This is a genomic window from Streptomyces sp. L-9-10 (genome assembly GCF_004151105.1).
GTDB lineage: Bacteria > Actinomycetota > Actinomycetes > Streptomycetales > Streptomycetaceae > Streptomyces.
Window position 1 is genome coordinate 57,672 of the sequence record NZ_PHRF01000095.1, and the last position, 56,802, is coordinate 114,473.

General features: G+C 69.1%; 51 protein-coding genes, 1 pseudogene and 1 riboswitch (2 of these 53 running past the window's edge). Of the genes and pseudogenes, 28 read left to right on the forward strand and 24 right to left on the reverse strand.

Annotation, left to right across the window (positions count from 1 at the left end):
- The 3 genes in view from CU044_RS21595 to CU044_RS21605 are tightly spaced (at most 43 nt apart) and all read left to right on the forward strand, a layout consistent with a single transcriptional unit that may run on beyond the window.
- Window positions 1-431: the final stretch of an ABC transporter substrate-binding protein gene (locus tag CU044_RS21595; RefSeq protein ID WP_129770377.1), read on the forward strand. The gene continues 535 nt to the left of window position 1, outside the view; 431 of the gene's 966 nt are visible here — the last part of the coding sequence; its start codon lies off the left edge, out of view; it ends in the stop codon at window positions 429-431.
- Window positions 432-474: 43 nt separating this feature from the next.
- Window positions 475-1,425: an amino acid ABC transporter permease gene (locus tag CU044_RS21600; protein WP_129770378.1), complete on the forward strand. Its 951-nt coding sequence runs from the start codon at window positions 475-477 to the stop codon at window positions 1,423-1,425.
- Between the two features lie 5 nt (window positions 1,426-1,430).
- Window positions 1,431-2,183, forward strand: coding sequence for an amino acid ABC transporter ATP-binding protein (locus tag CU044_RS21605; RefSeq protein WP_129770882.1), 753 nt, complete (start codon window positions 1,431-1,433; stop codon window positions 2,181-2,183).
- Between the two features lie 141 nt (window positions 2,184-2,324).
- Here the strand turns inward: CU044_RS21605 and CU044_RS21610 are convergent, their stop codons facing one another.
- Window positions 2,325-3,125 (reverse strand): class I SAM-dependent methyltransferase, encoded by an 801-nt coding sequence (locus CU044_RS21610; RefSeq protein WP_129770379.1) that lies wholly within the window; start codon window positions 3,123-3,125, stop codon window positions 2,325-2,327.
- Window positions 3,126-3,215: 90 nt separating this feature from the next.
- Between CU044_RS21610 and CU044_RS21615 the strand changes: the two genes are divergently transcribed.
- Complete coding sequence (locus tag CU044_RS21615) at window positions 3,216-3,845, forward strand: CGNR zinc finger domain-containing protein (RefSeq protein ID WP_129770380.1); 630 nt, start codon at window positions 3,216-3,218, stop codon at window positions 3,843-3,845.
- Here CU044_RS21615 and sodX read toward each other — a convergent pair.
- Window positions 3,749-4,165: a nickel-type superoxide dismutase maturation protease gene (gene sodX / locus CU044_RS21620; RefSeq protein ID WP_129770381.1), complete on the reverse strand. Its 417-nt coding sequence runs from the start codon at window positions 4,163-4,165 to the stop codon at window positions 3,749-3,751. The two genes, CU044_RS21615 and sodX, sit on opposite strands and share 97 nt — an antisense overlap.
- A gap of 150 nt (window positions 4,166-4,315) precedes the next feature.
- Between sodX and sodN the strand changes: the two genes are divergently transcribed.
- On the forward strand, window positions 4,316-4,711 hold the full coding sequence (gene sodN / locus CU044_RS21625) for a superoxide dismutase, Ni (RefSeq protein ID WP_030352782.1): 396 nt from the start codon (window positions 4,316-4,318) through the stop codon (window positions 4,709-4,711).
- A gap of 329 nt (window positions 4,712-5,040) precedes the next feature.
- Here the strand turns inward: sodN and CU044_RS21635 are convergent, their stop codons facing one another.
- The gene (locus tag CU044_RS21635) at window positions 5,041-5,859 is read right to left on the reverse strand and encodes a class I SAM-dependent methyltransferase (RefSeq protein ID WP_129770382.1); all 819 of its coding nucleotides are present in this window, start codon (window positions 5,857-5,859) and stop codon (window positions 5,041-5,043) included.
- Window positions 5,860-6,389: 530 nt separating this feature from the next.
- Here CU044_RS21635 and CU044_RS21645 point away from each other — a divergent pair.
- From CU044_RS21645 to CU044_RS21660, 4 genes and pseudogenes are all read left to right on the forward strand, one after another.
- Window positions 6,390-6,740 (forward strand): annotated as a pseudogene (locus CU044_RS21645) (hypothetical protein); the annotation flags it as partial.
- On the forward strand, window positions 6,737-7,033 hold the full coding sequence (locus CU044_RS21650; protein WP_129770383.1) for an ASCH domain-containing protein: 297 nt from the start codon (window positions 6,737-6,739) through the stop codon (window positions 7,031-7,033). The pseudogene CU044_RS21645 and the gene CU044_RS21650, both read left to right, overlap by 4 nt.
- Window positions 7,034-7,195: 162 nt before the next feature.
- Window positions 7,196-7,570 (forward strand): hypothetical protein, encoded by a 375-nt coding sequence (locus tag CU044_RS21655; protein ID WP_129770384.1) that lies wholly within the window; start codon window positions 7,196-7,198, stop codon window positions 7,568-7,570.
- A gap of 104 nt (window positions 7,571-7,674) precedes the next feature.
- Window positions 7,675-11,352 (forward strand): tetratricopeptide repeat protein, encoded by a 3,678-nt coding sequence (locus CU044_RS21660; protein WP_129770385.1) that lies wholly within the window; start codon window positions 7,675-7,677, stop codon window positions 11,350-11,352.
- Window positions 11,353-11,696: 344 nt separating this feature from the next.
- On the opposite strand, the gene CU044_RS21665 is transcribed toward CU044_RS21660, so the two are convergent.
- The 4 genes from CU044_RS21665 to CU044_RS21680 all read right to left on the reverse strand — a co-directional run bounded on the left by CU044_RS21665 (window position 11,697) and on the right by CU044_RS21680 (window position 14,895).
- Window positions 11,697-12,542 (reverse strand): hypothetical protein, encoded by an 846-nt coding sequence (locus CU044_RS21665; RefSeq protein WP_129770386.1) that lies wholly within the window; start codon window positions 12,540-12,542, stop codon window positions 11,697-11,699.
- A gap of 109 nt (window positions 12,543-12,651) precedes the next feature.
- Entirely contained in the window at window positions 12,652-12,984 is a 333-nt protein-coding gene (locus tag CU044_RS21670) for a hypothetical protein (protein ID WP_129770387.1), read from the reverse strand.
- A gap of 59 nt (window positions 12,985-13,043) precedes the next feature.
- On the reverse strand, window positions 13,044-13,832 hold the full coding sequence (locus CU044_RS21675; RefSeq protein ID WP_129770388.1) for a metallophosphoesterase family protein: 789 nt from the start codon (window positions 13,830-13,832) through the stop codon (window positions 13,044-13,046).
- A gap of 64 nt (window positions 13,833-13,896) precedes the next feature.
- Window positions 13,897-14,895, reverse strand: a complete 999-nt coding sequence (locus tag CU044_RS21680) for a DMT family transporter (protein WP_129770389.1) — start codon at window positions 14,893-14,895, stop codon at window positions 13,897-13,899.
- A 93-nt stretch (window positions 14,896-14,988) separates the two neighbouring features.
- Here CU044_RS21680 and CU044_RS21685 point away from each other — a divergent pair, with 93 nt between their 5' ends.
- Entirely contained in the window at window positions 14,989-15,651 is a 663-nt protein-coding gene (locus CU044_RS21685; protein WP_240045761.1) for a helix-turn-helix domain-containing protein, read from the forward strand.
- A gap of 24 nt (window positions 15,652-15,675) precedes the next feature.
- Here the strand turns inward: CU044_RS21685 and CU044_RS21690 are convergent, their stop codons facing one another.
- Window positions 15,676-16,710 carry a LysR family transcriptional regulator gene (locus CU044_RS21690; protein WP_129770390.1) on the reverse strand — a complete coding sequence of 345 codons (1,035 nt, stop codon included), beginning with the start codon at window positions 16,708-16,710 and terminating at the stop codon, window positions 15,676-15,678.
- Between the two features lie 190 nt (window positions 16,711-16,900).
- On the opposite strand from CU044_RS21690, the gene snpA reads away from it, so the two are divergent.
- Both snpA and CU044_RS21700 read left to right on the forward strand, forming a co-directional pair.
- Window positions 16,901-17,557 carry a snapalysin gene (gene snpA / locus CU044_RS21695; RefSeq protein ID WP_129770391.1) on the forward strand — a complete coding sequence of 219 codons (657 nt, stop codon included), beginning with the start codon at window positions 16,901-16,903 and terminating at the stop codon, window positions 17,555-17,557.
- A 107-nt stretch (window positions 17,558-17,664) separates the two neighbouring features.
- On the forward strand, window positions 17,665-18,333 hold the full coding sequence (locus CU044_RS21700) for a hypothetical protein (RefSeq protein WP_240045762.1): 669 nt from the start codon (window positions 17,665-17,667) through the stop codon (window positions 18,331-18,333).
- Window positions 18,334-18,463: 130 nt separating this feature from the next.
- On the opposite strand, the gene CU044_RS21705 is transcribed toward CU044_RS21700, so the two are convergent.
- The 5 genes from CU044_RS21705 to CU044_RS21725 all read right to left on the reverse strand — a co-directional run bounded on the left by CU044_RS21705 (window position 18,464) and on the right by CU044_RS21725 (window position 22,994).
- Entirely contained in the window at window positions 18,464-18,907 is a 444-nt protein-coding gene (locus CU044_RS21705) for a DUF6304 family protein (RefSeq protein WP_129770392.1), read from the reverse strand.
- Between the two features lie 43 nt (window positions 18,908-18,950).
- A complete protein-coding gene (locus tag CU044_RS21710; RefSeq protein WP_129770393.1) occupies window positions 18,951-19,535 on the reverse strand; it encodes a dihydrofolate reductase family protein in 585 nt (194 codons plus the stop codon).
- Window positions 19,536-19,658: 123 nt separating this feature from the next.
- Window positions 19,659-20,243, reverse strand: a complete 585-nt coding sequence (locus tag CU044_RS21715; protein WP_129770394.1) for a GNAT family N-acetyltransferase — start codon at window positions 20,241-20,243, stop codon at window positions 19,659-19,661.
- A gap of 148 nt (window positions 20,244-20,391) precedes the next feature.
- On the reverse strand, window positions 20,392-21,432 hold the full coding sequence (locus tag CU044_RS21720; RefSeq protein ID WP_129770395.1) for a family 2 encapsulin nanocompartment cargo protein polyprenyl transferase: 1,041 nt from the start codon (window positions 21,430-21,432) through the stop codon (window positions 20,392-20,394).
- 155 nt (window positions 21,433-21,587) lie between these two features.
- Entirely contained in the window at window positions 21,588-22,994 is a 1,407-nt protein-coding gene (locus CU044_RS21725; protein WP_129770396.1) for a family 2B encapsulin nanocompartment shell protein, read from the reverse strand.
- A 241-nt stretch (window positions 22,995-23,235) separates the two neighbouring features.
- Here CU044_RS21725 and CU044_RS21730 point away from each other — a divergent pair, with 241 nt between their 5' ends.
- Both CU044_RS21730 and CU044_RS21735 read left to right on the forward strand, forming a co-directional pair.
- Window positions 23,236-23,826 (forward strand): N-acetylmuramoyl-L-alanine amidase, encoded by a 591-nt coding sequence (locus tag CU044_RS21730; protein ID WP_193564032.1) that lies wholly within the window; start codon window positions 23,236-23,238, stop codon window positions 23,824-23,826.
- 114 nt (window positions 23,827-23,940) lie between these two features.
- A complete protein-coding gene (locus CU044_RS21735) occupies window positions 23,941-24,903 on the forward strand; it encodes a pyridoxal-phosphate dependent enzyme (protein ID WP_240045763.1) in 963 nt (320 codons plus the stop codon).
- Window positions 24,904-24,972: 69 nt separating this feature from the next.
- Here CU044_RS21735 and CU044_RS21740 read toward each other — a convergent pair whose 3' ends face one another.
- Window positions 24,973-26,568, reverse strand: coding sequence for a Na+/H+ antiporter (locus CU044_RS21740; protein ID WP_129770398.1), 1,596 nt, complete (start codon window positions 26,566-26,568; stop codon window positions 24,973-24,975).
- Window positions 26,569-26,603: 35 nt separating this feature from the next.
- On the opposite strand from CU044_RS21740, the gene CU044_RS21745 reads away from it, so the two are divergent.
- From CU044_RS21745 to CU044_RS21755, 3 genes are all read left to right on the forward strand, one after another.
- On the forward strand, window positions 26,604-26,864 hold the full coding sequence (locus CU044_RS21745) for a UBP-type zinc finger domain-containing protein (protein ID WP_129770399.1): 261 nt from the start codon (window positions 26,604-26,606) through the stop codon (window positions 26,862-26,864).
- A 244-nt stretch (window positions 26,865-27,108) separates the two neighbouring features.
- Window positions 27,109-27,522 (forward strand): anti-sigma regulatory factor, encoded by a 414-nt coding sequence (locus CU044_RS21750; protein ID WP_030352798.1) that lies wholly within the window; start codon window positions 27,109-27,111, stop codon window positions 27,520-27,522.
- A 35-nt stretch (window positions 27,523-27,557) separates the two neighbouring features.
- Window positions 27,558-28,502: an RNA polymerase sigma factor SigF gene (locus CU044_RS21755; RefSeq protein WP_240045806.1), complete on the forward strand. Its 945-nt coding sequence runs from the start codon at window positions 27,558-27,560 to the stop codon at window positions 28,500-28,502.
- A gap of 265 nt (window positions 28,503-28,767) precedes the next feature.
- On the opposite strand, the gene CU044_RS21765 is transcribed toward CU044_RS21755, so the two are convergent.
- Entirely contained in the window at window positions 28,768-29,208 is a 441-nt protein-coding gene (locus tag CU044_RS21765) for a hypothetical protein (protein WP_240045764.1), read from the reverse strand.
- Between the two features lie 181 nt (window positions 29,209-29,389).
- Between CU044_RS21765 and CU044_RS21770 the strand changes: the two genes are divergently transcribed.
- On the forward strand, window positions 29,390-30,358 hold the full coding sequence (locus CU044_RS21770) for a diacylglycerol kinase family protein (protein WP_129770400.1): 969 nt from the start codon (window positions 29,390-29,392) through the stop codon (window positions 30,356-30,358).
- Window positions 30,359-30,675: 317 nt separating this feature from the next.
- Window positions 30,676-30,933 carry a WhiB family transcriptional regulator gene (locus CU044_RS21775; protein WP_004937597.1) on the forward strand — a complete coding sequence of 86 codons (258 nt, stop codon included), beginning with the start codon at window positions 30,676-30,678 and terminating at the stop codon, window positions 30,931-30,933.
- A gap of 222 nt (window positions 30,934-31,155) precedes the next feature.
- On the opposite strand, the gene CU044_RS21780 is transcribed toward CU044_RS21775, so the two are convergent.
- The 3 genes from CU044_RS21780 to CU044_RS21790 form a co-directional block, all read right to left on the reverse strand.
- Window positions 31,156-32,652 carry a PAS domain-containing sensor histidine kinase gene (locus CU044_RS21780; protein WP_129770887.1) on the reverse strand — a complete coding sequence of 499 codons (1,497 nt, stop codon included), beginning with the start codon at window positions 32,650-32,652 and terminating at the stop codon, window positions 31,156-31,158.
- 360 nt (window positions 32,653-33,012) lie between these two features.
- A complete protein-coding gene (locus tag CU044_RS21785; RefSeq protein ID WP_129770401.1) occupies window positions 33,013-34,083 on the reverse strand; it encodes an SIS domain-containing protein in 1,071 nt (356 codons plus the stop codon).
- A gap of 155 nt (window positions 34,084-34,238) precedes the next feature.
- On the reverse strand, window positions 34,239-35,465 hold the full coding sequence (locus CU044_RS21790) for a SpoIIE family protein phosphatase (RefSeq protein ID WP_129770888.1): 1,227 nt from the start codon (window positions 35,463-35,465) through the stop codon (window positions 34,239-34,241).
- A gap of 167 nt (window positions 35,466-35,632) precedes the next feature.
- Between CU044_RS21790 and nagB the strand changes: the two genes are divergently transcribed.
- A complete protein-coding gene (gene nagB / locus CU044_RS21795) occupies window positions 35,633-36,415 on the forward strand; it encodes a glucosamine-6-phosphate deaminase (protein WP_129770402.1) in 783 nt (260 codons plus the stop codon).
- A 104-nt stretch (window positions 36,416-36,519) separates the two neighbouring features.
- Here nagB and CU044_RS21800 read toward each other — a convergent pair whose 3' ends face one another.
- The 4 genes from CU044_RS21800 to CU044_RS21815 all read right to left on the reverse strand — a co-directional run bounded on the left by CU044_RS21800 (window position 36,520) and on the right by CU044_RS21815 (window position 41,412).
- Window positions 36,520-38,076 carry a glycoside hydrolase family 3 protein gene (locus CU044_RS21800; protein WP_129770403.1) on the reverse strand — a complete coding sequence of 519 codons (1,557 nt, stop codon included), beginning with the start codon at window positions 38,074-38,076 and terminating at the stop codon, window positions 36,520-36,522.
- Between the two features lie 8 nt (window positions 38,077-38,084).
- The gene (locus CU044_RS21805) at window positions 38,085-38,990 is read right to left on the reverse strand and encodes a carbohydrate ABC transporter permease (RefSeq protein WP_129770404.1); all 906 of its coding nucleotides are present in this window, start codon (window positions 38,988-38,990) and stop codon (window positions 38,085-38,087) included.
- Window positions 38,987-39,982: a sugar ABC transporter permease gene (locus CU044_RS21810; RefSeq protein ID WP_193564033.1), complete on the reverse strand. Its 996-nt coding sequence runs from the start codon at window positions 39,980-39,982 to the stop codon at window positions 38,987-38,989. Before CU044_RS21810 ends, CU044_RS21805 begins: the two co-directional genes overlap by 4 nt.
- A gap of 131 nt (window positions 39,983-40,113) precedes the next feature.
- Complete coding sequence (locus CU044_RS21815) at window positions 40,114-41,412, reverse strand: sugar ABC transporter substrate-binding protein (protein ID WP_129770406.1); 1,299 nt, start codon at window positions 41,410-41,412, stop codon at window positions 40,114-40,116.
- A gap of 288 nt (window positions 41,413-41,700) precedes the next feature.
- Here CU044_RS21815 and CU044_RS21820 point away from each other — a divergent pair, with 288 nt between their 5' ends.
- From CU044_RS21820 to CU044_RS21840, 5 genes are all read left to right on the forward strand, one after another.
- Complete coding sequence (locus CU044_RS21820) at window positions 41,701-42,465, forward strand: GntR family transcriptional regulator (RefSeq protein WP_129770889.1); 765 nt, start codon at window positions 41,701-41,703, stop codon at window positions 42,463-42,465.
- Window positions 42,466-42,649: 184 nt separating this feature from the next.
- A complete protein-coding gene (locus tag CU044_RS21825; RefSeq protein ID WP_193564034.1) occupies window positions 42,650-42,907 on the forward strand; it encodes a DUF3311 domain-containing protein in 258 nt (85 codons plus the stop codon).
- Window positions 42,904-44,538, forward strand: coding sequence for a sodium:solute symporter family protein (locus CU044_RS21830; RefSeq protein WP_129770408.1), 1,635 nt, complete (start codon window positions 42,904-42,906; stop codon window positions 44,536-44,538). Before CU044_RS21825 ends, CU044_RS21830 begins: the two co-directional genes overlap by 4 nt.
- A 125-nt stretch (window positions 44,539-44,663) precedes the next feature.
- Window positions 44,664-44,805: riboswitch (cobalamin riboswitch) on the forward strand.
- Window positions 44,806-44,957: 152 nt separating this feature from the next.
- Window positions 44,958-47,351: a ribonucleoside-diphosphate reductase subunit alpha gene (locus CU044_RS21835; RefSeq protein ID WP_129770409.1), complete on the forward strand. Its 2,394-nt coding sequence runs from the start codon at window positions 44,958-44,960 to the stop codon at window positions 47,349-47,351.
- A complete protein-coding gene (locus CU044_RS21840; protein WP_193564035.1) occupies window positions 47,351-48,364 on the forward strand; it encodes a ribonucleotide-diphosphate reductase subunit beta in 1,014 nt (337 codons plus the stop codon). Before CU044_RS21835 ends, CU044_RS21840 begins: the two co-directional genes overlap by 1 nt.
- Here CU044_RS21840 and CU044_RS21845 read toward each other — a convergent pair.
- On the reverse strand, window positions 48,361-48,876 hold the full coding sequence (locus tag CU044_RS21845; protein ID WP_129770410.1) for an ATP-binding protein: 516 nt from the start codon (window positions 48,874-48,876) through the stop codon (window positions 48,361-48,363). The genes CU044_RS21840 and CU044_RS21845 overlap by 4 nt on opposite strands.
- Window positions 48,877-49,046: 170 nt before the next feature.
- Between CU044_RS21845 and CU044_RS21850 the strand changes: the two genes are divergently transcribed.
- Entirely contained in the window at window positions 49,047-49,886 is an 840-nt protein-coding gene (locus tag CU044_RS21850) for a helix-turn-helix transcriptional regulator (protein ID WP_129770411.1), read from the forward strand.
- Window positions 49,883-50,158 carry a DUF397 domain-containing protein gene (locus CU044_RS21855; protein ID WP_129770412.1) on the forward strand — a complete coding sequence of 92 codons (276 nt, stop codon included), beginning with the start codon at window positions 49,883-49,885 and terminating at the stop codon, window positions 50,156-50,158. The genes CU044_RS21850 and CU044_RS21855 overlap by 4 nt, the downstream gene beginning before the upstream one ends.
- A 1-nt stretch (window position 50,159) precedes the next feature.
- Here CU044_RS21855 and CU044_RS21860 read toward each other — a convergent pair whose 3' ends face one another.
- Window positions 50,160-51,764, reverse strand: coding sequence for a hypothetical protein (locus CU044_RS21860; RefSeq protein ID WP_205124102.1), 1,605 nt, complete (start codon window positions 51,762-51,764; stop codon window positions 50,160-50,162).
- A gap of 332 nt (window positions 51,765-52,096) precedes the next feature.
- On the opposite strand from CU044_RS21860, the gene CU044_RS21865 reads away from it, so the two are divergent.
- Window positions 52,097-56,802, forward strand: the 5' portion of a protein-coding gene (locus CU044_RS21865; protein WP_129770413.1) for an RHS repeat-associated core domain-containing protein. It continues 10 nt past the right edge of the window; the window shows 4,706 of its 4,716 coding nt (coding positions 1-4,706); its start codon is at window positions 52,097-52,099; the stop codon falls past the right edge of the window.

A 56,802-nucleotide genomic window follows, 5' to 3' on the forward strand; every position in this document is an offset into this window, starting at 1 on the left:
CCACCTGGTCCGACCTCTGCGGCAAGAAGATGGTCGTCCAGCGCGGCACCGTCTCCCACGATCTGGCCAAGGCCGAGAGCGGGAAGTGCACGCAGGCCGGCAAGGGCAAGATCACGCTGGAGGCCTTCGACAACGACCTGGAGGCGCAGACCCGGCTGCGCGGCGGCGGCGCGGACGCCGGTTCCAGTGACTTCCCGGTCGCGGCGTACGCGGTGAAGACCTCGGGCGGCGGCAATGACTTCCAGCTGGTCGGTGAGCAGGTCGAGGCGGCTCCGTACGGTATCGCCGTCGCCAAGAACAACCCGCTGACGAAGGCGCTCCAGTCCGCGCTGGACGCGATCATCAAGAACGGCGAGTACGACAAGGTCATCGCCAAGTGGGGCGTCGCGGACGGCGCGGTCAAGGAAGCCAAGCTCAACGGCGGTTCCTGATTCCGCGCCCACTCGAAGGCTCTGAAAGGCAGAGGCAACATCCGTGACGGTTGACATCGACAAGTCGGACGACCCCAAGGAAGGCCCGCGGGACGTGTCGTCCACCGCACCGGAATCCATCAAGGCGATTCCGGTGCGGCACTACGGGCGGTACGTGTCCGCGGTCGTCGCGCTCGGCGTGCTGGTCGCGCTCGTGTACGCGTTCGCCCAGGCGGATGTGAACTGGGGCGCCATCCCCGACTACTTCTTCGACGGCCAGATCCTGACCGGCGTCAAGAACACCGTGATCATCACGGTGCTCGCGATGCTCCTCGGCGTGGTGCTCGGCATCGTCCTGGCGGTGATGCGGCTCTCCAAGAACCCGGTGACGTCCGCCATCGCCTGGTTCTACATCTGGTTCTTCCGCGGCACGCCGGTCTACGTGCAGCTGCTGGTCTGGTTCAACCTGGGCATCGTCTTCGAGTACATCAACCTCGGGCCCGTCTACAAGGACGAGTGGTCCTCGTTCATGACGCCGTTCCTGTGCGCGCTGCTGGGCCTCGGGCTCAATGAGGCGGCGTACATGGCGGAGATCTGCCGGGCCGGCCTCCAGGCCGTCGACGAGGGCCAGACCGAGGCGGCGCACGCGCTGGGCATGAGCCACGCCAAGACGCTGCGCCGGGTCGTCGTGCCCCAGGCGATGCGGGTGATCGTGCCGCCCACGGGCAACGAGGTCATCAACATGCTGAAGACCTCGTCGCTGGCGGTGGCGGTGCAGTACACCGAGCTGCTGCGCTCGACCCAGAACGTGGCGCAGACCTCGGGCGCCACGGTGGAGATGCTGTTCCTTGCGGCGGCCTGGTACATGATCCTGACGTCGGTGCTCAGCATCGGCCAGTACTACCTGGAGCGGCACTACGCGCGCGGGTCGAGCCGCAGCCTGTCGATGACCCCGTTCCAGCGCGTCCGCGTCAACCTGCTGTCCCTCGGCCGGCCCAAGGGAGGCATGGCATGACCCAGATGGTGAAGGCCGAGGGCGTACACAAGTCCTTCGGCGCCGCCCACATCCTCAAGGGCATCGACCTGGAGGTCGCCCCGCGCGAGGTCTTCTGTCTGATCGGCCCGTCCGGCTCCGGCAAGTCGACCTTCCTGCGGTGCATCAACCACCTGGAGAAGATCAACGCGGGCCGGCTGTCGGTCGACGGCGAGCTGGTCGGCTACCGCCAGAAGGGCGACAAGCTGTACGAGCTGAAGGACAGCGAGGTCGCCAGGAAGCGCCGGGACATCGGCATGGTCTTCCAGCGCTTCAATCTCTTTCCGCATATGACGGCGGTCGAGAACATCATGGAGGCGCCGGTCCAGGTGCGCGGCGAGGCGAAGGCCGTGGCCCGCGCCCGTGCCGAGCGGCTGCTGGACCGGGTCGGGCTCTCCGACAAGGCCGGCAGCTATCCGTCGCAGCTCTCCGGCGGCCAGCAGCAGCGGGTGGCGATCGCCCGCGCGCTGGCGATGGAGCCCAAGCTGATGCTCTTCGACGAGCCCACGTCGGCGCTCGACCCGGAGCTGGTGGGCGATGTGCTCGACGTGATGCGCGATCTGGCGCAGGACGGCATGACGATGATCGTGGTCACCCATGAGATGGGCTTCGCGCGGGAGGTCGGTGACGCGCTGGTCTTCATGGACGACGGTGTGGTCGTCGAATCGGGCCATCCGCGCGAGGTGCTGACGAACCCTCAGCACGACCGGACGAAGTCGTTCCTGTCGAAGGTGCTGTAGAAGGCGGTGCGGCACGCGTGAGGGGCGGCACGGACCCGTCCGTACCGCCCCTCACGCGTATACCGGCCCCGGTCCGGCTCAGCTCGGCCCCGCTCCGTCCGCTGCCTGCTTGAGTGCCTGCTTGAGTGCCTACTTGAGTGCCTACTTGAGCGCGAGGAGGAGGGAGTCGGACGGTGAGGACCAGACCGTCCGTACCTCGTCGAAGCCCGCGTCACGCAGCTTCCGCGCGTGCCAGTCCACGGATGGAGTATCGCCTTCCGCGTGTTCGCCGTAGATCCTGAAGCGCTCGGCGGTCGGTTCCGCGAGGACCGGGTCCCGGCCGGCCAGCTCCCACCAGTCCGCCCAGTCGAGGGCGCCCGCGGCCTTGGCACGGTCCATTCCGGCATGCCGGTGGGCGCGTTCGATCGCGTTGATCCTGGGGGTGGAACCGTCCGTCATATGGTCGGCGTTCATGACCACGCCGCCGTCCCTGACCAGGCCCGCGAGCTGCCCGTACAGCACCGCGAGCGGCTCGGCGCGCAGCCAGTGGAGGGCGGTCGCGGTGAGTACGGCGTCGTACGGGCCGCCCGGCAGGAGCGCCGTCCAGCCCGGGTCCTTCAGGTCGGCGGTCACGAAGCTCACGCGCTCGTCCCCGGCGAAGTAGCCGCGGGCGATGGCGAGGAGCGCGGGGTCGAGGTCGACGCCGGTGCTGGTCGCTCCGGGGAACCGGCGGAGCAGCCTGTCCGTGATACTTCCCGTGCCACAGGCGAGATCGAGCACTCTCGGCTCGGGGCCCACCGCGGCTTCGACCATGTCCAGCATGACCCGGAAGCGCTCCTCGCGGTCGGGCATGTACCACTCCTGCTGGCGGTCCCAGCTCTCCTGCCAGCCGCGCCAGTCGGTCCCCGCAGCCGTGGTTCCCGCAGCCGTGGTTCCGGCACTCGCGGTTCCCGTCTCCGTCATGGAAACCCTCCTCCGTAATACCCTAGAAGCACAACCAGCCATTACACCGATTTCCCTCCAGACCCTAGACCGCTTCCGTAAGGACTACAAGTGGAACTGGCCTCTTACTCGGACTCCGCCGTACGACTGGTCAACACCGAGGAACCGGCCCGCGGTACGGACACCCTGACCTCGGTCGAGGCCGTCCGCGCCCTCTTCGGCCCCAGCTCGCAGGCGGCCCGCCGCGCCACCGACGCGGACGTCACCCGCTTCCGGTCGGTACGGGCCCGGCTGCGCGCGGTCTTCACCGCCGCCGACGCGGGCGAGGCCACCCAGGCGGTGGACCTGCTCAACTCACTGCTGCTCGAATTCCCGGTCAGCCCGCAGATCTCCGGCCATGACTTCCTCGACGACGAGGGCCATCCGCGCTGGCACATGCACCTCGCGGACCACCCCTCCAACGCGACGGCCGGGTTCGCGGCGACGGCGGCGATGGGGCTCGCGTTCCATCTGACGGAATACGGCGTCGACCGGCTCGGCCTGTGCCAGGCCGCGCCCTGCCGCAACGCCTATCTGGACACGTCCACCAACCGGTCGCGCCGCTACTGCTCGGACCGCTGCGCGACCCGCGCCAACGTCGCCGCCTACCGGGCCCGCAAACGCCTGGAGACCGAGCGCTCGGCCGGCACCGGCCGCAGCGCCGACACCAGCCAGGACACCACCGCGCGCGCCGACCGCTGATCCCCCAGCGGCCGGTAGCGCGCCCGGACCCGCCCCAGCAGCAGCTCCTCGGGCACCGCGCCGAACACCCGGCTGTCCCCCTCGGCGCCCGGATTGTCCCCGAGCACCCACCAGCCGCCGTCGCGGCGCTCGACCAGCCGCTTCACGATGAGCAAGTCCTGTTGCAGCGGATGTTTGAGCACCGCCACATCGCCCGGCTTGAGGGGAGCGCGATAGTGCACGAGGAGCTGGTCGCCGTGTCTGAGCGTCGGATACATGGACGGCCCCATCACCTCGGCGATCCCCAACGACACCTTCGGCTCCCGCCCGTGCTCCGCCATTCGGCACCTCCCGGTCCCACGGTACGTTCCGCCACCGGTCCCATCCTGACCCCGGACTTTTGTCCTAAGCCCCAGGGGGCACCCGCGAAAACAGGCTTCTCACGGAGTAATGTCCCACCTGAGAAGACGATCACGAGGAAGGACAGCTCCATGCTTTCCCGCCTGTTTGCCCCCAAGGTGAAGGTCAGCGCCCACTGCGACCTCCCCTGCGGCGTGTACGACCCGGCCCAGGCCCGCATCGAGGCCGAGTCCGTCAAGGCCGTCCAGGAGAAGATGCAGGGCAACGACGACGCCCACTTCCAGGCGCGCGCGACGGTCATCAAGGAGCAGCGCGCCGAGCTCGCGAAGCACCACGTCTCGGTGCTCTGGAGCGACTACTTCAAGCCCCCGCACTTCGAGAAGTACCCGGAGCTGCACCAACTGGTCAACGACACCCTCAAGGCGCTGTCGACCGCGAAGGGCTCGAAGGACCCGGCCACGGGCCAGAAGGCCCTGGACTACATCGCCCAGATCGACAAGATCTTCTGGGAGACGAAGAAGGCCTGATCGCCGATCATGCCGCTTGACCTGCGGTTACATCACACGCAGCGCTTTCCGGCCGCACCCGGCCCGCAGGACTCCATACCGGAGCCCCTGCCGGACCGGGTGCGGTCTTCTTCGCCCGGCCAAAGGTGCACGTAGATCCGCAGCGTGATGACGGCGGACGCGTGGCCGAGGACCAGTGGACCTGCTTGACGCTCGCTCCGCCGGCAACGAGGGCGGAGGTAGAGAAGTGGCGCAGGTCGTGGGTCACCATGGGCGGCAGACCGTCATCGCCCACGACGGTGAGCGATCGGCCTGCGGAACACGGTCGACAGCGATGGCCGAGTCGGCTCTCAGCGGCGGCAGACGAGGACGCCGCCGAGGCACCTGATCTCGAAGGCCCCCTGCTGATCGATGTGATCGACGAGGATGGTGCGGGCCCGCTCGATCGTCGCCCCGAACGGCACGTCGTGCTGGTCCGCCCATGCCCGGTAGGAGGCCAGGTGCGCGACGACCGGTTCGGGATCGTGGACTGTGATGGTGCCGGGCAGTTCCGTCGTCTCCACCCGCCCGAACTCCTCGCCCAGGAAAGCCGGGGCCTTCTCCAGGGAGAAGCGGGCGCTGAGCGAGATGCGGGCCGGGCCGCGTCCGGTGCCGAGAACGTCGCCGGCTGCCCGCTGCCACAGGTCGTCGAGCTCGGCCTTGTCCCGATCGCTGTTGGTGGAGACGATCACCAACCCGTCACGAGTGACGACGCGGGACAGTTCCCTGACCGCCTGCGGGATATCGAGGACGTGGTAGAGCATGTGCAGCGCCAAGGCGCCATCGGCGCTCCCCGTGGCCAGTGGCAAGTGAGTGGCGTCCGCTACAGCGACCGGGCCAGGGACACTGGCGAGGATGCCAGGAGCGATGTCCAGGCCCAGCAGAGCAAGGTCGGGCCGTTCGTCGCGAAGTCGCTGGATGAACGTGCCGTTGCCGCAGCCGATGTCGACCATGCGCCCTCGTACGCCGCTCAGTTGCTCGGCCACGATGCCGGGCAGGTCGTAACGGGGCGCCTGCCACTGGTAGAGCGACTGTCGTGCGGCCAGATCCCGATCAGTGCTGTAGGCGCTTCCGGCGAGGCGGCCCCGGTCGGTGACAGCGGCGGCGTGTGCGGCGGACGGTTCGGTCACGTCGGCAACTCCAGAGGGTGGGCGGCGGGTGAGGCCGCAAGGACGGCCGTGTGCTGGAGTCGTTCGCGCAGGTGTACGGCCTGCGCGGCTCCACCGTACTGTGGCCCGCTCAGTTCCTGGCCCAGGGCGGTGAGCCGGCGCACAATGCTTGCCGACATGCGCTCCGGCCGAGAGTCGAGGACGAAGCCGAGCATGGCCTCGGTACCGTCCAGGTCGCCCAGGAGCAGATGGCCGCGGGCAAGATCGACGTGGGCGGCGAACAGGTCTCCGACCGACTGATCGTCGTCTTCGGCACTGCGATAGAGCCGGATCGCGGTGTCGGCACTGGCGATGGCCTGCTGAACATGCTTCCGCCCGCCCACGGCCAGGTGGCTCGTCCCGGCGTACGCGAACTGCTTGGCGGCCGGGAAGGCGAAGATGCCCGCACCTCGTCGCGGCCCGGCATCGCCTCACGGGAGCGCTCGGCATCCGCCAGCGCGGCCACCGCACCCGCCCGGTCTCCGGCTATTGCCGAAGCGGTCGCGCAGTCGGGCGACTGGGTCTTCGGCTCCCACCTGGTCGACGAAGCCCTCCAGGCCGTCGGCCTCACCCGCGCCCAACTCCCCGCCCGCTTGTTCTGCCCGCAGGTCGTCACCGACACCGGCGCCAAGCTGTCCAAGTCGCTGATCCGCGAAGGCTGTGCGCCCTTGCCCGAAGGCGCAGCCGCCTGGATGCTCGACACTCGTCAGTGGCCCGGCACCATCGCGGAGTTTGCCGAGCAACTGCTGACCTTGACCGATACGTTGCTGTCCAACCCCCGCCACTTCTTCCGCTCGTACTCGGCCTCCGAGATCGGCCGCATCATGACCGCACCAACCACCAGGAGCATTCCCGCCCCATGACCAATACCACCGTCCGCGTCCGAGAACTCAACCTCTACCGCCAGTACTTCGACCTCGTCGCCGCAGGTACCAAGACCATCGAAGTACGGGTGAAGTACCCCCACCTCGCCGACCTCGCAGCCGGCGAAACCATCCGCTTCCGCATCACGGGCACAGACGAGACCTGCGACGTGAAGGTCAAGCGGGTCACTGAGTACTCGGACTTCGAGGCACTGCTCGACGGCGAGGGACCAGCGAACGTCAACCCGACCGCCACCCGCGAACAGCAGCTCACCAACGTCCGCGCCATCTAACCACCCGAGAAAGAAGCCCTCGGCGCCCTCGCCATTGAGATCGCGCGTACCAGCCGCTAACGCATTTTGAACGACACACCCACGGGAAGGCGGGGCCCGGGAAGTTGCACGCCACTAAAGTGACGTTTCGCAAGATGAGATGATCAACTTCCTGGAGTTCAGATGGACTTAGCGTTCGCCGAGTTGGCACTTGCAGCTCTGGGTGGTGCCAGCGGAAGCCTGAGCGAAGCCGTCGTGACGGATGTCTGGCGACGCCTCCGGGACCGCTTCTCCAGCGACGACCGGGCCGTTGCCGCACTGGAGGGACGGGACACCGACGATCCGGATGCCGTAGCCGCACTCAGCGAGGCGCTGCGTCGCGAGGCCGCGGCCGACCCGGAGTTCCGGCGCGAGATGGAAGAGCTGCAGTCCCTCCTAACCTGGCCTGCAGGCGGCACCGTCAACACCGTGCGCGACTCTCACGGCCTGAACGCCCCCGGAGCGACGTTCAGCGGCACGGTGAACATGTCCTTCGGCCGGTCCGAGCAGGGGCAGTGACTACGCAACCACCCGAGCCCGCTCGGGACACGACAGCGAACAGTGTCATCGGCTCGACGGGCCTCAACGCCCCGGGGGCGGATCTCCGCGGTGCCGTCATCAACATGGAGATGGGCCTCACCAGCCGCAGCCCCTCTGCCCAGGAGTTGCTCGCACTGGGATCGGTAGAGGCGCCGTACGGCCGGCTCCCGGAGGCCGTGCTGGGCCGGGACGGAACCCTCACGGCTCTCGCGCAGGCCAACGCGGCGGACCACCCGCGTATCCACGTTCTGACCGGAATGGGCGGGGTGGGAAAAACGACGGTCGCCCTAAGCACAGCTCAGAGGGCCAAAGAGAACGGAGTCGAGGTCTTCTGGATCCCCGCCGGATCCGCAACGGCTGTGGCCGACGGGATGCGGCACGCGGCCCTCCTCTCCGGGGCCCCAGCCGAGCACGTCGCCCATGCTTGGGAGAAGGGCGGACGGCCTGCGGCCGATCTGGTGTGGCGCCATCTGGCGGCCCTGGACCGCCCGTGGCTGCTCGTCTTCGACGATGCCGATGATCTAGACGTCCTGTCCTGCCCAGGTGCTGCGGTGGCCGATGCCACGGGCTGGGTCAGGCCCCCGGTCGGCAGGTCGCAGGGCGTCCTGGTCACCACACGCGACGGCAACGAGCGGTCCTGGGGCGGCCGGATCGCGCACTTCCACCGACTTGAGGTCCTGGAACCCGAATTCGCGGGCCGACTCCTCCAGGAGCTGGCTCCGAAGGCGGGTCACACGGACTCCGCCATGGCCCTTGCCGACCGGCTGGGTTCCCTGCCGCTCGCGCTGCACCTGGCGGGCACGTACCTGGACATGGCGCACGGCGATCCGCTGGCCGAAGCACAGAATTTCACAGAGTACGTCGCCGCGCTCGGCGATTCTCCGATGCTCCTCGACGACGCGACGGAGGGTGTGCACGGGGATCTGCGCAGCGCGGAGGAGCGCGCCCGCCGGACCATTGCCGGTACTTGGGAACTCTCCCTCTCCCTCCTCGAACGCCAGGGCACGGCACACGCCCGTGGCTTGCTGCAGTTGCTGTCCTGCTTCGCTCCGACCGCCTCCCTCCCGAACGCCCTTCTCGCCCCGTCCACGATTGCTGCCCTGGGGATGTGGCCTACGGGCATGCCACCCCGGGCAATCAGAACGGCCCTGAGCGGCCTGCGCCGGTTCGGTCTCATCGGGGTCGACACGCGCTCGACGGAACTCGTGTACCAAATCCACCGGCTTGTGGCAGAGGTATCGGTGGCCCCACTTCTCGCGGAGCCTGCGGACTACCGAGAGGTGTGGGACTCAGCCGCCGATCTGCTGGTGGCAGCCACCCCGTACATGGAGAACCCGCGGGATCCGAGTTCCTGGCCGGCCTGGCAGGGACTCATTCCGCACTGGCTCGTCATGATGCTTCGGCTGCCACGATGGGGTACCGCTGCCGATGACCGACTCAACGGCGTGTTGATCAGTGCCGGAGTCGCCGTGTCCTATCTGCATTTCCGGGGCGAGTACGCAGCATCGTGCGGACTGGCGGACGAAGCGCTGGAGCGCGCCCATTCCGCGGAAGCCGCCCCCTGGGTCAGGGTGAACATCCGTCGGCATCGGGCGGTCGCGGTCGAGGAGATGGGCAATCTGAAGGAGGCCGAGTCCGAACTCGACCGCATTGTGGACGAGTGCGTCACGCAGTTCGGGGCGGCCGATTCCACCACCCTGTCCGTGCGCTACCAACGGGCGCGGGTGACGTCGCAGCGGGGGAAGCTCAACGAGGCGGAGCGCGAGTACGACGAGGTGATCCGCCATGAGACCCGGCTGTTCGGTGCGGAGGCGGCCACTACATTGCGTTCGCGGCACGGCCGCGCAATCTGCATCAGGAGCATGGGACGCCTTGATGAAGCGGCGGACGAAGGAAGGCAGGTGCTGGAAGGGCTACGGGCCGAGCTGGGAGAGAAACACCCCGATGTCCTCGAAGCCCAACACGAATTCGCGATCTCGTTGCGCGACCAAGGGCAGAACGAGCGCGCCGAGGAAGTCTTCCGCCAGGTACTCCAGCTGGAGGAGGAGGTTCTCTCACTTGAGCATCCGTCCACGCTGATCACTCGTGCGAACCTGGCCTCCACGCTCATGCTGCGCCAGGAATTCGCTGCGGCGGAAGCCGAGATCCACGCTGTGCTGGATGCACGGACTCGCATCCTCGGGCCCGACCATCCCGAGACGCTCGACGCACGCCACACCTTGGCCATACTGCAAATGCGGCAAGGGGAACTCGATGCGAAGAGCGCAGCGACTGTCTTTGCGGAGCTGACCGCCGCGCAAAGGAGGCAACTCGTCGATGACCATCCCAATGTGCTGGTAGGCCGCCAGAGTCATGCCGCGGCTCTGCGCTCCCTGGGCGAACTGACCGAGTCCGAATCGGAGTACAGGTCAATCCTGGACGCGACAACCGCGCGCCACGGGGAACATCACCCAGTCACGCTCAACGCCCGCTTCGAGTGGGCGATGGCTTTGGGACGCATCGGGCGAACAGAGGACGCAGTATCCGAGATGCGCAAGGTCTTGGCTCTTCAGGAGCACGTGCTCGGTATCTCGCACCGCAACGTCGCCAGTGTCCGGGCGTCGCTGGGCACACTCCTGCTGCAACAAGGACGCCTCGCGGAGGCCGAAGAGCACTTGCGGCGGGCGCTGAACGCTCTGCCGGAGGACGACAGCAACTGCCTGGATGTCCGACACGATCTGGTGGCAGTACTACACGCACGCGGAAACCTGCGGGAGGCGATTCGCCAGCTGCGGGAGATCGCCCGCGAGGAACGGCAGAGGTCGGGTCCCACGCACCCGGACGCGATCAATGCCCGCAATAGTCTCGGGGTCGCGCTCAAGGACTTCGGAAGCCTCGACGAAGCAGCTGCCGTCTACCGCGAAGCGCTCAAGGACGCGGCATGCAAGCACTCCGACAATCAGCCCTTGGTACTGACGCTACGCCGCAACCTCGCTGTAGTCATGCGCATTCAGGGCAATCTCGACGAAGCGGAGAAGGAGCAGTTGGCGATCCTGGAGACCCAGGAACGTAGGCACGGACCTGAACACCCCGAAACGCTTGCCACACGGCTCTCTCTCGCCCGCATTCTGGATGACAGGGGGTCCGCCGCCGAGGCCGAGGCTGCGTACCGGGAAATTCTATCTGTCTGCATCCGCATCATGGGGCGTGACCACCGACAGACCCTGTCCGTCCATGGGAACTTGGCCTTCCTGCTCGCCGATCACGAACGGTTCGCTGAAGCGGAGGCGGAGTACCGCGACGCGCTGGACGTATGCCGGAAGGTCCTTGGGGATGAGCACCCCGAGACTTTGACGATGAACCACAACCTGGCCATGGCGCTGGGCAACCAAGGGAAACTCGCCGAGGCTCTTCCCCGGTTCCGTGACGTCGTGGAGCGTCGGGAAGGCGCACTGGGAACTGACCATCCAGAGACGCTGATAGCCCGCAAGAACCTCGGTGAAAACCTGAGCCGGGTGGGGCAGCCAGCGGAAAGCGCAGAACAGTTCAAGGAAGTGGCGGAGGGCTGGGCGCGTACACGCGGCGCGGACCACGACTCGGTCTGGGACGCGCAATACCGACGAGCCCAACTGCTTTGGGAGGCTGGACAACCTCGCGCCGCCCAGGACGAGCTCGAAGCGCTGCTGGATCGCGCCCTGAAGGCCCGGCAGGACGGGAATTCACGCGTAACTGCGCTGCAACGGGTGCTGATGGCCGTGCGCGCCGACGACGGCGCTTCCTAGCGTCAACGGCTACGCAATTGCCTTGGGTGATCACCGATACCTCTGGCAGCAGAGGCACGACAGTCCGCAGAGCACCCAATCAAGACCGTCGCGCCCCGTCGCCACCAATCACCAAAAGGTCAGGTCAGCCCCCACAGGAGGGTTCCCTGCGGGTCACCGACCCGGCCCATTACTAGGAGACGAAGAAGGCGTAGTGAACCGCACCGCCCCTGCCTAGGGATGGGGGGACAAGCGTGGACGGTACGCCCTCTACCACCGACCCGCACGCACTGCGCCTCTGCTCTCCCATTGGAAATGCTGCGGCGGGCGCGGCGTTCCCGCCTGCTGCTTCCGCCGAAGCGACGTCACCCTTGTGTCACCACCACGCGCACAGGGAAAGGGGAGTCTCTTTTGCTGAGATCCGACTCGAAACCTCTGGGGTTGTCGATCTGGCGTTCCGGGTCATAGATCACGGCGAAGAGACCCTCGACATCTTCATGCCGCTCATAGCCGAAGATATCGCGGACAAGCTGATCCCCGACTTTCCTGGGCGTCAACGAGCGGCGCATCATCTTGGCTTCGACCGCGATTTTCTCTCTCCTCAGGAGGAAATCAATTCGGTAGGAGCCGCCGGCCTTGCTGGGAGTTGTCTCCTCGGGGCGCACGTCTTCGAAATGGAGAGTGAGCAACGCGTGGAGAATACGCTGAAGATCGTACTCGTCATGCACGGATAATCCCGCGCGGCCCTGGATGGGACGCTGCAGGATACTGACCGCCATCGGCAGTCGGTACGAGATGTCGGACAGCACGCCGAAGGTGTCGGTCATGCGGTCGTGTGGCCGCGTGTGCCTGGAGGCCACCGCCAGGATGTGCTTCTGCTCCTGGAAGGGTTCGAGGAAGCAGCTCTCGAACGGGTACTGCCAAGGTCCGTGAGCCCTGAGAGGCTTCGGTACGTGGTTGTACAGCGACCATTTCTTCTGCGGTTCGCGCACATATTGCTTGATCCGGGGCTTGGCCAGACTCCCTTCGTACTGCTCACGAAATCGCTTGCCCAATTCGTCGGGGAGACCGAGAAGGACTTCTTCGTACCACCGACGGTATCGATCCCGCAGATCGCGACCGACTTCCTCTGCGGCACCACTGTCGTCTTGCGCATGCCGGGCAAGATCTTCCAAGATCTCCGTCTCCCGGAGAAGCGGCTCGTTGATCACGGGATCCGGCATCCTATGACGCGCCTTTCATATGAACCCTGGGGGTGAGTATCGACCTGGCGGAGGTCGGTCTCGACTTCGACGCCGTGAAATGGGAAGAGCACCGCGTTCAGGCGTCGGGGAACGGGGTGTCGCTCCAGCGGAACCAGGCTTGGTCGTTCCGGATGTGCAGGAGGAATTCCGGTACCGGGCCGTCCGGGGACACCAGGGCGACCGCGCGTACCACGTCGTCGTACGCCGCCTCCCAGGCGTCGGGCTCTTCGTTCACGCTGTCCAGGAGGGCCAGTTCGCGGTCGAACAGGGGCTTCAGCGCGGGGAATGCGGGGCCCGGGGTGAAGTGGCCGCTGAGCCAGGGGAAGTCCGCTTCCTCGATGGCGATGTCGCCCACCGGCTGTTCGTCGTGGCGTGAGACGACGTGCCAGGTCTCGTCCGTGAAGCCCATCGGCTCCTCCTGTCTCCGTGCGTCTCCGTGCGTCTCCGCGCGCCGATGGGGGCAGCATCTCAGGGCGCACTGACATCGGCCGTCGTACGGCCGTCGCGGGGGCCGAAGACGGTGAGTGCGTCGGCGTCGCTCGCGCGGGCGTGGAGGTAGTAGTCCGCCCATTCCTCGATGTCCGGGTAGCCGGATTCCGCCGTCAGCCGGGCGATCGCGGCGTCGATGTCGAAGTGGGTGACGCGTAGTTCGACGCCCGGACCGAGCAGGGCCCAATGCGCGCCGGGGCGTCCGTAGGGCATGCCGATACTTCCCGGGTTGATGACCTGGCGGCCGTGGGCGAGGCGTACGAAGGGCATGTGGGTGTGTCCGCACACGACCGTACGGATGTGTGCGCCGAGTCCTTCGAAGACGTCCGTCCAGCGGGCGAGCCGGGAGTCGACGAGGACGACCTCTTCGTCGTCGCGCGGGGTGGCGTGGCAGAACAGGACATCGCCCAGGCCGGCCACGGGCAGGCATCGGGTACGCGGCAGACCGGCCAGCAGCGCGAGGTGGTCGTCGCGCAGCCGGCCGGCCGCCCACGCGGTGATGGCGTCGGTGGTCACCGGGCTCTTTCCGCCGCGCAGTTCGACCAGCTCGCGGTCGGCGTTGCCGCCGATCAGTACGGCCCGGTCGCCCAGGCCCGTCAGCAGGTCCAGTACCTCGGCCGGCTGCGGGCCGGCGGCGATGTCGCCGGTGATCACGACGCGTTCGGCGGCGGAGACCTCCGGCTCGGCGAGCACCGCTTCCAGTGCCGGAAGGACCCCGTGGATGTCGGAGAGGACGGCTGCACGGCCGGGCGGGGCTGTGGATGGCATGCCCCCACTGTCCTGCCGGCCGACGCCGGATGACGGTGCGTTCGCTCCGCGCGGAAGTGGAGCGTCAGGAGGCTCGGCCACGGCCGTGATCTCCGCCGGCTGTCCCGCGGGCCGCCCGCTGGACACCGGCACGGGCTCCTGCCCGCTCAGCCGGGGCCGGTCCCGCCACCCTGCCCTCCGGCCGCCCCGCGCCCCTCGTTCCGCGCCGTACTACCGTCACCGCCAGCAGGCCGACCGTGAGACCGGCGGCCGTCTGTACGCCGAAGGGTTCGCCGAACATCGCCGCGCCCCACACCGCCGTGACCGGCGCCATGAGGAACATGAGCGTGTTGACCTCGGTCACCCCGGAGCGCCGCAGGACCAGCCAGTACAGGCCGTAGCCGCCGAAGGTCGCCAGGACGACCAGCCACGCGATCGCCGTCCAGAAGGACGCCTCGGCGGGCGGGGCCGCCGCTCCGGCAGCCGCCGCGAGCACGGTGAAGACGACGGCGCTGGTGGCGCAGTGGATCGTCATGGCGACCGAGGGGGCGGTACGTGCCGGTGAGCGGCCCTCCAGAAAGGTCGCCGCGACCAGCGAGAACATCCCGAGGAACGGCACCGCGTACGCCCAGGGCTCCACGGTCCCGGTGGCCGCGGCCGTCGCGTCGGCCACGGTGACGAGGGCGACGCCCGCCACCCCGAGGCCGAGGCCGAGCCACTGCCGTCGTGAGACGTACTGGCCCAGCAACGGGCCGGCCAGGGCGCCGGCGACCAGGGGCTGGGTGCCGTCGATCAGCGCGGTCGTCCCGCTGGAGACACCGAGCTGGATCGCGTAGTACACGGTGAGGAGATAGCCGCTCTGCGACAACGCGCCGATCGCCGCCTGCCGCAGCACGGCGCGCGCGGTCAGTCCGCGCCAGGCGTTACGGGTGAGGGTGACCGCGACCAGTCCCAGGACGGCGGCGAGCGGCAGGAACCGCCACATCAGGACCGTCACCGCGTCGGCACTGCCCGCCCCGAGCTTCGCCCCGATGAAGCCGGAGCTCCAGCAGAGCACGAACGCGGCCGAGAGGAGGAGGTTCATCCCGGGGCACCGTCCGGAGGGAGGAGGCGCGAGCTGGGTATACAGATCGGTTTACTCATGAGGCTCACTATACAGATCGGTATACTCGCTCCCATGAGCCCTACGCCGGAACCCCGCCGGATCACCATGACCCCCGGTGCCCGTCGCGCCCTGGAGGCCGCCTCGCGGTTGTTCTACGCGCACGGGATCCACGCGGTCGGGGTCGATCTGATCGCCGCCGAGGCGGGGGTGACGAAGAAGACGCTCTACGACCGGTTCGGCTCCAAGGACCAGCTCGTCGTGGAGTACCTCGCCGCCCGCGACGAACGCTGGCGCGTCTTCCTCGCCGAACGCCTGGAAGCGGTGTCGCCGGGACCGGACGATGTGCGGCCTCCCGGTGTCGAGCGCGTGCTCGCGGTGTTCGACGCCTCACGGGCATGGATGGAGGCGAACAGCCCCCGGGGATGCAGCATGGTCAACGCCCACGCCGAGATCGACGACCGGGGCCATCCCGCGTACACCGTCATCGCCGGTCAGAAGAGCTGGATGCTGGAGCTGTTCACCCGCCTCGCCCGCGAGGCCGAGGCCCCGACCGAAGCCCAAGCCGAAGCCGGGAACGGGAACGGGAACGGGACTAAAAATAGGCCCCGGAAGGCCGGACAGCTCGGCCGTACGCTCATGCTGCTCCACGAAGGCGCCCTCGTCGCCCACGGCCTGCGCATCTTCCCCGACGCGCTCGGCGAGGCCCGGGAACAGGCGCGCGCCCTGCTGACCTGACGCGCGCGCGGCGCTCCGGCTCTCTCAGGCCGCCGGCGCGTGCAGCAGCGGGCTCTTGTGGGCGGTCAGCCATCTGCGGTAGTCGACCGCGCGCAGCGCCGCCTCCCGGTACGCCGCCTCCAGGTCCGCGAACACCTCGTCGCGGCCACCCGCCCCTTCCGCGCCCACCCTTTCCGCGCCCAGCGCCCCCGCCTCCGCCTCCGCACCCGCACCCGCCCCCGCCTCCTCCGGGCCCGGCCGCGAGAACAGCAGCAGCCGCACCGCCAGCGGGTCGTCCCGCAGCGGCCGGATCGCCATGTCGTCGCGCGGGCCCGACGTGGGCTGACAGGGCGCGACCGCCTCGCCGACCGCGATCAGTGAGGCCGCCGTGAGGTAATCCCCGTGCAGCACGGGCGGGTTGAGCCCGGCCGCGCCCAATACCCGGCGCAGCCCGTCCCATTCACCGTCCACCGTCGGGTCGACCATCCAGCGGTCCTCGGCGAGATCCGCCAGTTCCACCACCGGGCTGCCCGCCGCCGGATGGTCCCTGGCCATGGAGATGAACTGCGGTTCCCGTTCGACCAGTACGCGCCGCTCCAGCCCCTCGGGTACGAGCAGCGGGCAGCCCTCCACCTCATGGACGAAGGCCACGTCGAGCTGGCCCGCGGCGAGCATCCGCAGCAACGCGTTGGCGGAGACGTCCATGTGGAGCGAGATGTCCGTACCGGGCAGCCGGTTTCTGAGCCGGCGCAGCCATCCCACCAGCGCGCGGCTCGCGGTGGAGCCGATCCGCAGCCTCGGTCCGTCGGCCAGACCGGCCGCCACCCGTGCCTCGGCGACCAGCGAGGCCATCCCCGAGACGAGCGGGCGAGCCCTGCTCAGTACCGAGCGGCCCAGCGGGGTGGGCCGGCAGCCGGTACGTTCCCGGGAGAACAGCTCCGCGCCCAATGCGTTCTCGATACGCCGCAATTGCGTGGTCAGGGAGGGCTGGCTCATCCCCAGCTGTCGCGCCGCCTTGTGCAGACTGCCGGCATCGGCAATGGCACACAGGGCACGCAGATGTCTCACCTCCAGCTCCATGCCCAGAGAGTAGAGCGGCCTCCCGCACCACACCAGATGTCCAAATGCCTGTAATTGGACGCGCATTCGAAGATATGCGGCCAGGGTGATGCGCTCGTGTTATCGGACTTTGACATCATCCGCACAAGGGCGGACTCCCCGAGACTCTGCGGTACCCAACTTGTTCAACGGACCAGTAGGAGCCCCCCACATGAGACACCCCAAGACCGCCATTTCCGCGATCGCCGGTATCGGCCTGGCCTTCGCAACGCTCGGTGTCGCCCCCACCGCCACCGCCGCCCCGGCCCCCGCCGCCGACGCCGCCACCTCCTCGTACGCCGCCTACGAGGGCTCGAAGGCGGAGGCCGCGGGCAACAAGGCCTTCTTCGACGCCGTCCTGAAGTCGGTCGCCGAGAAGCGGGCCGCGAACCCCGGCGCCCAGGCCGTCACGGTGGTCTACAACGCGTCGAACGCGCCCACCTTCGCCAGCCAGATAGCCAGCTCCACCTCGATCTGGAACAGCGCCGTCACCAACGTGAAGCTCCAGGCGGGCAGCAACGCGGACTTCACGTACTACGAGGGCAACGACTCGCGCGGCTCGTACGCGAGCACCGACGGTCACGGCTCCGGCTACATCTTCCTGGACTACCGGCAGAACCAGCAGTACAACTCCACCCGCGTCACCGCGCACGAGACCGGGCACGTCCTCGGCCTCCCCGACCACTACTCCGGCCCGTGCAGCGAGCTGATGTCCGGTGGCGGCCCCGGCACTTCCTGCCAGAACGCCCAGCCGGACGCGGCCGAGCGCTCCCGGGTCAACGCCCTGTGGGCGAACGGCCTCGCCGCCGCGCTCGCCAAGGTCTCCTGACCTCCCCCACGGAGACCGCACACTGACCTCCCTCGCGTAACAGGGGCGCCCCGAAGCCAAGCACCCAGGGGCGCCCCTTCCCGTGTCCCCCTTGGTAACGTCTCTCGGTGGACTTCAGTACGGAGACCGGCGCGTCGCCCCACCGCGAGCCTCAGCGCGATCTCGGCCAGACCCTCAAGGGCGATTTCCAGACACTCCTGACCGTACGGGCCGACCGCCCGGACCGGGTCGCGTGTCTCCACGACTGGGCCGCCGCCCATGGCCTCGCGGTCAGCCTCGTCGTCCTGGACCGCGGCCGTACCCCGTCCCGGCCGACGCTCACCCTGCCCGGCACGGGCACACTCGACGAGCAGCACCGGGCCGCCGACCGGTGCGCGGAGCGCCTCGCGGAGGCCGGGTTCCCCGTCGTACGGACGAAGCTGGTGGCGGCGCCCTGGAACGAGGGCGTGCCGCAGACCGACGCCGAGGCCGCGACGCTGCCCCCGTACTGCCACTTCGAGCACCACGTCACGCTGCGGCTGCCGATCCCGTACGACACCCAACGCCTGGCCGCGGTCGCCGAACGGCACAGCGCGCATGTCTCGCGCGCCGCGCGCCGGGTGCTGTCCCGCGGGGTCCAGGAGCGCTTACTGACACAGCGCGCCCGCGGGGTCGGCAGACCGGCGGCGCGCGCCCGGCTGGACGCGCTGCTCGACGGTCTGATGGTGGCCGGATTCCAACCGGCCGACATCGCCGAGGAGTTCGTCCTCCACGACGACGCCCCCGTCCCGGACTAGGCCCTGTCCGGACAAGTCCCGGCAGCCAACGGCATAGCCACGTACGCCGCACCGGCCACGTACGCCACGCCGGCCGCACCGGCCACGTACGCCGCACCGGCCACGCCGACCACGTCAGCTCGTCAGCTCCTCAGGACGCTCCCACCAGCGGCCGGCCGCCCAGTTCCGTACCGCTCGGCAGCTGGCGCCGGATCCTGCCGAGCGCCTCCTCGAAGCCGCCCCCGGCGATCCCCGACGCGTAGGCCGCCCCGCCGCAGTGCAGCGTCAGGCTCAACTCGGCCCGGCCGACCGGACCCTCGGCCGCTCGCTCACCGAGCGTCAGCAGACAGCTGAGCGTGGCCTGCTGGACCGTGCCGGCCGAGCTGACGGGCATCGGTATGTCCCATTCCATGACGCAGGACGACAGCAGCCCGCCCGCCCCCACCGCTTCCAGGACGGCGAAATCCGCCCCTTCGTACTCAACTCCCCTGATGTGAGTACGTACATGCTGTCCACCCGCGCTCAGGGTGATCGCTTCCGCGCCCAGGCGGTCCCGGTACCAACCCGCCCATGAATCCGTCGACTCCGCTGTCATGGCGCGGACTGTAGCGGTACCGGATCTTCCGTCGCAGCACGGGTCACGGCTTCCGGTCATACTTCCTCACGAGCACACCGTTCCCGAACGCCCTCACGGACTCCAGGGTGAACTCGTCGAGGGCGAAATCCGCCGCGAACATCGGCATCCCCGAGCCGAGGACCAGCGGATACGTCTTGATGACCAGCTCGTCGATCTCGCCGACCAACTGCCCGGCGAGATGGGCGCCGCCGCAGAGATAGATCCCGAACTCGCCGTCCTCCGCCTTCAGTTCCCGGACCTTCGCGACGACGTCCCCGGAGACGATCTCGACCGCCGGGTCCGGGCTCTCCTTGATGCTGTGCGACACCACGTACTGGCGCAGGTGCGCGTACGGGCTGGTGTCCCCGGTCCTCAGGGCGACGTCGTAGCTGCCCCTGCCCTGGATGATGGTGTCGAAGTGCCGGTTCTCCAGATCGTCGATACCGAGAGGCCGGCGCCCCTGGGTGGACATGGTCTCCGGGTACTCCGCCTTCAGGTACGCGAAGAGCTCCTCGTCCACGAAGGGCAGGAAGGCCGTCGCGTCACCCGAGGGGTCACCGATGAAGCCGTCGATCGATACCGCGATGTAGTACGTGAGCTTGCGCAAGCCGGATCCTCCGGGTCACTCGATGACGGGAAAGGGCCGGCGCCCCGAAGGACCGCTTGACCACTGCACCCATAGTGATTTGAGTGCAGTGGTTACGCAAGCGGAATTTCCCCACCGCCCCCCTCAGACGCTCCGCGGCTCCCGCCACATGGGCCACATGGGCGGCCCGTCCGGCAGATCGACCGTGGTGCCCGTGAAGGTGAACCCGAGCCGCTCGTACAGCCGCCGGCTCCGCTCGCTGCTCGCCTCCAGATAGGCCGGCAGCCCCTCGCGGTCGCAGCGCGCCAGTACGGGTTCGATCAGCGCGCGGCCCAGTCCCCGGCCCTGGTGGACCGGGGACACCGCGATCATCAGCAGATACGCGTGCGCGCGGTCGTGCGGATGGATCGCGCCCGTCAGCCGGCCGACCAGTTCCGTACGCTCGTTGTCCGGGTCGGCGGTCGCCCGCATCCGGGCCGGGGTGTCGTCCTCCCCCTCCGGCAGCCCCGCCGGCACCGGGAGCCACAGCGCCATCCCCGTCTCGTCCTCCAGGATGTCCACCCACCCCTCGGCGAGCGCGACATCGGCGAACACCCCGAGGAAGAGACCGTGCACCCGCCGGCGGTGCTCCTTCTCCGGGAAGACCCAGCAGCTCACCGGGTCGTCGTCGAAGGCCTCTTCGAGGAGCCGTACCAACGTCGCCCGGTCGCTCTCCCCCGCCCGTCTCATCCCCGCCGAACCTGACCCCGCCGGACCTGTCCCCGTCCGTCCTGTCCCCGCACCCATCTCCCGGCCCTCCTCTGCACGACCGTCACGCCGTGACGTCAATACGACGAGGCGATCGTAGAGTTGGGCGGATCCAGGTCATAGGCCCGCCTCAGCGGGTACGGCGCGTCACGAACTCCGCCAGGGCGAGCAGATCGTCCGCCGCCGAGAGGTCGGGGACCGCCCGGGACAGTTCGTGCACGGCACGGGACATCCGCTCGGCCGCCTGGAACTGCGCCCAGTCGCGCCCGCCCGCCCGTTCGACGGCGGCGGCGGCGCGCGCCACGGCTCCGGCGTCCATCGGCCCCCGGTACAGCTCGGCCAGTTCCCCGGCCGCCGGGGTGCCCGAGGCCAGGGCCGCCACCACCGGCAGGGACTTCTTGTGGGCGGCCAGATCGGCTCCGGCCGGTTTGCCCGTACGGTCGGGGTCGCCCCAGATCCCGATCAGGTCGTCGATCAGCTGGAAGGCGAGCCCCGCCTCTCTGCCGAAGGCGTCGAGCGCGGCGACCTGCTCCTCCCCCGCGCCCGCGTACAGCGCGCCGAGCGCACAGGACGTCCCCAGCAGGGCACCGGTCTTGGCCGTCGCCATGGCCACGCACTCGTCCAGCGAGACCTCGTGCGGATCGCGCTGCTCGAAGGCGCAGTCCGCCTGCTGGCCCGCGCACAGTTCGATGACACAGGCCGCGAGCCTGGCCGAGGCGGCGGCCGACGCCGGATGCGGGTCCTCGGCGAGCAGCCGCAGCGCGAGCGCCATCATGGCGTCGCCCGCGATGATGGCGTCGGCGGTGCCGAAGACCGTCCAGGCGGTGGCGCGATGCCGCCGGGTCGGGTCCTCGTCGATCACATCGTCGTGGAGCAGTGTGAAGTTGTGGGCCAGCTCGACGGCGACGGCGGCCCGTACGGCGTGGTGCGGATCCCCGCCGAGCGACCGCGCCGCGGCGAGGACGAGCGCGGGTCTGATCGCCTTGCCCTCCCGGCCCGAGGCCGGGGTGCCGTCGGCGTGTTCCCAGCCGAAGTGGTACATCGCGACCCGGCGCAGGGAGGCCGGCAACGACTCGACGGTGGTGCGGAGTTCGGGATGGACAGCGGTGCGGGTGCGCTCCAGGAGTGCCATGGCCTCGTGGCCTTCGGTGGCGGCATCCGTGCTGGTCATGGTCACGGTCACTTCCTCTGCGGGATGCGGTGGGAACCTGGGCCGGAACACCGGGCGCCTGTGTCGCGCGCCGGCGCCCGAATGCCCCGGGTGCCCCGGGCGGGCCCGGCCGTGCGTACGCGACGGCCCGGCCGGGCCCGCCCGGGGCGGTCACCTCATCCCCAGCGGCCCACTTCCACGTTCTCCAGCACACCGACGGCGTCCGGCACCAGGATGGCGGCCGAGTAGTAGGCCGTGACCAGGTACGAGATGATCGCCTGCTCGTCGATGCCCATGAAGCGCACCGACAGGCTCGGCTCGATCTCGTCCGGGATCCCGCTCTGCTGAAGGCCGATGACACCCTGCTCGGCCTCGCCCGTACGCATACAGATGATCGAGGTCGTCCGGGCGTCCGAGATCGGGATCTTGTTGGACGGGAAGATCGGCACCCCGCGCCAGGCGGGCACATGATGGCCCGCCACCTCCACACTGGCCGGAACGAGCCCCCGCTTGTTGCACTCCCGCCCGAACGCGGCGATGGCCCGCGGGTGCGCGAGGAACATCTTCGAGCCGCGGCGGCGGGAGAGCAGCTCGTCCATGTCGTCCGGGCTCGGTCCGCCGTCGTGCGGCTGGAGCCGCTGCCCGTAGTCGCAGTTGTTGAGCAGACCGAACTCGCGGTTGTTGATCAGCTCGTGCTCCTGGCGCTCGCGCAGCGCCTCGACCGTCAGCCGCAACTGCTGCTCGGTCTGGTTCATGGGCTGGTTGTAGAGGTCGGCGACCCGGCTGTGCACCTTCAGCACGGTCTGCGCGACGCTCAGTTCGTACTCGCGCGGCGCCGCGTCGTAGTCCACGAACGTGTGGGGCACGACGCTCTCGCCGACATGGCCGGCGGAGAGATCGATCGCGGCCTCGCCGTACTTGTTGGTGCGCTGGTGCGGCAGGGACACCACGGCCGCCAGATGGGCGCGCAGCGACTCCTCCCGCTCCGCGAGGTTGCGTACGTCCCGCCGGCTCAGCACCAGTACGGTGCAGGCGGTCGCCGCGCGTGCGGTGTACTCCCAGGTGGCCTCCCCGTCCACCAGGGCCTGTTCGCCGAAGTACTCCCCGTCCGCCAGTACTTCGAGCACCGCGTCGTCCCCGTAGGGTCCCGAGCCCACCTTCTCGACCCGGCCGTGCGCCAGCAGAAAGACCTCGTCCGCCGCGTCGCCGGAGGCCACCATCACCTGGCCAGCCGCGAACTCCCGCTGCTCGCAGCGGCGCGCCAGCTCGGAGAGCACGCCCTCGTCGCCGTACGCGCGCAGCGCCGGCAGCTCGCCGAGCTCGCCGGGGATGACCGCCACCCGGTCCCCCGTCTGTACGAACGTCACGCGTCCGTCGCCGACCGCGTAGCTGAGCCTGCGGTTCACCCGGTACGTACCGCCCTGGACCTGCACCCAGGGCAGCATGCGCAGCAGCCAGCGTGAGCTGATCTCCTGCATCTGCGGTACCGATTTGGTGGTGGTCGCCAGGTTCCGGGCCGCGGCCGTTCCCAGACTCTGCTGGGTCGGCGGCTGCCCTGCGAGAACCTCGTTACCAACCGACATGAAGTCTCCCCTTCGATCATGTGCTGACCTGCGAGAAGAATGGTTCCATCACGTGGCGTGCATTCGCCATTACACATATGAGTGGGACTGGATCACCCGGAACGGGGAATTACACGCGCAAGCTCTGCACGCCCGGACACCGAACTCCGGACACCGGACATCGAACTCCTGAGCCCACACACCGAATCGCAGCGCGCACCGCACCGCACCGCAGCGCACACATAACCGCGAGGAGTCGACCATGGCCCCACCCATGTCCGCCGCCCAGTTCCTCAACGCCCTGAAGAGCGAAGGGCTGACCGTCGTCGAGGTCGGCGACTGGCGCACCCACAATCGCGACCGGCAGGGCCCCTGGGGGCCCGTTCACGGCGTACTGATCCATCACACCGTCACCCGCGGCACGGACGCCACGGTGCGGCTCTGCAGGGACGGTCACGACGCGCTGCCGGGGCCGCTGTGCCACGGCGTGATCGCGAAGGACGGCACGGTCCATCTGGTCGGCTACGGGCGCGCCAATCACGCGGGGGCGGGCGACGGCGACGTCCTGAAGGCCGTGATCGCCGAGAAACGCCCGCCGCAGGACAACGAGGCCGACACCGACGGGAACCGGCACTTCTACGGCTTCGAGTGCGAGAACCTGGGCGACGGCGAGGACCCGTGGCCCGAGGCCCAGTTGGCCGCCGTCGAGAAGGCGGCGGCCGCGGTCTGCCGGCACCACGGCTGGGGCGCCCGGTCGGTGCTCGGGCATCTGGAGTGGCAGCCGGGCAAGGTCGATCCCCGCGGCTTCACGATGGACTCCCTGCGGGACCGTGTCCACGACCGTCTGAAATGACGGGGCTCCTGAATGACGGGGCTCCTGCCGCGCCGACGTGCTCCCGCCGCGCCGGGACCCGGGCGGCGCCGCCCGCGCCGGACGCCACAGGGAACGGGACGCCACAATGAAGGGGTGCACCGCCCCGAGACGCCCGACCTCGCCGCCCTGCGGCCCCGGCTGCCCTCGCCGCTGGAGCCCGCCGACGACGAGCGCTTCGCACGCCACGGCGTACGGCTGCTGCTCAAACGCGACGACCTGATCCACCCCGAACTGGCCGGCAACAAGTGGCGCAAACTGGCCCCGAATCTGCGGGCCGCCGCCGCGAGCGGCCGGCGGACGCTGCTGACCTTCGGCGGCGCGTACTCCAACCATCTGCGCGCGACCGCCGCCGCCGGGCGGCTCCTCGGCTTCGCCACCGTCGGTGTCGTGCGGGGCGAGGAACTGGCGGACCGGCCGCTCAATCCGTCGCTCGCGCGGTGCGCGGCCGACGGGATGCGGCTGTGTTTCGTGGACCGCGCGGCCTACCGGCGCAAGTCGGAGCCCGGGGCGGTGGCCGTGTTCCTCGGCCGGGCGGGGCTGGACCCCGACGCCGTGTACGTCGTACCGGAAGGCGGCAGCAACGCGCTCGCGGCCCGGGGATGCGCCGAGCTGGGGCGGGAGCTGCGCCGGGACCTGCGCGGCGTGGCCGGGACCGTCGCCGTGGCCTGCGGCACCGGCGGGACGCTGGCGGGGCTCGCCGCCGGGCTCGGGAGCGGCCGGCGGGCCGTGGGATTCCCGGTGCTCAAGGGCGACTTCCTGGAGCGGGAGATACGGCGGCTCCAACAGGCGGCGTTCGGCGGCCCGGTGGGCGACTGGCGGCTCGACGGACGCTTCCACTTCGGCGGCTTCGCCCGTACCACCCCCGCCCTCGACGCGTTCGCCGAGGAGTTCGGGGAGCGGCACGGGCTGCGGGTGGAACGTCTCTATGTCGCCAAAATGCTGTACGGGCTGACCACACTGGCCGAAGAGGGCGCCTTCCCGCCGGGCACGACCGTCGCCGCCGTCATCACGGGCGGCCCGGAGCCGTCCGGGCCGGAGCCGTCCCCCACCGGGTGAGTCCGGGCGGGAGCCGTCCGGGCCCCCACCGGGAGAGTCCGATTCCGGCCCGCCGCTGCCGGAGCCGCCTCAGCTCTCCTCCCGGTAGGCCGCCGCCTCCTCCAGGTCCAGTCTGCGCAGCAGCGTCCGCATCATCTCGTCGTCGATCCGCCGCCGGTCCCGCAGTTCCACGAACACCTCGCGCTCCGCCTCGATCATCTCCCGCGACAGCCGCCGGTAGGTCTGGTCCGCCGACTCCCCCGTCACCTCGTTGACCGCCCCGAGCCGCTCCCAGACCGCGTTGCGGCGGCGCGCCAGGACGTGCCGGAGCCGTTCGGCCAGCGGCGGCGGCAGCGCGTTGCGTTCATCGGCCAGCAGGGCGTCCAGCCGCCGTTCCGCCGCCCCCGACGCCTCGCTCTGCGCCTGCGCCTCGGCGAGGGTCTCGGCCTGCCGGTCGCGGCCCGGGATCTTCAGCAGCCGGATCAGCGGAGGCAGCGTGAGGCCCTGCACCACCAGCGTGCCGATCACGGTCGTGAAGGTCAGGAACAGCACGAGATTGCGCCCGGGGAACGGCCGGCCGTCCGCCAGCGCCAGCGGGATGGAGAACGCGATCGCCAGCGACACCACCCCGCGCATCCCGGCCCAGCCGACGATCAGCGGCGCCGTCCAGTTGGTGTCCGGTTCGCGCTCCCTGATCCGCGCGGACAGCGCGCGGGGCAGGAAGGTCGCCGGATAGACCCAGACGAATCTGACCGCCACGACCACCACGAAGACGCCCACCGCGTACAGCAGCGCCTCCCCGACCCCGTACTCCCCGAGTCCCTTGAGCACATGGGGCAGCTGGAGTCCGATCAGCGCGAACACCGCCGACTCCAGGATGAACGCGATCATCTTCCACACCGCCGCTTCCTGGAGCCGGGTCTCGAAGTCGACCTGCCAGGACCGGTGTCCGAGATAGAGCGCGACCACGACGACGGCCAGCACACCGGACGCGCCCACGTGTTCGGCCAGCGCGTAGGCGAGGAACGGGATGAGCAGCGAGAGGGTGTTCTGGAGGAGCGCCTCGGTCAGATGGGTACGGAGCCAGTGCAGCGGCACCATCAGCACGAGCCCCACCCCGATGCCGCCGAGCGAGGCGAGCGCGAACTCCCCGATCCCGCCGGCCCAGCTCGCGCCCGCGCCGACCGCCGCGGCCAGCGCCACCTTGAACGCGGTGATCGCGGTCGCGTCGTTCACCAGGGACTCGCCCTGGAGGATGGTGGTGATCCGGTTCGGCAGCCCCAGTTTCCGCGCGATGGCCGTGGCCGCGACCGCGTCCGGCGGCGCGACCACCGCGCCCAGCACCAGCGCCGCGGTCAGCGGCAGATCGGGCACCAGCAGATACACCAGCCAGCCGACCGCGACCGTCGCGAAGAGCACATAGCCCACCGACAGCAGCGCGACCGGTCTGAAGTTCGCGCGCAGATCGAGATACGAACTGTCCGCCGCGGCCGTGTACAACAGCGGCGGCAGCACCAGCGGCAGCACGATGTGCGGATCCAGTGTGTAGTCCGGTACCCCCGGCACGTACGAGGCGCCCAGCCCCACGGCGACCAACAGCAACGGCGCGGCCACCGGCGTCCTGCGGGCCGCCCCGGCGATAGCCGCGCTCCCCGCCACCAGCGCGATCAGCGGCAATACGTCCATTCCACGTCCTCTGCACCCGTCGTAACCTGGTCATCATGAGTGAGTGCCCCCACATCGCGGAACTGCCGCGCCCCGAGCCCGCGCCGCACAGTGACACCTGCCGTGAGTGCCTCACGTCCGGCAGCAACCCCGTACAGCTGCGGAAGTGTCTGGTCTGCGGGGAGATCGGCTGCTGTGACTCCTCGCCGTACCAACACGCGACACAACACTTCAAGGACACGGGACATGCCGTGATGCGGAGTTTCGAGCCCGGGGAGAGCTGGCGGTGGTGCTATGTCGACGGTTCGATCGTCTGACGACTGGGTACGTCAACCCTCCGCCGGTTCTTCGTAATTGGACGCCACAGACCCCTAGCCACTTTCTGTGTTCATATGCTTACCATGAGTGACAGTCGCTGGGTGGGGGTCCCGGCGACACAGCACCATGGATCGCGATAGCGTCGCCACTCCAGACCGGCTACGTACCGACTACGTACCGCAAGGCTCCTGGACATCCCCTGTCCCTGAGCCCAGAAGAGCTTGTGCCACCTTGGAGGTGAGGGTGTCCCAGATCGCAGGCGAGCCCGGGACCCAGGACTTCGTGGAAGTCCGGCTGCCCGCTGCGGGTGCCTACCTGTCCGTGCTGCGTACGGCCACGGCCGGCCTCGCGGCGCGCTTGGACTTCACCCTCGACGAGATCGAGGACCTCCGCATCGCGGTGGACGAGGCCTGCGCGATCCTGCTCCAGCAGGCCGTACCGGGCTCCGTACTCAGCTGCGTCTTCCGGCTCATCGAGGACGCGCTCGAAGTGACCGTGTCGGCGCCCACCACCGACGGGCGCGCGCCGGAGCGCGACACCTTCGCCTGGACAGTGCTCTCCGCGCTGGCCGGCAAGGTCGACTCGACGGTCGCGGAGGACCGTACGGTCACCATCAGCCTCTACAAACAGCGCGGCGCGGGACCCGGGCCGGCGTGAGGAACGGGGACGGTCCGGTGCGTGACGAGGGGCGCATCCCACGGGAGCCGCGGGAAGGGCACGAAGCTCCGTCGGAGCCGGCGCCCGCCCCCGCGGGCATCCCGGAGCAGCAGGCCCGTCCCCACCCGGAGGACGGACTTGACGGCCAGACGGCCGCGGCGGAGCAGGCGCAGGCAGAGCGGGCGGCCACTATGAGCGAGCAGCACAACGACAAGCACCACGATCCACATGACCGCAGCGGGGCGCGGGCGATGTTCATCGAGCTGCGCAAGCTGCCGGACGGCTCGCCCGAGAAGGCGGACCTCCGCAATCAGCTGGTGCGGATGCATCTGCCGCTGGTCGAGCATCTGGCGAGACGGTTCCGCAACCGCGGCGAGCCGCTCGACGATCTGACGCAGGTCGCCACCATCGGTCTGATCAAGTCCGTGGACCGCTTCGATCCGGAGCGTGGTGTCGAGTTCTCGACCTATGCGACGCCGACGGTCGTCGGGGAGATCAAGCGGCATTTCCGGGACAAGGGCTGGGCGGTCCGGGTGCCGCGCCGCCTCCAGGAACTGCGGCTCGCCCTGACGACGGCCACCGCCGAACTCTCCCAGCAGCACGGCCGATCGCCCACGGTCCATGAGCTGGCGGAGCGGCTCGGTATCTCGGAGGAAGAGGTCCTGGAGGGTCTGGAGTCCGCCAACGCGTACTCCACACTGTCGCTGGACGTCCCGGACACGGACGACGAGTCACCCGCCGTCGCGGACACACTGGGCGCGGAGGACGAGGCGCTGGAAGGCGTCGAGTACCGCGAGTCGCTCAAGCCGCTGCTGGAGGATCTGCCGCCGCGGGAGAAGCGGATTCTTCTGCTGCGGTTCTTCGGCAACATGACGCAGTCGCAGATCGCGCAGGAGGTCGGCATCTCGCAGATGCATGTCTCGCGGCTGCTGGCCCGCACGCTCGCGCAGCTGCGCGAGCGGCTGCTGGTGGAGGAGTAGGAGCCGGCGCCGGGGGGCGTGCCGCTGGGAACTAGGCCCTGTCTGACAAATCCCGCCTGGCCCGCGACGCCCGGCACGCACGCTCGCGGCGTTGTCGGGATCATCCCAGTACGCCCAGTACTGGGGAGACCCTCCGCCTTGCGACCGCCGCTCGGCATCCAAAGGCGGAACCAGGCGCCGAGACGGAGAGAGCGCAGCGAACGTAGTGCACCAGACGCCGCGAGCCCCGCCCTCCGGGCGGACGGCGCTATGTGCCAGACAGGGCCTAGCGCTGGGACTCGCCGGCCGGGCCTCGGATGCCGAGGGCTTCCGTGGTGGTCGGGTTGACCAGCAGGACCAGCCCCGTCACCGCGACCACCGCGAGCGCGATCCCGGCCGGGATCATGCCGCCCGTGGAGGTCAGCAGCGTATAGGCGACGGGCAGCGCCAGGATCTGGGTGATCAGCGCGGGCCCCCGGCTCCAGGCGCGCCGCAGCAGCAGCCCGCGCGCGGCGATCAGCGGGATGACACCGAGCACGATCAGGGTGATCCCGCCCATCTCCGCCTGGCTCGGGCTGTCGGGCTTCCCGAGCAGCCCCATCACCAGCAGATACACACCGCCGGCGACCAGTGCCAGGGCTTCGAGCCCACAGGCGCCGGCCGCCGCGGTCAGGCGCGGGGGGCGCGGGGAGGATGCGGGGGCGGTCTGCTCACTGCTGCTGCTCACCCCTGCAGGGTAACCACAGGGCCGCCGCGCACCCCCCGGCAGACCCCGCCGGGCCCCCGGCGTCCCGGTCCGGCGGGCCGCGGTGTCCCCGCCCGGCGGGTCCGGCGGCCCGGTCCGGCAAATCCGGCGTCCCGGACTCCCGGGGACGACCCTCCGGTGCCCGGCCGGTAATCTGCTCGGCATGCGCGCACTTCTCGTGGTCAATCCGGCAGCAACCACCACCAGTGCCCGCACACGTGACGTACTGATCCACGCGCTCGCCAGCGAGATGAAGCTGGAAGCGGTGACCACGGAGTACCGCGGACACGCCCGTGACCTGGGCAGACGGGCCGCCGACTCGGATGACATCGAGCTGGTCGTCGCCCTCGGCGGTGACGGCACCGTCAACGAGGTCGTCAACGGACTGCTGCACAACGGCCCCGATCCCGACCGGTTGCCGCGCCTCGCGGTGGTGCCCGGCGGTTCGACCAATGTCTTCGCCCGCGCGCTCGGGCTGCCCAATGACGCGGTCGAGGCGACCGGCGCGATCCTCGACGCGCTCGCCCTGCGGAGCGAACGTACGGTCGGTCTGGGACTGGCGGCCGGGACGCCGGGCACCGAGGACGAGTCCGTGCCGTCCCGCTGGTTCACCTTCTGCGCCGGCTTCGGTTTCGACGCGGGGGTGATCGGGCGGGTCGAACAGCAGCGGGAGCGCGGGAAACGGTCGACGCACGCGCTCTATGTGCGCCAGGTGGTACGCCAGTTCTTCGAGGAGCCGCACCGGCGGGGCGGGCTGATCACGCTGGAACGCCCCGGTGAGGATCCGGTGAAAGATCTTGTCCTCTCCATAATCTGCAACACCGCTCCCTGGACCTACCTGGGCAATCGTCCGGTGTACGCGTCGCCCGCGGCCTCTTTCGATCTGGCCCTCGACGTTCTCGGGCTGAGCAGGATGTCGACTCCCGCGGTCGCCAGATATGCGGCCCAATTGCTCACTTCGACCCCCGATCGGGGCCCTCGCGGACGCCATGCGGTGTCCCTTCACGACCTCACCGACTTCACCTTGCATTCCAAGGCGCCCCTCCCCTTCCAGATGGACGGCGACCACCTTGGACTGCGCACGAGCGTGACGTTCACAGGCGTACGCCGTGCACTGCGTGTGATTGTGTGAGTGGAAGGGGCCAAAGTCCTTTCACTCGAACGTTTAGACTGGCATCCACCCCATGGAAGTACGGCTGTGACCTAGTCGACACCGAGGAATCAAAAAAAACTTTCCAGAAGGGGTTGTATCCGCCGCCGAGGTTTGCGAATCTCTACATGGCGCTCGGGACGGCCCGCAACATCGGCCTCCCTGAGAGCCAGAACCCCTCCTCAAACCAAGGACCCCACCAGTTTCTGCTGGCGGTCGGCCCTTCCCTTGTCGGGGGATTCGTGAAAGCGTTCACATTCACAAGCAATCTGCATGTAATACCAAGAGAGGTAGCAGCCATGGACTGGCGTCACAACGCCGTTTGCCGCGAGGAAGACCCCGAGCTGTTCTTCCCCATCGGCAACACCGGTCCTGCGCTGCTGCAGATCGAGGAAGCCAAGGCCGTCTGCCGTCGCTGCCCCGTCATGGAGCAGTGCCTGCAGTGGGCGCTCGAGTCCGGTCAGGACTCGGGTGTCTGGGGTGGCCTCAGCGAGGACGAGCGCCGCGCCATGAAGCGTCGCGCCGCTCGTAACCGGGCGCGTAACGCGACCGCCTGAAGCACCCCGCCACGAGCCCTGGCCGGCGGAGCGTACAGCGTGTACGCATAGACCCGCCCCCGAAACGCAGCGCGCAGTACCCCCCGATGCGCATCGCAAAGTGAGCTTCGAGCCGAGCCCCGGACCGTCACCACGGTCCGGGGCTCGCTGCTGTGCGGGGCACGCCGCCATGCCGGGCGCCCACGGAACCTGCTCCCGAGCTCCCGGGCTCCTCTGCGAAAGCTACTTCTGGGGCTCCACCGGAATGTCCAGCAGCACGCGCGTACCGCGCACCGGCGCCGGCACCATGTCGAAGCCGCCGCCCAACTCCCCTTCCACCAGGGTCCGTACGATCTGGAGCCCCAGGTTTCCGGCCCGCCGCGGATCGAACCCCTCGGGCAGCCCGCGCCCGTCGTCCTGCACGGTGATCATGAGCCGGGCGTCCGAGCGGGCCCCCTCGCGGCGCTTGGACCCGGGCGGCTCTCCGCTGCGGACCGCCGAGACATCGACCCGGCCCTCCTCCCCCGGCGCGAAGGCGTGCTCCAGCGCGTTCTGGAGAATTTCGGTGAGCACCATCGAGAGGGGCGTGGCCACTTCGGCGTCGAGCACGCCGAACTTCCCGGTACGGCGGCAGACGATCTTGCCGGGCGAGATCTCGGCGACCATCGCCAGCACCCGGTCGGCGATCTCGTCGAACTCGACCCGCTCATCCAGATTCTGAGACAGCGTCTCGTGCACGATGGCGATGGAACCGACGCGCCGTACGGCCTCGTTGAGCGCCTCCCTGCCCTGGGCGGAGTCCATCCGCCTGGACTGGAGCCTGAGGAGCGCGGCGACCGTCTGGAGGTTGTTCTTCACCCGGTGGTGGATCTCCCGGATGGTGGCGTCCTTGGTGATCAACTCGCGTTCGCGGCGCCGCAGTTCCGTCACGTCACGGAGCAGCACCAGAGAGCCGATCCGGATGCCCTTGGGCTTGAGGGGGATGGCACGCAGCTGGATGACCCCGCCGCTGCCCTCCACCTCGGTCTCGCGGGGCGCGTAGCCGCTGGCCAGTTTGACCATGGCCTCGTCCACCGGGCCGCGCGCGGGGGCCAGTTCGTCGGTGGTGCGGCCGAGGTGGTGTCCCACCAGGTCGGACGCGAGTCCCAATCGGTGATACGCGGACAGGGCGTTGGGGCTCGCGTACTGGACGACCCCGTCCGCGTCCAGCCGGATCAGCCCGTCACCGACGCGCGGGGAGGCGTCCATGTCGACCTGCTGGCCGGGGAAGGGGAAGGACCCGGCGGCGATCATCTGGGCCAGGTCGGAGGCGGACTGGAGGTAGGTGAGCTCCAGCCGGCTGGGCGTGCGGACCGTGAGCAGATTGGTGTTGCGCGCGATGACCCCGAGGACCCGGCCGTCACGCCGTACGGGGATGGACTCGACCCGTACGGGCACCTCCTCACGCCACTCGGGGTCGCCCTCCCGGACGATCCGCCCCTCGTCGAGCGCCGCGTCCAGCAGCGGCCGGCGGCCTCGCGGGACGAGATGGCCGACCATGTCGTCCTGGTAGGAGGTGGGTCCGGTGTTGGGGCGCATCTGGGCGACGGACACATAGCGGGTGCCGTCGCGGGTGGGGACCCAGAGCACGAGATCCGCGAAGGAGAGGTCGGAGAGCAGCTGCCACTCCGAGACCAGCAGATGGAGCCACTCGAGGTCCGACTCACTGAGGGCCGAGTGCTGGCGTACGAGGTCGTTCATGGAGGGCACACAGCGAGCGTACCCGCGGCGTGAACCCGCACCAGCCGTGGTCTGTACTGGAGGGTATGAAGCGAAATAGGCTCGGTACACGCATGGACAGGCCAGAATGGTCTAGTCCACAATGCTGTAAGAGCCTCCGCCCTCCCCGCACAGGAGGGTGGACCGAGGTGCCGGCGCTCTCTGCCCTGACTGCGACGGGACCTCTCCCAACGGCCGCGCGGGACCGCACACCCGCCGGCCGTAGCAACTCCGGGCTGCGGTGCCGGACGGGTTGAGGGTCCCGTCGCGGCGCCGCGGCCCGCGGGTACAGAGCCCGCCGGGCTCATCCGCGGGTACGGAACCCGCCCTTCCCGAGCGCGGTCAGTCGGTCTCCGGGGTCTTCGCCATCGTGCGCGGCGCGTCCGGATCCTGGCCCCTGGCGATGGCGATTTCGTAGGCCAGCAGCTGGAGCGGCAGGATCTCCAGGATCGGCTGAAGCTCCTCGGGAACCCCGTCCGTCGGCAGTACGAACCCCGCCGACGCGGCATCGGTCTCCCTCGGGGACCCCACCGCGCACAGGTCGGCGCCCCGGGCCCGCAGCCGCGCGAGCACCGGCTGAAGGGCTGCGCCGCCCTTGCCCTCGGGGACGATCGCGATCACCGGCGAGATGTTGTCGACCATCGCGAGCGGGCCGTGCAGCAGATCCGCGCCGGAGAAGGCGAGCGCGGGGATGTAGCAGGTCTCCATGAGCTTGAGCGCCGCTTCCTTCGCCGTCGGATAGCCGTACCCCCGGGAGATGACGACCGCCCGCTCGGCGAAGCGGTAGCGCGAGGCGAGCGTCCGTACCTCCCCCGTCCGCGCCAGTACCTGTTCCGCGAGATCCGGCAGACCACCGGCCGCCGCGCCGTCACGGCCGCCGAGCGCCTCGGCGAAGAGATACAGCGCGAGCAGCGAGGCGGTGTACGACTTGGTGGCGGGCAGCGCCTTCTCCGGGCCCGCCAGGACATCGATGTGGAACTCCGCGACGGCGGTCAGCGCCGAGTCGGGGTTGTTGGTCACCGCGAGCGTGATCGCGCCGGCCTCGCGCGCGGCCCAGGTGGACGCGACCAGATCGGGCGAGCCGCCCCACTGGCTGACGCCGATGACCAGGACGCCGGTGAGGTCCGGCTTCGCGCCGTACGCCGTCGTCGTGGACATGGAGGCGAGTCCGCACGGCAGTCCGCACCGGATCTCCAGCAGATACTTCGCGTAGAGCGCGGCGTGGTCGGACGTGCCGCGTGCGGTGAGCAGGACGAAGCGCGGCGCGCGCGCCGCGATGGCCGCCGCCACCTCGCGGACGCCGGGAGCGCCGTCCCGGATGGTCCGCCGCAGCACGGCCGGCTGCTCCGCGATCTCGGCGGACATGAGGCCGCCGGCCCGCTCGCACGACTCGCCCGACAGCTCGGCAGACATGCTGGGTCGCCTCCAAGTGCGGTCATGCCCCCGCCGGTCGTGCCCGGTCCTCCCAGTCGACCATGGGCCGCCGGACCCCCGCCACCGGGCCGCCCGCTCCCCCGGCCCGGCTCCGCGCGCCCCGCCGTCCGCCCGCCCCCGGGTCCTCCGGCCGCTCAGAGCCGGACGATGACCAGGGCCGTGTCGTCGGTGGCCCCACTGGGTGGGAGCAGGTCGAGCAGGAGCTCGTCGGCGAGGGCTTCCGGGGCGGCGCCCCGGTGGCGGGCGAGGGAGCCGGCGAGGCGGGCCAGGCCGGTGTCGATGTCCTCGCCGCGTCGTTCGATCAGACCGTCGGTGTAGAGGACGAGGGTGTCGCCCTCGTCGAAGGCGGTGGCGGCCTGGGGGCGGGAGGCGTGGTCGGGGCGGGCGCCGAGCGGGGGGTCGGTGGCCCGGTCCAGGAACTCGACGCCGCCGTCCGTGTGCGCCAGGACCGGCGGGGGGTGCCCGGCGCTGCTGTAGGCGAGGGTGTGACTGTCCCAGTCGATGGAGATCTCCACGGCGGTGGTGGACTCGGCGCCGTCGACGGAGCGGGCGTACAGGCCGAGGACGTCCAGGGCCTCGGCCGGGCCGCCGGCGACACGGGAGGCGGCGCTGAGCGCGCTGCGCAGCAGGCCCATGACGCCGGCGGCGTGCAGTCCGTGGCCGACGACATCGCCCACGGCGACGCCCATGCGGTCCCCGGGCAGGTCGATGAGGTCGTACCAGTCGCCGCAGACGTTCAGGGTGCCGACGGCGGGCCGGTACCGTACGGCGGCCCGGTGGTGGCCCACGTCCGCGGGGTCGGGCAGCATCGCCTTCTGGAGGGCGAGGGCGACCTCGCGTTCGCGGGCGTGCGCCAGGCGCAGGCGTTCGTTGACCTCCTGGAGTTCGCGGGCGCGGGTGTAGAGCTCGGCTTCGAGCACGCGGATGGTCGAGGTGTCGGAGGCGCTGCGGGCCTTGATGAGCTGGGTGACCTCCTCGACCCGGTGCACCACCAGGGCGACGCGGCCGTCGGGTCCGAACAGCGGGACGTTGACCGGGCTCCAGTAGCGTTCCTCCCACTCGCCGGGCCGCTCCTCGCAGTGGACGTCGTAGCGCTGCAGGGCCATGGCGTCGCGCTCGCCGGTGGCCACCACGCGCCGCAGCGAGGCGCCCAGGTTGCGCACGCCGCTGGCGCCGGGGTCGTCCGGGTTGTCGGGGAACACGTCGAACAGATACCGGCCGATCACCTGCTCGCGGGTGCGCCCGGCGGAGAGCAGGTAGGCCTCGTTCGCGTCCGCGTAGACCAGCTCGGGTGTCAGCAGCGCGACCATGCCGGGCAGCACCTGGAACACCGCCGTGTAGTCGATCACCGCGTCCGTCATGCTGTGCCCGCCTTCAGCGCCCATCACCACCAGGCCGCTCATCCACGATAGGAGCACCTGGGCGGGCGTGCCGGACAACCCGGTCGGCACCCGGTCGGCGGCAGGCGCCCTCTGCTAGAATTGGTCTATACCACAAACGCCTCATTTCCAGATTGGCAGGGTCCAGCGTGGAAGTTGTCATCGTCCCGAACGCCGCCGCAGGTGGCGAGCTGATCGCGGACAGCATCGCCGGCCTGCTGCGCCGCAAGCCCGGCGCTCTGCTCGGCGTGGCCACCGGCTCGACCCCCCTGCCCGTCTACCAGGCACTGACGGCCAAGGTGCGCGCCGGTGAGGTGGACGCCTCGCGCGCGCGGATAGCCCAGCTGGACGAGTACGTGGGGCTGCCCGCGGGCCACCCCGAGTCGTACCGCTCCGTGGTCCTGCGCCAGGTCGTCGAGCCGCTGGGACTGAGCGAGGGTTCCTTCCTCGGCCCGGACGGCGCAGCCGAGGACGTCCAGGCGGCGTGCGAGGCGTACGACCGCGCGCTGAGCGAGGCCGGCGGTGTGGATCTCCAGCTGCTCGGCATCGGTACGGACGGGCACATCGGCTTCAACGAGCCCTGCTCCTCGCTCGCCTCGCGTACCCGCATCAAGACGCTGACGCGGCAGACCCGTGAGGACAACGCGCGCTTCTTCGACAGCCCCGAGGAGGTGCCGCACCATGTGATCACGCAGGGCATCGGCACCATCCTGGAGGCCCGCCATCTGGTGCTGCTCGCCACCGGCGAGGGCAAGGCGGAGGCGGTCGCGCAGGCCGTCGAGGGCCCGGTCGCCGCGCTCGTACCGGCCTCCGCGCTCCAGCTCCACCCGCACGCCACGGTCGTCGTGGACGAGGCGGCGGCGTCCCGGCTGAAGCTCGCCGACTACTTCCGCGCCACGTTCGCGTCCAAGCCGGACTGGCAGGGCATCTGAGACCCCCGCCCCACCCGCCGCACACGACGGTGCCGGGCCGCCCCCGCGAAGGGGCGGCCCGGCACCGTCGTCTCAGAACCGGAACAGGAACCGGTCGCGTACGGTCACTCCCGGCGGCCCGTGATGACCTCCGCGGCGGCCTGTCCGCAGACCCGCGCGGCGCCATGGGTCGCGATGTGCAGCGCGCCCCTGGGCTCCGCCTCGTTCACGCCCATCTCGACCACGAACGTCCCCGGGCGGGCGGCCAGCACGGCGTCCAGCGCGTCGGACATCCAGCGGTGGCGGTGCGCGTCGCGCACGACGGCGACGATCGTACGGTCACCGGCGGCGGCGAGCAGTTCGCCGGCCAGCGCGACCGGGTCCTTGCCGGCCGCTCCCGCGCCGCTGTACGAGCCCGTCTCCGTACCGGGGAGCAGCCGCCCCAGCTCCGCCGCGACGCCCCACGGAGTCTCCTCACCGACGGCGATGTTCGCGACGGGGGTGAACGCGGCGACGTACGGCGCTTCCGTGAGCGGCTCCGCGCTGCCCGTCACCCGCACGGCGCGGCGGGCCGCGACGAGGCCGATCCCGGTGTCCGTCACGAGGGCGGACGCGGTGCCGGGCGCGGTCCCCTCCTGCGAATCCGCGCCCGGCTCCGAAGCCCCCCTGACCCGACGCGTCCAGTCGGCGAGGCCGCGCACCCGCGCGGCCGCGTCGGCCATTCGCTCCTCGGGCAGTTCGCCGTTCCGTACCGCCGCCACCAGCGCGTCGCGCAGCCGCAGCACGGTGTCCTCGTCCGCCAGGCCGCCGCCGACGCAGATGGCGTCGGCGCCCGCGGCGATCGCGAGGACGGAGCCGCGCTCGATCCCGTACGCCGAGGCGATGGCCTGCATCTCCATGCCGTCGGTGATGATCGGGCCCTGGAAGCCCAGCTCCTCGCGGAGCAGACCGGTGAGGATCCGTCGGCTGAGGGTCGCCGGGCGGTCCGGGTCGAGCGCGGGAAGCAGGATATGCGCACTCATGACCGATTTGGAACCCGCCGCGATGGCCGCGCGGAAAGGCAGCAGGTCACGGGCGTTCACTGTGTCCAGGTCCACGTCGATACGGGGCATCGCGTGGTGCGAGTCGACGGAGGTGTCGCCGTGTCCGGGGAAGTGCTTGGTGCAGGCGGCGACCCCGGCGCTCTGGAGCCCCTCCACATACGCGGCGGTGTGCCGGGCCACCAGTGGCGTGTCGGCACCGAAGGACCGTACGCCGATGACGGGGTTGTCCTGGTTGGAGTTCACATCGGCCGAGGGGGCCCAGTTGAGGTTGACCCCGCACGCGGCGAGGCGCCGGCCCAGCTCCCGGGCGACGGCCCGGGTGAGGTCCACGTCGTCGACGGTGCCCAGGGCGTAGTTGCCGGGGAAGGAGGAACCGTGCCCGACCTCCAGACGGGTGACGTCGCCGCCTTCCTCGTCGATCGCGACGAGGACGTCGTCCCGCTCGGCCCGCAGCCGCTCGGTGAGCGCGGCGAGCTGCTCGGGCGAGGCGATGTTGCGGCCGAAGAGCCCGACGGAGGAGAGGCCCTCGCCGAGACGGCGCAGCAGCCAGTCGGGGGCGGTGGTGCCGAGGAAGCCGGGCTGGAGCACGGCGAGCGCGTCGCGGGTGAGGGTGTCCGTACTGCTTACAAGTGTGGTCATCGGCGGTCCTAGCCCTTCACTGCGCCGGAGGTGAGGCCGGTTGCCATGTACTTCTGCACCAGGAGGAAGAAGGCCACGACCGGGATGGCGATCAGGGTCGAGGCGGCCATCAGGGCCCCGTAGTCGATACCGCGCGAGGTGGTGAAGTTCATCAGCCACACGTTCAGCGTGTACTTGTCGTTGTCCTGGAGGACGACATAGGCGAGGAGGTACTCGTTCCACGCCGTGATCAGGGAGAAGATCGCCGCCGCGGCGAGACCGGGGGCGAGCAGCGGGAAGGTCACCCGCCAGAAGGCGCCCATCCGGCTGCAGCCGTCCACCATCGCTGACTCCTCCAGCTCCGGCGGGATGTTGACGATGAAGCCGCGGATCATCCAGGTCGCGAAGGGCAGCGTCGAGACCAGGTAGATGACGATGACGCCCCAGTACTCGTTCAGCCCGCCCAGGTCGTTGAGCTGGATGTAGATGGGGATCAGCATCGCGGTCGGCGGCAGCAGCTGCACGACGAGCAGCACGATCATGAAGAACTTGCGGCCGCGGAAGCGGAAGCGGCCGATGGCGAAGGCGGCGATGGTGGCGAGCAGCATGCCGCCGATGACCGCGACGCCGCAGACGATCAGGCTGGACTGGATGGCCGTGCCGAAGTTCGGCTGGTCGATGGCCCGCTGGAAGTTGTCGAGGGTGAGCGACGAGGGCCAGAGGGTCTGGTCGTAGCTGCGGATCTCGTGGTTCGGCCGCAGGGCGCTGATGAGCAGCCAGTACACCGGGAAGGCCATGAGGACGAACACGGCCAGGCCCAGGATGTTGTAGACGAGCCGGTTCTTCTTGCGGTCCTGGCGCAGGACCTGGCCGGTCCCGGGCGCGGTGCCCCGCTCGGTGTCCGGGCGGAGGGCCTGGGAGGTGGAGGCGCTCATTCGACCTCTCCGATCTTGAGCAGCTGACGCAGGTAGTACACGGCGACACCGGAGAGCAGCAGGACCGTGATGAGGGAGATGGCCGCACCCTGGCTGAACGAGTTGGACTCGAAGGCCTTCTCGAACGAGTAGATCCCGAGGACCGAGTACTCCGGCTCCGGCTTGTTGCCGCGGATCAGGAAGATCTGGCCGAAGATATTGAAGTCCCAGAGGACGGACAGCGTGGCCACCATCTGGAACACCGGTTTGATGACCGGCCAGGTGACATAGCGGAAGACCCCGGCCACGCCCGCGCCGTCGAGGGACGCGGCCTCCTCCAGCTCTCGGGGGACCTGGGTGAGCGCCGCGTAGAGCGTGACGGCGACGAAGGGGATGGCGCCCCAGACGACGACGGCCCCGATGATGAGGAAGCCCTGCTTGGGGTCGAGGAACCAGTTGTGGCCCTGGGCGTCGATCCCGAGGTACTTGGTCAGCACCATGTTCAGGACGCCGTAGTCGGAGTCGGCGAACCAGCGGAAGATGGATGTCGCCACCAGCAGCGGCATCGACCAGGCGGCCACCAGCGCCGCGGTGAGCAGCAGTCGCACCCAGGTGTCCATGCGCTGCATCAGCATGGAGATGCCGAGCCCGATACCCATCGTGGCCACCACACAGGCGACCATGAAGATGATGGTCCGCCAGACGACGGCCCAGAACTCGCCGTCGCCGAGGATGTTGGTGAACTGCTCGAAACCCACCCAGGGGGCGGCCTCCCCGGTCCACAGCTCACGGCGGCCGACGTCCTGGAAGGACATGAGGATCGTCTTGATGAGCGGCCAGACGAAGACGGCGGCGATCGCGACGAACGCGGGAGCTATCAGGAGATACGGCAGCAGCGCGCCGGCCTTGCGCCGCTTGCGCTGCCCGCCCGCGGGCGGCTGGGAGCCGGATCTCTCGGCGACGCGTGCGACGGCTACCGGAGGGTCGGCTGCTTTCATGTCGGCGGCACTCACTGTGCTGGCCTTCCGTTCGGACCTGGTACCGGAGGACGGGGGGCGGCGGAGCCCTCGCGGGCCTGCCACCCCCCGTAGGCGATCAACAGAGTCGGAGACAAAGGAGTCGGGGACTCAGAGCCTTGCCGGACTCAGGATTCTTCGTTGATCAGCTGGTTGATCTCCGCGTCGGCCGCCTTCGTGGCGTCGGCCACCGACTTGCCCTTGATGATGTCGAGCAGCATCACCTCAAGGGTTTCCTTCTTCTCGATGGCCGTCCAGCCCGGGGCGATCGGCGTGAACCAGGCGTCGGGGACGGCGTTGGCGATCGGCGCGGTCTCCGGCTTCGCCTTCAGCGGCTCCAGCTGCTTGGTGTTGTTCGGCAGGATGTTCTTGGAGGCGAGGACCTCCTGCGACTTGCCGCTGGTGAAGGCCGCGATCCACTCCTCGCCGAGGTCCTGGACCTTGGACTTGGAGATGGTGGCGAGGTCGGAGCCGCCGATGAAGGACGGCAGGGCCTTGCCGTCGGGGCCGGGCATACCGGCCGTGCCGATCTTGTCCTTCAGCTTCGGGTTGCCGTTGGCGGCGGAGTCGACGACGCTGCCGGCCTCCCAGCCGTTGCCGTAGAGGAGCGCGGTCTTCTCGTTGGCCATGACGTTGGCGTGGTCCGCCTCGTCCTTGGTCTTGTCGCCGTGGTTGTACTTCTTCACCAGGTCGACGAAGTGCTGGATGCCCTTCTGGGCCTCCGGCGTGGAGAGGGTGGCCTTCCACTCCTTCGCGCCCTCGTCGTACTCGGCTATCCGGCCGCCGTACGCCGCGACGTAGGACATGGCGGCGTACCAGTAACGGCCCGGCAGGTAGAGCGGCGAGAACGCCTTGTCCTTGCCGTACTTGGTGCCGACCTTGTCGAGCGCCGCGGTCAGCTCGGCCTCGGTGGTGGGCAGCTGGTCCGAGCCGGTGCCGGCCTTGAACATGTCCTTGTTGTAAATGGCCACGCGCGCACCGGCGTAGTAGGGCACGCAGTACTGCTTGCCCTCGAAGGCGCAGGTGTCCTTCAGACCCTTGATCCAGGTGTCCGAGTTCTCGTACTTCTTCGGGTCGATCTCGCCGAGCGCACCGTTGAGGATGTACGTCATGGTCTCGGTGTTGCCGAGCTCGACGACGTCGGGGTACTTGTCGCCGGCCAGCGCCGCGTCGAGCTTCTTGGCCTTGTCCGCCCACTGCTGGTACTGGACCTTGACCGTCACATTCGGATACTTCGCCTTGAACTGCGCGTTGACATCCTTGACCAGCTCCGGCCAGGTGCTCTGCGCGTCCGACATGAGCCAGACGGTCAGCGTCTCCTTACGGTCCTTGGGATCCTTGGACGCCGTGCCCTCATCCGAACCACACGCGGCAAGTCCGACCATCATGCCCGCGACGCCGACCGCCGCGATGAGCTTGCGCTTCACGCCACCCTCCTCAGGGATGCTGCAACCCCTGCCCACCGCGAAGACCGCGAAGACTTACGACGAGTACTGCTGGGGCTGGGACCTGGTCTTTAATGGTTTAGACCAGTACGGGGAGCTTGGCCTAGACCTTTAGGGGTGTCAAGGGTGTATAAGAAGGGCAGTCGTGTCCGTTATCGGACCGACACCTGAGGCAGGGCGACTACCCGTGGCCGGACCGTGCCACCATGTGAGCCGCGACAGACGGAGGAGCCGGTGACGGCAGCAGCGCAGGAGTCGGGAAGGCAGGCCATGGCCACGGACGGGGGCGGTACGGAGACCGAGGGCGGACCCGCCACCCGCACGGCCCGCGTGCCCAAGTACTACCGGTTGAAGCGGCACTTGCTCGACATGACGGAGACGCTGCCGCCGGGTACGCCGGTGCCTCCGGAGCGTACGCTCGCCGCCGAGTTCGACACCTCGCGCACCACCGTGCGCCAGGCGCTCCAGGAGCTGGTGGTCGAGGGCCGGCTCGAACGCATCCAGGGCAAGGGCACGTTCGTCGCCAAGCCCAAGGTCTCGCAGGCGCTCCAGCTCACCTCGTACACCGAGGACATGCGGGCCCAGGGCCTGGAGCCGACCTCGCAGTTGCTGGACATCGGCTATGTCACCGCCGACGACACCCTGGCCGGGCTGCTGGACATCACCACCGGCGGGCGCGTGCTGCGGATCGAGCGGCTGCGGCTGGCCAGTGGCGAGCCGATGGCCATCGAGACCACCCACCTTTCGGCCAAGCGCTTCCCCGCGCTGCGCCGCTCGCTCGTCAAGTACACCTCTCTCTACACGGCGTTGGCGGAGGTGTACGACGTGCATCTGGCCGAGGCCGAGGAGACCATCGAGACCTCGCTGGCCACCCCCCGCGAGGCGGGACTGCTCGGTACGGATGTCGGGCTGCCGATGCTGATGCTCTCGCGGCACTCCCTGGACGCGGCCGGCGAGCCGGTGGAGTGGGTGCGGTCCGTCTACCGGGGCGACCGCTACAAGTTCGTGGCCAGGCTGAAGCGCCCGGCCCACTGACAGCGCCCGGCCCGCTGACAGCGCGCCGCCCCGGCGCCCGCCGGGGCGGCGCGGCCCCCGGCACACACCCCTGCCCGCATACCGTTGCCGTAACGAGATGCGGTCAAGGGGTGACGCTGACCAGCGCCTTCGCTTAGATTTCCTGCTCATTACCACAGGCGATCATCGAGGGAACGGAGCCGCGGTGTCAGAAGTTCCGGAGGAGAAACGACCCCCCACGGTCACCCCTGCGCGGGTGATCATCGCCCTCTGTCTCCTGGCGCCCTTCGTGGCCATGCTGTGGGTCGGGTCCTACGCGAAGATCGAGCCGACCTTCATCGGCATCCCCTTCTTCTACTGGTACCAGATGCTCTGGGTGCCGGTCTCGGCGGTGCTCACGATGACCGCCTACCAGCTGTGGAAGCGTGACCAGCGCTCCCGCAAGGGAGGTGCGTCGGCATGAAGGACGGCGTGAACGGCGTGGCACTCGCCGTTTTCATCTTCTTCTTCGTGGCCGTCACGGTCATGGGGTTCCTGGCGGCCCGCTGGCGCAAGGCCGCCAACGAGAACAGCCTCGACGAATGGGGCCTGGGCGGCCGGTCGTTCGGCACCTGGGTCACCTGGTTCCTGCTCGGCGGCGACCTCTACACGGCGTACACCTTCGTGGCCGTACCGGCGGCGATCTACGCGGCGGGCGCGGCCGGCTTCTTCGCCGTGCCGTACACGATCCTGGTCTACCCGCTGATCTTCACCTTCCTGCCCCGGCTCTGGTCGGTGTCGCACAAGCACGGCTACGTCACCACCTCGGACTTCGTACGGGGCCGGTTCGGCTCGAAGGGCCTGTCGCTGGCGGTCGCCGTCACCGGCATCCTCGCCACGATGCCGTACATCGCGCTCCAGCTCGTCGGCATCCAGGCGGTACTGGACGTGATGGGCGTCGGCGGCGGTGAGAACACCCACTGGTTCATCAAGGACCTGCCGCTGCTGATCGCCTTCGGTGTGCTCGCCGCGTACACCTACTCGTCGGGGCTGCGGGCGCCCGCGCTGATCGCCTTCGTCAAGGACACGCTGATCTACATCGTGATCGTCGTGGCGATCATCTACATCCCCATCAAACTGGGCGGGTTCGACGACATCTTCGCCAAGGCGGGCGACGCCTTCGCGCAGACCAACCCGGCGACCGGCCAGCCACGCGGCTCGCTCGCGCCGGGCGAGGCCGGGCAGTGGGGCTACGCCACGCTGGCGCTCGGTTCCGCGCTCGCGCTCTTCATGTATCCGCACTCCATCACGGCGACGCTCTCCAGCCGCAGCCGTGAGGTGATCCGGCGCAACACCACGATCCTGCCGCTGTACTCACTGATGCTGGGTCTGCTGGCGCTGCTCGGCTTCATGGCGATCGCCGCCGGAATCAAGGTGGACAACGGACAGCTGGCGATCCCGCAGCTCTTCGAGACGATGTTCCCCGACTGGTTCGCCGGGGTGGCCTTCGCGGCCATCGGCATCGGCGCGCTGGTGCCTGCCGCGATCATGTCGATCGCCGCGGCGAACCTCTTCACCCGCAACATCTACAAGGACTTCCTCAAGCCGGACGCCACGCCCGAGCAGGAGACCAAGGTCTCGAAGCTGGTCTCCCTGCTGGTGAAGGTGGGCGCGCTGGCCTTCGTCCTGACCATGGACAAGACGGTCGCGATCAACTTCCAGCTGCTGGGCGGGATCTGGATCCTCCAGACGATGCCGGCGCTGGTCGGCGGCCTGTTCACCCGCTGGTTCCACCGCTGGGCGCTGCTCGCGGGCTGGGCGGTCGGCATGATCTACGGCACGGCTGCGGCGTACGGCGTGGCCAGCCCGACCCAGGCGCACTTCGGCGGCTCGTCCAAGGAGATCCCCGGCCTGGGCGAGATCGGCTACATCGGCCTCACCGCGTTCGTCCTCAACCTGGTGGTCACGGTGGTGCTCACCTTCGCCCTTCGCGCGGCCAAGGCGCCGGAGGGCACGGACGAGACGAGCCCCGCCGACTACACGGCGGACGCGGGCGATCCGGGCGTGAAGGTCGAACTCCCCGCGGCGACCTCGGGCGGCCCCGGAGGCCACTGACGGGTTGTCGTACGGCTCGACGGGCCGCCGGATCCCTTGGTACGAGGGGGATCCGGCGGCCTTTCGCTGTCCGCGCGGGCCCGAACGGACAGACGCACGACACAACATCTGGGGGGTGGCACCCGAGCCAGCCCCCACATGTATGCTCGACCTCGCTGTCACGCAGGGGAATCCGGTGCGAATCCGGAACTGTCCCGCAACGGTGTGATGTGGTGTGCTTTGCCGTACCCACGAGTCCGAACACCTGCCGACAGTGCGTCCGGTTCGACCGAATCGGACGCCGAGACGTCCGGGCCTCGTGGATGGGCCGGTGGGCGCCGTACGCCGTGCTGCCCGGATCCGGGCCGTGCGCTCCGTACCGCGAGAACAAGCCCGCTCCCTTTCCCGACGGCCCAGAGCCGAGCGAGGGAGAGCACCACGTGACCATCGCGCCAGCCGATCCGGCTTCAGGCATCACCGAGGCCGCCGCGCGGGCGGCCGACGGCCCCGGGACCGCGCTGCTGCGGACCCTGACGGACCTGACCGCCGATCTGCCCGACACCGACCCCGGAAGAGTCGCCGCCGCCGCGCTGCGCGGCCGTAACGCCCGGTCGGACGAGGCCGAGCTGCGCGCGCTCGCCACCGAGGCGGCGGCGGGGCTCATCTCGGAGGACCCCGCCTACTCCCGGCTCGCGGCGAGGCTGCTGACCCGCACCATCGCCGACGAGGCCGCGGGCCAGGGCGCCGTGGCGTTCTCCGCGTCCGTCGCCACCGGCCACCGCGAGGGCCTGATCGCGGACCGTACGGCCTCCTTCGTCACGCTCCACGCCGACGTCCTCGACGCGCTCATCGACCAGCACGCCGACGACCGCTTCGGCTACTTCGGGCTGCGGACCCTCTACAGCCGCTATCTGCTCCGCCACCCGATCACCCGCCAGGTCATCGAGACCCCGCAGCACTTCATGCTGCGCGTGGCCGCCGGACTGGCCGAGGACGAGAGCGCCCGCGCGCTCGACGAGGTCGCCGCGCTCTACCGGCTGATGAGCCGGCTGGACTACCTCCCCTCCTCCCCCACCCTCTTCAACTCCGGTACGCGCCACCCGCAGATGTCCTCCTGCTATCTGCTGGACTCCCCGCTGGACGAGCTGGACTCGATCTACGACCGGTACCACCAGGTGGCGCGGCTCTCCAAGCACGCGGGCGGCATCGGGCTCTCGTACTCCCGTATCCGCTCGCGCGGTTCGCTGATCCGGGGCACCAACGGGCACTCCAACGGCATCGTCCCGTTCCTGCGCACCCTCGACTCCTCGGTCGCGGCCGTCAACCAGGGCGGCCGGCGCAAGGGCGCCGCCTGCGTCTACCTGGAGACCTGGCACGCGGACCTGGAGGAGTTCCTGGAGCTGCGCGACAACACCGGCGAGGACGCCCGCCGTACGCACAACCTGAACCTCGCGCACTGGATCCCGGACGAGTTCATGCGCCGGGTCGAGTCGGACGGCGACTGGTCCCTCTTCTCCCCCGCCGACGTGCCGGAACTGGTCGACCTGTGGGGCGACGCGTTCGACACGCGGTACCGCGAGGCGGAGGCCGCGGGACTGGCGCGCAGGACCGTCCCGGCCCGGGAGCTGTACGGCCGGATGATGCGTACCCTCGCCCAGACCGGCAACGGCTGGATGACCTTCAAGGACGCCTCGAACCGTACGGCGAACCAGACCGCCGAGCCCGGCCGCGTCGTCCACTCGTCCAATCTCTGCACGGAGATCCTGGAGGTGACGGACGACGGGGAGACGGCCGTCTGCAACCTCGGCTCCATCAACCTCGGTGCGTTCGTGCTGGAGTCGGGGGACATCGACTGGGAGCGGCTGGACGAGACGGTCCGTACGGCCGTGACCTTCCTCGACCGGGTCGTGGACATCAACTTCTACCCGACCGAGCAGGCCGGCAACTCCAACGCGAAGTGGCGCCCGGTGGGCCTGGGCGCGATGGGCCTCCAGGACGTCTTCTTCAAGAAGCGGCTGCCCTTCGACTCCGCCGAGGCCGCCGCCCTCTCCACGAAGATCGCCGAGCGGATCATGCTCGCCGCGTACGAGGCGTCCTGCGCGCTCGCCGAGCGCGACGGCCCGCTCCCCGCCTGGTCCGAGACGCGCGCCGCGCGTGGGGTGCTGCACCCCGACCACTACGACGTGGAGCTGAACTGGCCTGAGCGCTGGGACGCGCTGCGCGCCCGGATCGCCACGACCGGCATGCGGAACTCGCTGCTCCTCGCCATCGCCCCGACGGCGACGATCGCCTCGATCGCGGGCGTGTACGAGTGCATCGAGCCGCAGGTCTCCAACCTCTTCAAGCGCGAGACGCTCTCCGGCGAGTTCCTCCAGGTCAACTCGTACCTGGTGGACGAACTGAAGCGGCTCGGCGTCTGGGACGCGCAGACGCGCGAGGCGCTGCGCGAGTCGAGCGGCTCGGTGGCGGGCTTCACCTGGATCCCGGCGGAGGTGCGCGAGCTGTTCCGCACGGCGTGGGAGATCCCGCAGCGCGGCCTGATCGACATGGCGGCGGCCCGTACGCCGTTCCTCGACCAGAGCCAGTCGCTGAACCTGTTCCTGGAGACGCCGACCATCGGGAAGCTCAGCTCGATGTACGCGTACGCCTGGAAGAAGGGCCTGAAGACCACGTACTACCTGCGCTCGCGCCCGGCGACGCGTATCGCGCGGGCGGCAGGGGGGTCGTCGGCGGCCCGGCCGGCGCCCGTGCCCGTACCCGCGCAGATGACGCCCGACGAGGACGCCATCGCCTGTTCCCTGGAAAACCCCGAGTCCTGCGAGGCCTGCCAGTAATGACCACTTCGGAAAAGAACCTGCTGGACCCGGGCTTCGAGCTGACACTGCGGCCCATGCGCTACCCGGACTTCTACGAGCGCTACCGCGACGCGATCAAGAACACCTGGACGGTGGAGGAGGTCGACCTGCACTCCGACGTCGCCGACCTCGCCAAGCTCTCCCCCGGCGAGCAGCACATGATCGGGCGGCTGGTCGCGTTCTTCGCGACGGGCGACTCGATCGTGTCGAACAACCTGGTGCTGACGCTGTACAAGCACATCAACTCCCCCGAGGCGCGGCTCTATCTCTCCCGCCAGCTCTTCGAGGAGGCCGTGCACGTCCAGTTCTATCTGACGCTGCTGGACACGTATCTGCCCGATCCGGAGGACCGCGCGGCGGCCTTCGACGCGGTGGAGGAGATCCCGTCGATCCGCGAGAAGGCTCAGTTCTGCTTCAAGTGGATGGACTCAGTCGAGACGATCGACCGCCTGGAGTCGAAGGCGGACCGCCGGCGCTTCCTGCTGAACCTGATCTGCTTCGCGGCCTGTATCGAGGGGCTGTTCTTCTACGGCGCGTTCGCGTACGTCTACTGGTTCCGCTCGCGCGGCCTGCTGCACGGCCTGGCCACCGGCACCAACTGGGTGTTCCGTGACGAGACGATGCACATGAACTTCGCGTTCGAGGTCGTGGACACGGTCCGCAAGGAGGAGCCCGACCTCTTCGACGACGCGCTGGAGCGGCAGGTCACGGACATGCTGAAGGAAGCGGTCGAGGCGGAGCTGCAATTCGGCCGGGACCTGTGCGGCGACGGCCTGCCGGGCATGAACACCGAGTCGATGCGCGAGTACCTGGAGTGCGTCGCGGACCAGCGCCTCCAGCGGCTGGGCTTCCCGACGGTCTACGGCTCGCAGAATCCGTTCTCCTTCATGGAGCTCCAGGGCGTCCAGGAGCTGACGAACTTCTTCGAGCGCCGCCCGTCGGCGTACCAGGTCGCGGTCGAGGGCACGGTCGGCTTCGACGACGACTTCTAGGCCCGCGCGTCCAGGCGCTGGTAATCCACCTCGGCCCAGACGGTCTTGGTGGTGTACGCATCACGCACGCTCCACCCCCACCGGTCGGCGTACGCGGCGACGAGCAGCAGCCCGCGCCCGTTGGTCACGTCCGGTGGGGGCGGCGGCGTCAGCCCCGGAACCCGGGGAAGCCGGTCGGGCCGGGTATCGAGGACCTCGACCCGCACGACGACCGCCGAGAGCGCCAGCCGCACCTCGAAGTCCCGCCCGGGGGTACGGCCATGGGTGACGGCGTTCGCGGCCAGCTCCGCGACGACGGCGACGACCACGGCGCCGGTGGCCGTCGCTCGCGGAATCCCCCACTCCTCCAACTGCTGCGCGGCGAGCAACCGCGCGAGCCGCGCGCCGCGATGGCTGGAACTGAGCCTGATCCGAGACGGCGGATACAGGGGCGAAAGCGGCGGAGGAGCGGCGAGCTGGGCGGGGGCGGTCGGCTCCGTCGGGGCGACAAGGGAGGCAATTTCCGACTTCATAGGGTAACCGTCCCGTCACGCGGCTAGCGTGACCAGGGCGGACGGGCGTACCTGTACGGCGTGTACGACCAGGTTGCGTTTCTGTACGGGTCACGGGCAGTGACCGGTGCTCCGCCGCGCGTGTTTACACGTGAACCACATTCGCACATCGGCGCATTGGGGTGTGAGGCATGGGAACCAGCCGTCAGAAGAAGCAGCGGGCACAGGACGACGACCGGCCGGGCGTCTGGGTGGCGTACGGAAAGCTGGTCAAGCTCTGGCGTAACAAGTCCGGCCTGACACAGCAGGAACTCGCGGAGGCTGTGGGTTACTCATGCGACCAGCTCGCCTCGATCGAGCAGGGCCGGAGGCCGGCGAAGTCGGCGTTCACGGACGCGGCGGAGGTGGTTTTGAAGGCGGGCGGGACGCTGGCGGTGCTCCAGGACGACGTGGATCTGGCGAAACTTCCGGCGTTCTTCCAGGACTTCGCGCTGATCGAGACGGAGGCGGTCAGTCGGTTCTCGTCCGATCCACTGCTGATCCCGGGACTGCTCCAGACCGAGGACTACGCACGGGCGCTGTTCTCGGAGCACTGCCCGCCACTCAGCGACGAGATCATCGAGCAGCATGTGGAAGCCAGGCTCAGCCGACAGAAACTGCTGACGCGGACACCCATGGTGGAGACGTGCTTCATCGTCGGTGAGGCGGCCCTGACCAGCACGGTGGGTGACGACGATGTGATGAAGGCACAGCTTCAACACTTGCTGAAGCAAGGGCCGATGCGCAATGTCGAAATCCAGGTCATGCCTTCAGATCGCAGCTTCCACCCGGGACTCAGCGGACCTATGGTCATTGTGGAGACCCTGGAACACCGCCGGGTCGGATACATCGAGTCCCAGGGGGTGGGATTGGTGGTCACCGACGCAGCGACCGTCAGCGCCTTCGGCTTGCGCTATGGCAAGCTGCGCACGCAGGCACTGAATGTGGCGGAGTCTGCAGATCTGATCAAGCGCGTGGCAGGAGAAACATGAGCACTGAGCAGGTTGACGTCCGCCTCGCCCAACTGACGTGGTTCAAGAGCAGCTACAGCGGCCCGGAGGGCGGGGACTGCGTAGAAGTGGCCTGGTTCAAGAGCAGCTACAGCAATTCAGCTGGCGGAGACTGCGTAGAGGTAGCCGTCGCCCCCACCACCGTCCACATCCGCGACTCGAAGAACGCCCAGGGCCCCATACTCCACATCCCCGCCGCCCCCTGGACCGCCTTCCTCTCCTTCGCGACCATCGAGCCCCCCGTACCCGCCTGAGTCAGACAAGGAACTCGGCGAGCGGGAAGGAGCGATGGCGACGCGGCGGAACAAGGTAGTTCTGCCGGTGGGTCGTCTGGAGGACCGAGTTGATGCCGGCGTGGGGGCTGCGCGGTTCGACAGGCAGTGTCCTGTCGGGGTAGTGGCCGTCCATCGAGAGCCGAACGAGATTGAAGATCGCGATCGTCGGCTGGAACTGAATGAAGTGCAACCCGGCCGCCGGTGTCTTGCTGTAGTGGTCCGCCGCCGGATCGGATGTGTAGTGGAAGGGATTGTCCAGCGTGTCGAAATCGCCGCGCACGGGGATGGTCGTCCCCGTGGGATATGCCTTCCCGTAGTTGCTGGTCGTCGGCGATGTGGTGCTGTCCACCTCCGACATGCTTCCCGTGTGGCCGTAGGAGTGGTACCGCCGGACCCCTTGCGCCACTTCGGCCTCGCTTTGGCCTGGCGGCTGGAGGGCAAGCGTGCCCGGCGCGGGCGCGGGCGAGAGGCCGGGGTGGAGCATCGCCCCGACGCGGTCCTCGTACTGGGGGAAGTTCTGTTCGTACCAGGTCACCAGATCTTGAAACAGATGCGAGAGATGCATGGTGGTCCCCTGTTTGAAGTAACCATTGGGCCACTGGTCGGTGAGGCCGGGCAGGGTCTCCAGATTGGCGATGACGCCGGGCCCCATATTCGAATCCAGCGTGGTGGCGAAGCCGAGGAATCCCTGCGCCTGTCGGGGAATCGACTGCGCACCGGGGATATCGGCCGCCAGTGCCAGCTTGCTCGGCAGACCCTGTTGCCCGTAGAAACCGCCCCCGGAAAAGCCCCGGCGGATACTCGTCACCTTGAACAGGCCGCCCGCCCGGTTGCCTCCGTGCCCGAAGAGGACGTCCATGGCTGCCGCGATATTGGCGAGCGAGTCACTGCGGAGTAGCACGGCCACGTCATTCTGTTCCAGGCGGACCGGCCCGAAGCCAGGCGGGGGCTCGTCGCTGGGAAACGTCCTGGCCTCCTGCAACGCGTATACGGTCTGCCCCTCCTTCTTGGAGGTCTTCGCGTCAACCGGCAGATACGCCGGGTAGCGTGTTCCCGCTTTGAAGTAGCCCGACGTCTTGCCCAGGGTCGGGATGTAGTGGTGGAAGTAGGGAAGTCCCCAGGCCACCGTGGTGCCCACTCCTGTGGGAGTGGACGGAAATCGGCGTTCCAGCTCCAGGAGGGCGGACTCCAGGTGATGCCGCGCCTCCTGCAACGCCTTGGCATTCGCCGGAACATTCAGCCTCGCGGTAATGACGTGATCGTGCAGGGCCGGCACCCGGACCGCGATCTTGCCCTTGCTGCTCTGCACACCCGAGCCATCGACCATGACCACCTGCTCGTTCTGCAGGATGTACTGCTCCTGGATGGGCCGACTGTCGGCGACAGCGGGCCGGTCCGGTGGTTCGACCATGGTGTCGATCGCCTTGTAGATGCCGGCTGACGCCAGAGCGGCACCGAGGGTGCCCGCTGTTCCTTGGAGAAGGCGTCGCCTGTTCACGTTCCCGCGTGGTCGTCCCGCACGATCATTTTCGTTGCCATCTGTCATGGAAACGTATTCCTTCACTGTGGAGTAGATGTCCGCCATCACTCGACGTCGAAGGGCTGGCATGCTCGAATGACCGCGATTGAGGCAGGGGATTGAAAGAGAAGGTGAAGACCAGTGAGGGCGCCGTCGTTGAGGAACGTCACCCGATTTTCTGCTCGCGATGCGGACTGGTTGCCATCGTCATCACCCTCGATGTCGCGATATAACCACACGCGGCATGGCCCATTGAAGCCAACACGCGGCCTGCGGCATTGAAGCCGGCATCAATCTGGTGCGGTGGTCTTCCCGTCGTCCGCTGGTCAGCTCCGCTGCCCCATGACATGCTGACTGGTCTTTCTGTAGACGCGCTCAACAACGGGGGCTGTTGCGTCATGGGTTACACCATTCCTGAAGGTGTCGACACGATGCTCGATGTGGTCGGTGTCGGCTGGCCGAATGTCGACGAGGACGCGTACCGCGATATGGCGGACTCGCTGCGGGAGTTCGCGGATGACGCGGACGACGACGGACATGCCGCCCATCAGCACATCCAGCGGTTGCTCTCCAGCGGACAGAGCGAGTCGCTGACTGCTTTGGACACGCACTGGTCCAAAGTGCAGGGCAAGCACAAGGACTTGGCGTCGGCCGCCCGAATAGTCGCGGGTGCGCTGGACCGGGTGGCGGACATCATCGTGGCTCGGAAAGTGGCGGCGGTGGCCGAGCTCGCCGATCTGTGCGCGACGGTGGGAATCACCCTGGCGTTCGCGCCGGTGACCGCCGGTCTGTCGACGCTGCTGGCCGGGGCTAAGATCGCGGCGACCCGTATCGCCTTCAAACGGATCCTGAAGGAGATGGCGGAGGCGGCCGTGGCGGAGATCGTCGCCACGCTCACGGAGCCGGCGGTCGCCGCGATCGAGAACGTGGTGGCGGACCTGGCGATCCAGACCGCGCTGAACGTCACCGGTGTACAGGACGGTTACCACACCGGTCAGACCGCGCAGGCGGGCAAGGACGGGCTGCGGCTGGCCTCGGCCGACGGGGCGGGCACCGGCCCGGGCGGCGGCCCCGGCGGCGGGGGAGGCCCGCGGATCGACCACGACGCGCACGGCCAGACCGGGATGCACCTGGCCGGTGTACAGGTCACCATGCGTGACAGGACGGGCGGCAAGCTCGGCAAGGCCAGAGGCCACCATGGGCGTGCGAAGGGCAAGGACTCCCTGACCGCCGTCCTGGACACCACCATCGACGGGGTGGTGGAGAAGCTCGGCAAGGCGCTCAACGACCTCGGTGACCACCTTGGCAAGAAGCTGCCGAACGCCATCACCAGGAGCTCGAAGAACCACAAGGACACCGACGACGACATCCGCGACCGCCTCAGGAGAATCGCGTCCGACGACCGCAAGGACGAGGGCGGACCGGGCGCACGCCGCAACGGCCCCGGACCCGGCCCCGAGCGGAAGCGGCCGACGTCGCTGCGGGAAGCCCTGGACAGGGCTCGTGAGCTGGCTGTGTCGCTGTTCAAGAGGCGGTGCAAGACGGACCCCGTGGACATCGCGAGCGGCGAGATGGTGCTCGCCCAGACGGATCTGGCACTTCCCGGGGTCCTGTGGCTGGTGCTGCGGCGCACACACATATCCAGTTACCGCTTCGGGCGGTCCTTCGGGACCAGTTGGGCCTCCACGCTCGACGAACGCCTTGAACCGGCCGGTGCGGGCGCGGCTTGGGCACGGGAGGACGGCTCGGTCCTGGTCTATCCCGGCCTGCCGGGCGAGGAGAGCGAGGAGGTCCTGCCCCTGGAGGGTGACCGGTTGCCGCTCCGCTTCGCCGGGCGCGGTGCTGCCGGTGATGTCACCTACGAGGTCACCGACCCGCACTCGGGACTGACCCGGCGGTTCACCGGCAGCCCTTACCGGGCCGGTGGTCTCTACTGGCTGGGTGAGATCGAGGACCGTAACGGCAACGCCTTCCGGATAGGCCGCGGCGACGACGGCATACCGGCGACGGTGGTGCACGAAGGCGGTTACCGGGTGGCGGTGTCGTCGAACCCGGAGACGGGACGCGTCACCGGACTGGCTGTGGCCACCTCGGACGGCCCCGTCCACGTGGCCACCTTCGGCTACGACGCCGGGGGAAACCTGGAAGCCGTCACCAACGTCTCCGGCAGGCCCTTGCGGTTCACCTATGACGGCGAGCGGCGGGTGACCTCGTGGACCGACCGCAACGGCCACTCGTATCGGTACGTCTACGATTCCGCAGGCCGCGTGGTACAGACCGTCGGGCCGGACGGCGCGCTGTCCTCCCGCTTCTCCTACGACACGGTCAACCGCGTCACCCGCTTCACCGACTCGACCGGCGCGGTCACCGTCACCCGGCTCAACGAACTCGGCCAGGTGATCGCGGAGACGGATCCGCTCGGGAACACCGTTCTGCGGCAGTGGGACCGGTACGACAACCTGCTCTCCCGCACGGACGAGTTGGGCAACACCGCGGAATTCACCTGGGACGACCACGGCAACCTCACGTCGATCCGGCGGCCGGACGGCAGCACGTCCTCCACGGTGTACAACGAGTTCAACCTGCCCGTGGAGGCGATCTACCCGGACGGGGCGACGTGGCGGCAGAGCTACGACGCCCGGGGCAATCGGGTCTCGCTCACCGCCCCGGACGGTTCGGTCTCGTACTACCGGCTCGACCCGAAGGGCGCGCCGGCCGAACAGACGGACCCGACCGGCGCGACGGAGCGGCTGACCTACAACAGCGCGGGGGTCTCGCTCACGCTGACCGATCCGCTCGGACACCGCTACACCGTCCTCCGGGACGCTTTCGGCCGGCCGGTTCGCACCACCGACCCCAACGGCGCGGTCACGGCAATGGAATGGACCCCGGAGGGATGGCTCTCGCGCTGCGTCCGTCCCGACGGGACCGAGGAATCGTGGACCTGGGACGACGAGGGTAATTGCCTCTCCCACGTCGGCCCGAGAGGCGAGGTGACCCGGTTCGAATACACGCACTTCGACCTGCTCAAAGCCCGCATCGGTGCGGACGGGGCGCGATACGAGTTCGCGTACGACACCGAGCTGCGGCTCACCGAGGTCCGCAACCCTCAGGGCATGACCTGGACCTACGCCTACGACGCCGCGGGCAATCCGGTCGCCGAAACCGACTTCGACGGCCGTACCGTCACGTACGCCTACGACGCGGCCGGGCGCCTCGTCCACCGTACGACGCCGCTCGGCGAGCGGATCACCACCGGCTACGACCCGTGCGGGCGTGTGGTGTCCAAGGAGGTGGCCGGGCAGGTCACGCGCTACGCCTACGACGCGGGAGGACAGCCCGTGAGCGCGGTCTCGCCCACTTCCACGGTGTCTTGGCAACGTGACGTCCTGGGGCGGGTGGTGGCCGAGACGGTCGACGGGCGCACCCTGCGCTTCGCGTACGACGCGGCAGGGCGGACCGTCCGGCGCATCACTCCCGCCGGAGTGGTGTCGGATTCCGCCTACGACGCCACCGGCAATCGCACCGCCCTGAGCAGTGGCGGCAACGCGCTGTCGTTCACGCACGATCCGCTGGGCCGCGAACTCACCCGCACCATGGGGCTGTCCGAGGCACCGCTGACGCTCACGTCGGACTGGGACAGTGCCGGACGTCTGGCCTCGCGTGCGCTGACGACCCGTGACCGGACCCTGCGCGCACGCTCCTACGCCTACCGGGCCGACGGCTTCCTGGAGCGCGTCACCGATGAACTGACACACACCAGCACGCGCTTCGAACTCGATCCTGTGGGACGTCCGACACAGGTGACGGCGGAGAACTGGTCGGAGTCCTACGTCTATGACTCGGCTGGCAACCAGACCATGGCCACGTGGCCGGACGATGCCCGGCGGACCGAGGAAAGGGGCGCGCGCACCTACGAAGGCACCCGGATGACCGCCGCCGGCGCCGTGCGGTGCGAGTACGACGGCGCAGGACGCACCCTGGTGCGGCGGAGGACCCGCCTGTCACGCAAACCCGACGTCTGGCAGTACTCCTGGGACGCCGAGAACCGGCTGGTGGCCTGCCGCACTCCGGACGGCGGGCTGTGGCAGTACTCCTACGATCCGCTCGGCCGCCGCACGGCCAAGCACCGCATGGCCGACGACGGCGGCAGCGTCCTGCATTCCGTCTACTTCACGTGGGACGGCACCCGTCTCGTCGAGCAGACCGACACCACGAACCACACCACGCTCACCTGGGAGTACGACGGGCGCACCCCGCTCGTCCAGTTGGAACGCCGGTCCGGGCCCGAGTCCGATACGGGTACGGGTACGGGTACGGACATCGACTCCCGGTTCTTCGCGATCGTCTCCGACCTGATCGGCGCGCCCAGCGAACTGGTCGACGAACAGGGTCGGATCGCGTGGCAGGCCCGGACCACCGTGTGGGGTGCCACCAGGTGGAACCGCACGGCCGTCGCGTACACGCCACTGCGGTTCCCCGGTCAGTATGACGACGCGGAGACCGGGCTCTACTACAACTGCTTCCGGTACTACGACCCCACCACCGCCCGCTATCTGAGTCCCGACCCGCTGGGGCTGGACGCGGCGCCGAACCCGGTGGCATACGTCACCAACCCGCATATGTGGATGGACCCCGAGGGGCTGATCGCCAAGGGGTGCACGGAGGACGGGGGCTGGTACAGCGGCATGAAGCCCGCCAACCTCAAGAACGATGACGGCACGCGCCGCACGAGCACCGAGATGGAGATCAACCACATACCTGCCAAGAACTCCTACGCGCACCTGGACGAGCCCGGGTTCAAGACGGACTCGAACGGTGGCGGCGCGGGTATGGGGCCGTCGATCAGGATGGAGTACGACGATCACCGCAGGATGACCAGCACGGGATCCAGCGACAAGTCCGTCCGATGGCGTGAGAAACAACGCGCGCTGATCGATGCGGGGCGGTGGGATCAGGCGATGATGATGGACATCAAGGAATGCCGTAAGAAGTTCGGCGACAAGTACGACGGGCACATCGAGGACATGATCGCGAGCCTGGAGAACAACAGGAAGTTCCAGAAGATGCTCGAAAAGCGCGGCTGGACAGTCGACTACGACGT

What these genes read in the sequence shown, in the direction of transcription:
- CU044_RS21805 (WP_129770404.1), bottom strand. Translation starts at nt 38,990, where the DNA reads ATGAGCGCCTCCACCTCCCAGGCCCTCCGCCCGGACACCGAGCGGGGC.
- CU044_RS21770 (WP_129770400.1), top strand. Translation starts at nt 29,390, where the DNA reads ATGCGCGCACTTCTCGTGGTCAATCCGGCAGCAACCACCACCAGTGCC.
- CU044_RS21800 (WP_129770403.1), bottom strand. Translation starts at nt 38,076, where the DNA reads ATGACCACACTTGTAAGCAGTACGGACACCCTCACCCGCGACGCGCTC.
- CU044_RS21780 (WP_129770887.1), bottom strand. Translation starts at nt 32,652, where the DNA reads ATGAACGACCTCGTACGCCAGCACTCGGCCCTCAGTGAGTCGGACCTC.
- CU044_RS21775 (WP_004937597.1), top strand. Translation starts at nt 30,676, where the DNA reads ATGGACTGGCGTCACAACGCCGTTTGCCGCGAGGAAGACCCCGAGCTG.
- CU044_RS21830 (WP_129770408.1), top strand. Translation starts at nt 42,904, where the DNA reads ATGAAGGACGGCGTGAACGGCGTGGCACTCGCCGTTTTCATCTTCTTC.
- CU044_RS21840 (WP_193564035.1), top strand. Translation starts at nt 47,351, where the DNA reads ATGACCACTTCGGAAAAGAACCTGCTGGACCCGGGCTTCGAGCTGACA.
- CU044_RS21860 (WP_205124102.1), bottom strand. Translation starts at nt 51,764, where the DNA reads ATGGCGGACATCTACTCCACAGTGAAGGAATACGTTTCCATGACAGAT.
- CU044_RS21820 (WP_129770889.1), top strand. Translation starts at nt 41,701, where the DNA reads ATGGCCACGGACGGGGGCGGTACGGAGACCGAGGGCGGACCCGCCACC.
- CU044_RS21650 (WP_129770383.1), top strand. Translation starts at nt 6,737, where the DNA reads ATGACCAATACCACCGTCCGCGTCCGAGAACTCAACCTCTACCGCCAG.
- CU044_RS21680 (WP_129770389.1), bottom strand. Translation starts at nt 14,895, where the DNA reads ATGAACCTCCTCCTCTCGGCCGCGTTCGTGCTCTGCTGGAGCTCCGGC.
- CU044_RS21845 (WP_129770410.1), bottom strand. Translation starts at nt 48,876, where the DNA reads ATGAAGTCGGAAATTGCCTCCCTTGTCGCCCCGACGGAGCCGACCGCC.
- CU044_RS21660 (WP_129770385.1), top strand. Translation starts at nt 7,675, where the DNA reads ATGGAGATGGGCCTCACCAGCCGCAGCCCCTCTGCCCAGGAGTTGCTC.
- CU044_RS21730 (WP_193564032.1), top strand. Translation starts at nt 23,236, where the DNA reads ATGGCCCCACCCATGTCCGCCGCCCAGTTCCTCAACGCCCTGAAGAGC.
- CU044_RS21670 (WP_129770387.1), bottom strand. Translation starts at nt 12,984, where the DNA reads ATGGGCTTCACGGACGAGACCTGGCACGTCGTCTCACGCCACGACGAA.
- CU044_RS21785 (WP_129770401.1), bottom strand. Translation starts at nt 34,083, where the DNA reads ATGTCTGCCGAGCTGTCGGGCGAGTCGTGCGAGCGGGCCGGCGGCCTC.
- CU044_RS21745 (WP_129770399.1), top strand. Translation starts at nt 26,604, where the DNA reads ATGAGTGAGTGCCCCCACATCGCGGAACTGCCGCGCCCCGAGCCCGCG.
- CU044_RS21850 (WP_129770411.1), top strand. Translation starts at nt 49,047, where the DNA reads ATGGGAACCAGCCGTCAGAAGAAGCAGCGGGCACAGGACGACGACCGG.
- CU044_RS21685 (WP_240045761.1), top strand. Translation starts at nt 14,989, where the DNA reads ATGAGCCCTACGCCGGAACCCCGCCGGATCACCATGACCCCCGGTGCC.
- CU044_RS21690 (WP_129770390.1), bottom strand. Translation starts at nt 16,710, where the DNA reads ATGGAGCTGGAGGTGAGACATCTGCGTGCCCTGTGTGCCATTGCCGAT.
- sodX (WP_129770381.1), bottom strand. Translation starts at nt 4,165, where the DNA reads ATGGCGGAGCACGGGCGGGAGCCGAAGGTGTCGTTGGGGATCGCCGAG.
- sodN (WP_030352782.1), top strand. Translation starts at nt 4,316, where the DNA reads ATGCTTTCCCGCCTGTTTGCCCCCAAGGTGAAGGTCAGCGCCCACTGC.
- CU044_RS21790 (WP_129770888.1), bottom strand. Translation starts at nt 35,465, where the DNA reads ATGACGGACGCGGTGATCGACTACACGGCGGTGTTCCAGGTGCTGCCC.
- snpA (WP_129770391.1), top strand. Translation starts at nt 16,901, where the DNA reads ATGAGACACCCCAAGACCGCCATTTCCGCGATCGCCGGTATCGGCCTG.
- CU044_RS21610 (WP_129770379.1), bottom strand. Translation starts at nt 3,125, where the DNA reads ATGACGGAGACGGGAACCGCGAGTGCCGGAACCACGGCTGCGGGAACC.
- CU044_RS21605 (WP_129770882.1), top strand. Translation starts at nt 1,431, where the DNA reads ATGGTGAAGGCCGAGGGCGTACACAAGTCCTTCGGCGCCGCCCACATC.
- CU044_RS21725 (WP_129770396.1), bottom strand. Translation starts at nt 22,994, where the DNA reads ATGTCGGTTGGTAACGAGGTTCTCGCAGGGCAGCCGCCGACCCAGCAG.
- CU044_RS21675 (WP_129770388.1), bottom strand. Translation starts at nt 13,832, where the DNA reads ATGCCATCCACAGCCCCGCCCGGCCGTGCAGCCGTCCTCTCCGACATC.
- CU044_RS21655 (WP_129770384.1), top strand. Translation starts at nt 7,196, where the DNA reads ATGGACTTAGCGTTCGCCGAGTTGGCACTTGCAGCTCTGGGTGGTGCC.
- CU044_RS21855 (WP_129770412.1), top strand. Translation starts at nt 49,883, where the DNA reads ATGAGCACTGAGCAGGTTGACGTCCGCCTCGCCCAACTGACGTGGTTC.
- CU044_RS21740 (WP_129770398.1), bottom strand. Translation starts at nt 26,568, where the DNA reads ATGGACGTATTGCCGCTGATCGCGCTGGTGGCGGGGAGCGCGGCTATC.
- CU044_RS21705 (WP_129770392.1), bottom strand. Translation starts at nt 18,907, where the DNA reads ATGACAGCGGAGTCGACGGATTCATGGGCGGGTTGGTACCGGGACCGC.
- CU044_RS21720 (WP_129770395.1), bottom strand. Translation starts at nt 21,432, where the DNA reads ATGACCAGCACGGATGCCGCCACCGAAGGCCACGAGGCCATGGCACTC.
- CU044_RS21715 (WP_129770394.1), bottom strand. Translation starts at nt 20,243, where the DNA reads ATGAGACGGGCGGGGGAGAGCGACCGGGCGACGTTGGTACGGCTCCTC.